The sequence below is a fragment of the Streptomyces roseicoloratus genome (genome assembly GCF_004117935.1).
GTDB lineage: Bacteria > Actinomycetota > Actinomycetes > Streptomycetales > Streptomycetaceae > Streptomyces > Streptomyces roseicoloratus.
The window spans coordinates 1-57671 of the sequence record NZ_SDOY01000100.1 but is presented as its reverse complement, the minus strand read 5'-3'; the positions used below and the strand labels follow the sequence as shown (position 1 = coordinate 57671).

General features: G+C 72.8%; 42 protein-coding genes, 9 tRNA genes, 1 pseudogene and 1 riboswitch (1 of these 53 running past the window's edge). Of the genes and pseudogenes, 32 read left to right on the top strand and 20 right to left on the bottom strand.

What is annotated here, in order from left to right:
* From ESG85_RS11200 to ESG85_RS11180, 5 genes and pseudogenes are all read left to right on the top strand, one after another.
* A pseudogene (locus tag ESG85_RS11200) lies at positions 1–197 on the top strand (DNA polymerase III subunit gamma and tau); its annotated part reaches 74 nt to the left of the window's first position; the annotation flags it as partial.
* A gap of 61 nt (positions 198–258) precedes the next feature.
* On the top strand, positions 259–1509 hold the full coding sequence (gene purD, locus ESG85_RS11195; RefSeq protein ID WP_128978054.1) for a phosphoribosylamine--glycine ligase: 1251 nt from the start codon (positions 259–261) through the stop codon (positions 1507–1509).
* 378 nt (positions 1510–1887) lie between these two features.
* Positions 1888–3723, top strand: coding sequence for a hypothetical protein (locus ESG85_RS11190; RefSeq protein ID WP_128978052.1), 1836 nt, complete (start codon positions 1888–1890; stop codon positions 3721–3723).
* Positions 3724–4044: 321 nt separating this feature from the next.
* Positions 4045–5505: a N,N-dimethylformamidase beta subunit family domain-containing protein gene (locus ESG85_RS11185; protein ID WP_128978050.1), complete on the top strand. Its 1461-nt coding sequence runs from the start codon at positions 4045–4047 to the stop codon at positions 5503–5505.
* Positions 5506–5593: 88 nt separating this feature from the next.
* The gene (locus ESG85_RS11180) at positions 5594–6505 is read left to right on the top strand and encodes a phosphoribosylaminoimidazolesuccinocarboxamide synthase (protein ID WP_128978048.1); all 912 of its coding nucleotides are present in this window, start codon (positions 5594–5596) and stop codon (positions 6503–6505) included.
* Between the two features lie 43 nt (positions 6506–6548).
* Here the strand turns inward: ESG85_RS11180 and ESG85_RS11175 are convergent.
* From ESG85_RS11175 to ESG85_RS11155, 4 genes are all read right to left on the bottom strand, one after another.
* Positions 6549–6624, bottom strand: a tRNA-Gly gene (locus ESG85_RS11175).
* Between the two features lie 365 nt (positions 6625–6989).
* Positions 6990–7062, bottom strand: a tRNA-Gly gene (locus tag ESG85_RS11165).
* 87 nt (positions 7063–7149) lie between these two features.
* A tRNA-Gly gene (locus ESG85_RS11160) sits at positions 7150–7221 on the bottom strand.
* A gap of 191 nt (positions 7222–7412) precedes the next feature.
* The gene (locus tag ESG85_RS11155) at positions 7413–7757 is read right to left on the bottom strand and encodes a histone-like nucleoid-structuring protein Lsr2 (RefSeq protein ID WP_128978046.1); all 345 of its coding nucleotides are present in this window, start codon (positions 7755–7757) and stop codon (positions 7413–7415) included.
* Positions 7758–8085: 328 nt separating this feature from the next.
* On the opposite strand from ESG85_RS11155, the gene purS reads away from it, so the two are divergent.
* From purS to ESG85_RS11130, 5 genes are all read left to right on the top strand, one after another.
* Positions 8086–8355 (top strand): phosphoribosylformylglycinamidine synthase subunit PurS, encoded by a 270-nt coding sequence (gene purS / locus ESG85_RS11150; protein ID WP_128978044.1) that lies wholly within the window; start codon positions 8086–8088, stop codon positions 8353–8355.
* Positions 8352–9032, top strand: a complete 681-nt coding sequence (gene purQ, locus ESG85_RS11145; protein WP_128978042.1) for a phosphoribosylformylglycinamidine synthase subunit PurQ — start codon at positions 8352–8354, stop codon at positions 9030–9032. Before purS ends, purQ begins: the two co-directional genes overlap by 4 nt.
* Positions 9032–11317, top strand: coding sequence for a phosphoribosylformylglycinamidine synthase subunit PurL (gene purL, locus ESG85_RS11140; protein WP_128978040.1), 2286 nt, complete (start codon positions 9032–9034; stop codon positions 11315–11317). The genes purQ and purL overlap by 1 nt, the downstream gene beginning before the upstream one ends.
* A 169-nt stretch (positions 11318–11486) precedes the next feature.
* On the top strand, positions 11487–11987 hold the full coding sequence (locus tag ESG85_RS11135) for an ArsR/SmtB family transcription factor (RefSeq protein WP_246094930.1): 501 nt from the start codon (positions 11487–11489) through the stop codon (positions 11985–11987).
* A gap of 141 nt (positions 11988–12128) precedes the next feature.
* Positions 12129–13022, top strand: a complete 894-nt coding sequence (locus ESG85_RS11130) for a M23 family metallopeptidase (RefSeq protein WP_128978038.1) — start codon at positions 12129–12131, stop codon at positions 13020–13022.
* 309 nt (positions 13023–13331) lie between these two features.
* Here the strand turns inward: ESG85_RS11130 and ESG85_RS11125 are convergent, their stop codons facing one another.
* Positions 13332–13742, bottom strand: a complete 411-nt coding sequence (locus ESG85_RS11125; RefSeq protein WP_128978036.1) for a nuclear transport factor 2 family protein — start codon at positions 13740–13742, stop codon at positions 13332–13334.
* A 66-nt stretch (positions 13743–13808) separates the two neighbouring features.
* Here ESG85_RS11125 and ESG85_RS11120 point away from each other — a divergent pair, with 66 nt between their 5' ends.
* The 4 genes from ESG85_RS11120 (at position 13809) to purM (ending at position 18786) form a co-directional block, all read left to right on the top strand.
* On the top strand, positions 13809–14612 hold the full coding sequence (locus tag ESG85_RS11120) for a maleylpyruvate isomerase family mycothiol-dependent enzyme (protein ID WP_128978034.1): 804 nt from the start codon (positions 13809–13811) through the stop codon (positions 14610–14612).
* Between the two features lie 255 nt (positions 14613–14867).
* Positions 14868–15707 carry an META domain-containing protein gene (locus ESG85_RS11110; protein ID WP_128978032.1) on the top strand — a complete coding sequence of 280 codons (840 nt, stop codon included), beginning with the start codon at positions 14868–14870 and terminating at the stop codon, positions 15705–15707.
* A 414-nt stretch (positions 15708–16121) separates the two neighbouring features.
* The gene (gene purF / locus ESG85_RS11105) at positions 16122–17648 is read left to right on the top strand and encodes an amidophosphoribosyltransferase (RefSeq protein ID WP_128978030.1); all 1527 of its coding nucleotides are present in this window, start codon (positions 16122–16124) and stop codon (positions 17646–17648) included.
* Positions 17649–17703: 55 nt separating this feature from the next.
* Entirely contained in the window at positions 17704–18786 is a 1083-nt protein-coding gene (gene purM, locus ESG85_RS11100) for a phosphoribosylformylglycinamidine cyclo-ligase (protein WP_128978028.1), read from the top strand.
* A gap of 169 nt (positions 18787–18955) precedes the next feature.
* Here the strand turns inward: purM and ESG85_RS11095 are convergent, their stop codons facing one another.
* Positions 18956–19210: a DUF3073 domain-containing protein gene (locus ESG85_RS11095; protein ID WP_128978026.1), complete on the bottom strand. Its 255-nt coding sequence runs from the start codon at positions 19208–19210 to the stop codon at positions 18956–18958.
* 287 nt (positions 19211–19497) lie between these two features.
* A complete protein-coding gene (locus ESG85_RS11090; protein WP_128978024.1) occupies positions 19498–20586 on the bottom strand; it encodes a Leu/Phe/Val dehydrogenase in 1089 nt (362 codons plus the stop codon).
* Positions 20587–20739: 153 nt separating this feature from the next.
* On the opposite strand from ESG85_RS11090, the gene ESG85_RS11085 reads away from it, so the two are divergent.
* Together ESG85_RS11085 and bldC are read left to right on the top strand one after the other, a co-directional pair.
* Entirely contained in the window at positions 20740–21591 is an 852-nt protein-coding gene (locus ESG85_RS11085; RefSeq protein WP_128978022.1) for a DUF8083 family protein, read from the top strand.
* Positions 21592–22117: 526 nt separating this feature from the next.
* Positions 22118–22324: a developmental transcriptional regulator BldC gene (bldC, locus tag ESG85_RS11080; RefSeq protein WP_003949541.1), complete on the top strand. Its 207-nt coding sequence runs from the start codon at positions 22118–22120 to the stop codon at positions 22322–22324.
* A 544-nt stretch (positions 22325–22868) separates the two neighbouring features.
* On the opposite strand, the gene ESG85_RS11075 is transcribed toward bldC, so the two are convergent.
* Both ESG85_RS11075 and hrpA read right to left on the bottom strand, forming a co-directional pair.
* Positions 22869–22942 (bottom strand) — tRNA-Asp (locus ESG85_RS11075).
* A gap of 149 nt (positions 22943–23091) precedes the next feature.
* Positions 23092–27084 carry an ATP-dependent RNA helicase HrpA gene (hrpA, locus tag ESG85_RS11070; protein ID WP_128978020.1) on the bottom strand — a complete coding sequence of 1331 codons (3993 nt, stop codon included), beginning with the start codon at positions 27082–27084 and terminating at the stop codon, positions 23092–23094.
* 151 nt (positions 27085–27235) lie between these two features.
* On the opposite strand from hrpA, the gene ESG85_RS11065 reads away from it, so the two are divergent.
* From ESG85_RS11065 to ESG85_RS11055, 3 genes are all read left to right on the top strand, one after another.
* Entirely contained in the window at positions 27236–27655 is a 420-nt protein-coding gene (locus tag ESG85_RS11065; protein WP_128978018.1) for a hypothetical protein, read from the top strand.
* Positions 27656–27790: 135 nt separating this feature from the next.
* Positions 27791–28789: a DsbA family protein gene (locus ESG85_RS11060; protein WP_128978016.1), complete on the top strand. Its 999-nt coding sequence runs from the start codon at positions 27791–27793 to the stop codon at positions 28787–28789.
* Complete coding sequence (locus ESG85_RS11055; RefSeq protein WP_128978014.1) at positions 28786–29625, top strand: cytochrome c biogenesis CcdA family protein; 840 nt, start codon at positions 28786–28788, stop codon at positions 29623–29625. The genes ESG85_RS11060 and ESG85_RS11055 overlap by 4 nt, the downstream gene beginning before the upstream one ends.
* 196 nt (positions 29626–29821) lie before the next feature.
* Here ESG85_RS11055 and ESG85_RS11050 read toward each other — a convergent pair.
* The 3 genes from ESG85_RS11050 to ESG85_RS11040 all read right to left on the bottom strand — a co-directional run bounded on the left by ESG85_RS11050 (position 29822) and on the right by ESG85_RS11040 (position 30103).
* Positions 29822–29895 (bottom strand) — tRNA-Phe (locus ESG85_RS11050).
* Between the two features lie 22 nt (positions 29896–29917).
* Positions 29918–29991 (bottom strand) — tRNA-Asp (locus ESG85_RS11045).
* A gap of 39 nt (positions 29992–30030) precedes the next feature.
* Positions 30031–30103, bottom strand: a tRNA-Glu gene (locus ESG85_RS11040).
* Between the two features lie 104 nt (positions 30104–30207).
* Between ESG85_RS11040 and ESG85_RS11035 the strand changes: the two genes are divergently transcribed.
* The 4 genes from ESG85_RS11035 to ESG85_RS11020 all read left to right on the top strand — a co-directional run bounded on the left by ESG85_RS11035 (position 30208) and on the right by ESG85_RS11020 (position 34212).
* Positions 30208–30558 (top strand): metallopeptidase family protein, encoded by a 351-nt coding sequence (locus ESG85_RS11035; protein ID WP_181019008.1) that lies wholly within the window; start codon positions 30208–30210, stop codon positions 30556–30558.
* 394 nt (positions 30559–30952) lie between these two features.
* Entirely contained in the window at positions 30953–31480 is a 528-nt protein-coding gene (locus ESG85_RS11030; RefSeq protein ID WP_128978012.1) for a hypothetical protein, read from the top strand.
* A gap of 200 nt (positions 31481–31680) precedes the next feature.
* Positions 31681–33957 carry a DEAD/DEAH box helicase gene (locus tag ESG85_RS11025; protein WP_128978010.1) on the top strand — a complete coding sequence of 759 codons (2277 nt, stop codon included), beginning with the start codon at positions 31681–31683 and terminating at the stop codon, positions 33955–33957.
* Positions 33958–34139: 182 nt separating this feature from the next.
* Positions 34140–34212 (top strand) — tRNA-Lys (locus ESG85_RS11020).
* Positions 34213–34349: 137 nt separating this feature from the next.
* Here ESG85_RS11020 and sigJ read toward each other — a convergent pair.
* Positions 34350–35228: an RNA polymerase sigma factor SigJ gene (gene sigJ / locus ESG85_RS11015; protein ID WP_128978008.1), complete on the bottom strand. Its 879-nt coding sequence runs from the start codon at positions 35226–35228 to the stop codon at positions 34350–34352.
* A gap of 245 nt (positions 35229–35473) precedes the next feature.
* Here sigJ and ESG85_RS11010 point away from each other — a divergent pair, with 245 nt between their 5' ends.
* From ESG85_RS11010 to ESG85_RS10990, 5 genes are all read left to right on the top strand, one after another.
* Positions 35474–36013 (top strand): rhodanese-like domain-containing protein, encoded by a 540-nt coding sequence (locus tag ESG85_RS11010; protein WP_128978006.1) that lies wholly within the window; start codon positions 35474–35476, stop codon positions 36011–36013.
* A 142-nt stretch (positions 36014–36155) separates the two neighbouring features.
* Positions 36156–36229, top strand: a tRNA-Met gene (locus tag ESG85_RS11005).
* Between the two features lie 183 nt (positions 36230–36412).
* A complete protein-coding gene (locus tag ESG85_RS11000) occupies positions 36413–37153 on the top strand; it encodes a MerR family transcriptional regulator (RefSeq protein WP_128978004.1) in 741 nt (246 codons plus the stop codon).
* A 224-nt stretch (positions 37154–37377) separates the two neighbouring features.
* Positions 37378–38637: a PP2C family protein-serine/threonine phosphatase gene (locus ESG85_RS10995; protein WP_128978002.1), complete on the top strand. Its 1260-nt coding sequence runs from the start codon at positions 37378–37380 to the stop codon at positions 38635–38637.
* Positions 38638–38837: 200 nt separating this feature from the next.
* A riboswitch (cyclic di-AMP (ydaO/yuaA leader) is annotated at positions 38838–39004 on the top strand.
* An 11-nt stretch (positions 39005–39015) separates the two neighbouring features.
* The gene (locus ESG85_RS10990; protein WP_128978001.1) at positions 39016–40104 is read left to right on the top strand and encodes a M23 family metallopeptidase; all 1089 of its coding nucleotides are present in this window, start codon (positions 39016–39018) and stop codon (positions 40102–40104) included.
* 119 nt (positions 40105–40223) lie between these two features.
* On the opposite strand, the gene ESG85_RS10985 is transcribed toward ESG85_RS10990, so the two are convergent.
* From ESG85_RS10985 to ESG85_RS10965, 4 genes are all read right to left on the bottom strand, one after another.
* A complete protein-coding gene (locus tag ESG85_RS10985; RefSeq protein WP_128978060.1) occupies positions 40224–41519 on the bottom strand; it encodes a PrsW family intramembrane metalloprotease in 1296 nt (431 codons plus the stop codon).
* A 460-nt stretch (positions 41520–41979) separates the two neighbouring features.
* Positions 41980–42699, bottom strand: a complete 720-nt coding sequence (trmB, locus tag ESG85_RS10980; protein WP_246094931.1) for a tRNA (guanosine(46)-N7)-methyltransferase TrmB — start codon at positions 42697–42699, stop codon at positions 41980–41982.
* A gap of 237 nt (positions 42700–42936) precedes the next feature.
* Positions 42937–44136, bottom strand: a complete 1200-nt coding sequence (gene lhgO, locus ESG85_RS10970) for an L-2-hydroxyglutarate oxidase (RefSeq protein WP_374050290.1) — start codon at positions 44134–44136, stop codon at positions 42937–42939.
* Positions 44137–44233: 97 nt separating this feature from the next.
* The gene (locus ESG85_RS10965) at positions 44234–45883 is read right to left on the bottom strand and encodes an NsdA family TPR-like regulatory protein (RefSeq protein WP_128977997.1); all 1650 of its coding nucleotides are present in this window, start codon (positions 45881–45883) and stop codon (positions 44234–44236) included.
* A 551-nt stretch (positions 45884–46434) separates the two neighbouring features.
* On the opposite strand from ESG85_RS10965, the gene ESG85_RS10960 reads away from it, so the two are divergent.
* A complete protein-coding gene (locus ESG85_RS10960; protein WP_128977995.1) occupies positions 46435–48555 on the top strand; it encodes an asparagine synthase-related protein in 2121 nt (706 codons plus the stop codon).
* Between the two features lie 124 nt (positions 48556–48679).
* Here ESG85_RS10960 and ESG85_RS10955 read toward each other — a convergent pair whose 3' ends face one another.
* A complete protein-coding gene (locus ESG85_RS10955) occupies positions 48680–50728 on the bottom strand; it encodes a sigma-70 family RNA polymerase sigma factor (RefSeq protein WP_128977993.1) in 2049 nt (682 codons plus the stop codon).
* Between the two features lie 212 nt (positions 50729–50940).
* A complete protein-coding gene (locus ESG85_RS10950; RefSeq protein ID WP_246094929.1) occupies positions 50941–51699 on the bottom strand; it encodes a TetR/AcrR family transcriptional regulator in 759 nt (252 codons plus the stop codon).
* 353 nt (positions 51700–52052) lie between these two features.
* On the opposite strand from ESG85_RS10950, the gene ESG85_RS10945 reads away from it, so the two are divergent.
* Complete coding sequence (locus tag ESG85_RS10945; RefSeq protein ID WP_128977989.1) at positions 52053–53444, top strand: NAD(P)/FAD-dependent oxidoreductase; 1392 nt, start codon at positions 52053–52055, stop codon at positions 53442–53444.
* A gap of 106 nt (positions 53445–53550) precedes the next feature.
* Complete coding sequence (locus ESG85_RS10940) at positions 53551–55203, top strand: ATP-binding SpoIIE family protein phosphatase (protein ID WP_128977987.1); 1653 nt, start codon at positions 53551–53553, stop codon at positions 55201–55203.
* Positions 55204–55319: 116 nt separating this feature from the next.
* Here the strand turns inward: ESG85_RS10940 and ESG85_RS10935 are convergent, their stop codons facing one another.
* Positions 55320–56597 (bottom strand): MFS transporter, encoded by a 1278-nt coding sequence (locus ESG85_RS10935; RefSeq protein ID WP_128978056.1) that lies wholly within the window; start codon positions 56595–56597, stop codon positions 55320–55322.
* Between the two features lie 142 nt (positions 56598–56739).
* Here ESG85_RS10935 and ESG85_RS10930 point away from each other — a divergent pair, with 142 nt between their 5' ends.
* The gene (locus tag ESG85_RS10930) at positions 56740–57306 is read left to right on the top strand and encodes a MarR family winged helix-turn-helix transcriptional regulator (RefSeq protein ID WP_128977985.1); all 567 of its coding nucleotides are present in this window, start codon (positions 56740–56742) and stop codon (positions 57304–57306) included.
* The last annotated feature ends 365 nt before the right edge of the window (positions 57307–57671 follow it).

Sequence of the window (57671 nt, the reverse complement as noted above, 5' to 3'; positions counted from 1 at the left end):
AGCAGGCGCCCGCCCCGGCGCACAGCCCGCACACGCCGCACGACCCGCAGACCTCGCAGGCGCCGCCCCCGGTCGCGCCCGAGGACGACGTGCCGGAGGAGGACGACCCGGACCTCGTGGACTCCGCGCTGTCCGGGCACGAGCTGATCGTGCGCGAGCTCGGCGCCACCGTCCTGGAGGAATACACGAACGAGTAGGGGCGTCTCGCTCAGCGGCCCGCACAAAGATCACGGGCGGCCGCGGGCTACCCTGGCTGGCGTGAAGGTCCTCGTCATCGGCGGCGGCGCCCGCGAACACGCCCTGTGCCGCTCCCTCTCCCTCGATCCCGACGTCACCGCTCTGCACTGTGCGCCCGGCAACGCCGGAATCGCCGAGGTCGCCGAGCTCCACCCCGTCGACCAGCTCGACGGCGCGGCCGTCACCGCGCTCGCGACCGAGCTCGGTGCCGAGCTCGTCGTCGTCGGCCCGGAGGCCCCGCTCGTCGCGGGCGTCTCCGACGCCGTCCGCGCGGCCGGCATCCCGGTCTTCGGACCCTCCCAGGAGGCCGCCCTGCTGGAGGGCTCCAAGGCCTTCGCCAAGGACGTCATGGCCGCGGCCGGCGTGCCCACCGCCCGCAGCTACGTCTGCACCACCCCGGAGGAGATCGACGAGGCGCTCGACGCCTTCGGCGCTCCGTACGTCGTCAAGGACGACGGTCTCGCGGCCGGCAAGGGCGTCGTGGTGACCGACGACCTGGAGCAGGCCCGGGCGCACGCCCTCGCCTGCGACCGCGTCGTGATCGAGGAGTACCTGGACGGCCCCGAGGTCTCCCTCTTCGCCATCACCGACGGCGTGACCGTCCTCCCGCTGCAGCCCGCGCAGGACTTCAAGCGCGCGCTCGACGGCGACGAGGGCCCGAACACCGGCGGCATGGGCGCCTACTCGCCGCTGCCGTGGGCCGACCCCAAGCTGGTCGACGAGGTCCTGGAGAGCGTCCTCCTGCCGACGGTCGACGAGCTGCGCCGCCGGGGCACCCCGTTCTCCGGCCTGCTCTACGCGGGTCTGGCGCTGACCAGCCGCGGCGTCCGGGTCATCGAGTTCAACGCGCGCTTCGGCGACCCGGAGACCCAGGTCGTCCTGGCCCGCCTCAGGACGCCGCTGGCCGGCGTCCTGCTGAACGCGGCCAAGGGCACCCTCGCCGACCAGGCCCCGCTCGCCTGGCGCGACGAGGCGGCCGTCACCGTGGTCGTCGCCTCCCACAACTACCCGGGCACCCCGCGCACCGGCGACCCGATCGAGGGTCTGGCCGAGGTCGCGGAGCAGGACGCGCCGCACGCGTACGTGCTCCACGCCGGTACGAAGCGGGACGGCGACGCCGTCCTCAGCGCGGGCGGCCGGGTCCTCTCGGTCACCGCCACCGGAACGGACCTGGCCCAGGCCCGCGAGCGTGCCTACGCGGCGGTCGGCCGCATCCGTCTTGATGGTTCGCAGCACCGTACGGACATCGCCCTGAAGGCCTCCGAGGTCTGACCAACGCTTGAGCAAGGCCCCGAGCAAGGCCTGAGCAAGGCCTGAGCAAGGCTTGAACGAGGCCTGAACGAGGCCGCATCCGGCCGAACGAGGCGCGGCCGTGCAGTGAACCGCACGGCCGCGCCTTCGTCATCACCATTGCCCAAAGCCATTCCATCGGGTGACGACTCGCCCATCTGGATGACGCCCGCCGAAGCCCCAACTAGGGTGCGGCGAAAGCGTTCCGGCACTTGGCCCACCGACATTGCGATGTCAGTGACGGGTGCCACAGTGGGGGAGTGACCAACACCGCCACGGGCAGTCCCGGCCGGGGAAGTCCCGGCCGGGTCGGTCCCCACCAGGGCAGTCCCGACCAGGGCAGGAGGGGGTGATGTCGGCGTGACCGGTACGGGTTCAGCGGCCGGCGACGAGCTCGGCGCGCGCGCCGCGCGCGCCCGGGCCCTCGCGGTGCTCCGCGTGCGCGGCAGGGCACTCGGCCTCGCGGTGCTTCCCGCCGCCGTCGCCGTCGTCCTGTACGCGGGCGGGGTCACCGGCCACATGACCGGCCCCGGCTGGGACACCGCCCGCTGGGTGATCACCGTCCTCGCCGTGGTCGTCCTGCTCGTCGCGGCGGCCGTGGCACTGGTGGTGGCCCGCTCGGAGCCGGCCGTCACACCGACGGTCGAGCTCGCCGAGAGCGCGGCCCCCGATCTGTACCGGCTGGTGCGCGACCTCGCCGACCGCCTCGGCGTCCCCGAGCCCTCCGCGATAGCGCTCACGCCCGACTGCGACAGCTGGCTCGAGGACCGCTCCCATCCCGCGCACCGCCGGCACGCGGCCGGCGAGGCGCCCGTCCTCGTCATCGGCTCGCCGTTCCTCTGGTGGATGCGGGTCGGCGAGCTGCGCGCGGTCCTCGCGCCGGTCGTCGCGGGCACCGGACCGGCGGCACACCCCGACATAGCCGCCGCCCGCCGCTTCGTCCGCGGCCTCGACGCGGCCGTCGCCGTGCCCCGGCGCCCCGGCCTCGACCCGGTCCGCAGGCTCGGCGCGCTGGGCGTCGGACGGCTGGCCGGGATCATGCTGAAGGGCTGCCGCGGCCATGCCGCCGAGATGGAGCGCGGCGTCGCCGCGGCCGGCTCCGAGCGCGCCCAGGCCGTGGACTACGGCGTACGGATCGTCGCCCAGGAACAGGTCGGCCTCGCCTACGCGGGTTGGGACCGGCTGCTCACCCGGGTCGCGCTGCCCGCCTGGCGCATGGGCCGCTGGCCCGCGCGCCTCGACGCGGGCGTGGTCTCCGCCCTCACCGAACTGTCCCGCCGCGACCGGCTCGCCGACAGCTTCGCCTCGCGGCTCGGCGAGCGCCCCGCCTGCGACCTCCTGGAGGAACCGGGCGCGGTCGACGAGGCCGCCTCGCTCCTCGCCGCCCGCCTCTTCCACGGCGTCCCGGCCGAACCGAGCCCGGACTGGGCCCCGGTGGAGTGGAGCGAGTACGCGGAGGAGGTCGTCGACCGCACATGGCGCGCCGACGCGGCCCGTCTCCACCAGGTTCTGGACCGCCTGGGCCTGGGCACCCCGCAGAGCCCCACCGCGCCGTCGGGCGCCGCAGGGAACACCCCGACGCTGGCCCGGATCATGGCCCACCTGACGACGAGCCCGAGCGGCACGGCCCCGTCCACGGCTACCGAGACCGCCGGCACCGAGACCGCCGTCACCGAGGCTGCCGCGACCGAGACCGCCGTCTCCGAGGCTGCCGTCCCCGAGGCCCCTGTTACCGAGGCCCCCGCCACCCCCGACCCCGCCACCGAGGCCCCCGCCACCGAGGCCCCCGCCACCGAGACCGCCGTCACCCCCGCCCTCGTCACCGAGGCCGCCGACGCCCTCGCCGCCGCGCTCACCGCGCAGACGGCCCGTGAGGAGGGGCTGCGACCGGTCGTGCCGACCGCCGAGGGGCCCGACGGGCCGCTGCCGCTGTTCCCGCTCCAGCCGCCCCGCACCGGTCGCGACCTGCTCGCCGACCACGTCGCCGCGATGGTCTGCTGCGCCGCCGTCGACTCGGCGGACGCGGCTCCGGGCCTCGACTGGCTGGACGGCCCGGCTTTGTTCGTACGGGGCGAGCGGAGCACCGACCTCACGCCGGCCGTGCTGTGCCTGGTCGAGGACGGAGACCCGCGGCCCCTGCGTGCCTGGCTGACGAAGACCGGCGTCCGGCCGGAGAAGCCCGTCCGCCTCGTCTGACGCCGCCGGCTCCCGGCCGTCCCGGCAGCCGTTCCGGAGGGGTGTCTTCCACTCTCGTCAATTCACGACGAACGGTGACGGAGTGGGTGCGTTATGTGATGTGCTGGAGACCGGCACTGACAGAGGCACCACCAACAGGCAGACACCAGGGGCACTGACCAGCCGACCACCCGAGCGGTCGACCACCCGACCGCCCGAGCAGTCGGCCCAGCGCAAGCAACGAAGCGAAGCAGCCAAGCCAAGCAACGAAACCAAGCAGCCAAGCAACCAAGCAGCCGAACAGCCGAACAGCCGACCGGGGGAGCCGAGGGAGGGCGCGACATGGGGGCGGAGCAGATCAGGCGGTGGGAGTCGGGCGCGCTCGCCCACGCCGTCTCGGATCCCTTCGGCCAGGGGCCGCTGCCCTGGCTGCGCGGTTCCGAGAACTACTTCGACGACACCGGCCAGATGGTGCCGTGGTACGCGGACGAGACCCTGGCCCGCGGCGGTGTCGGCGGCCCCCGCACCGCCGACGACGTGCGCGGCCAGATCAAGGGCTTCGCGTCCGACGGGGCGGTGGCGCCGGGCGAGGCGATCGATTTCCACATCACCGTGGACCCGCCGCAGCAGTTCTCGGTCGACGTCTACCGCATCGGGCACTACGGCGGCGACGGGGCCGCCAAGATCACCACGAGCCCCCGGCTCTCCGGCATCGTCCAGCCGGCCCCGCTGACCGCCGACCGGACCGTCTCCTGCCACCACTGGTGGCAGTCCTGGCGCCTGCAGATCCCGTCGTACTGGTCGATCGGCGCGTACGTCGCCGTGCTGACCACCGCCGACGGCTACCGCTCCCACATCCCGTTCACGGTGCGCGACGGGCACCCGGCGGACCTGCTGCTCGTGCTGCCGGACGTGACCTGGCAGGCGTACAACCTCTATCCCGAGGACGGCCGCACGGGCGCCAGCCTCTACCACGCGTGGGACGAGGAGGGCCGGCTGCTCGGCGAGGAGGAGGCGGCCGTCACCGTCTCCTTCGACCGCCCGTACGCGGGCGCCGGACTGCCGCTGCACGTCGGGCACGCGTACGACTTCATCCGCTGGGCCGAGCGCTACGGCTACGACCTGGCGTACGCGGAGACCCGCGACCTGCACGCGGGCCGGGTGGACCCAAGCCGCTACCGGGGCCTGGTCTTCCCCGGCCACGACGAGTACTGGTCGGTGCCGATGCGCAGGACCGTCGAGCTGGCCCGCGACGTGGGCACCTCGCTCGTCTTCCTGTCGGCGAACACCATGTACTGGCAGGTGGAGCTGGCGCCCTCGCCGTCCGGCGCTCCCGACCGGCTCCTCACCTGCCGCAAGCGCCGCGGCCCGGGCCGCCCCGCGCTGTGGCGCGAGGTCGACCGTGCCGAGCAGCAGCTGCTCGGCATCCAGTACGCGGGCCGGGTGCCCGAACCGCACCCGCTGGTCGTACGGAACGCCGACCACTGGCTCTGGGAGGCCACCGGAGCCGGCGAGGGCGACGAGATCCCGGGCCTGGTCGCGGGCGAGGCCGACCGCTACTTCCCGCGCACCGCGCTGCCCGAGCACCAGGGCCGCATCCTGCTCGCCCACTCGCCGTACCGGGACGGCGAGGGCGTGCGGCGGCACCAGGAGACGAGCCTCTACCGGGCCCCGTCCGGCGCCTGGGTCTTCGCGTCCGGCACGTTCGCCTGGTCGCCTGCGCTCGACCGGCCCGGCCACGTGGACGCCCGCGTCCAGCGCGCCACCGCGAACCTGCTCGACCGCATCTGCAAGCGGGACTGAGCGGGGGGTCACAGGGCCCGGCGGTCCGGGGCGTCGGGATGTGCGAGAGAATCGGGCACGCTCCTGGATCAACCTACGCGGAGGAACCGTGTCCGGATTCGTAGAAAAGCCCGAACCCGTCCAGGTCCCGGGCCTCACCCATCTCCACACGGGCAAGGTCCGCGACCTGTACCGCAACGAGGCGGGCGACCTCGTCATGGTGGCGAGCGACCGCCTGTCCGCGTACGACTGGGTGCTTCCCACCGAGATCCCCGACAAGGGGCGGGTGCTCACCCAGCTCTCGCTGTGGTGGTTCGAGCGGCTCGCCGACCTGGTCCCCCACCACGTCCTGTCGACCGAGCTTCCCGCCGGCGCCCCGGCGGACTGGGCCGGCCGCACGCTGATCTGCGCGTCCCTGAACATGGTCCCGGTCGAGTGCGTGGCCCGCGGCTACCTCACCGGTTCCGGCCTCGTCGAGTACGAGGAGTCCCGCACCGTCTGCGGTCTCGCGCTGCCCGAGGGCCTCACCGACGGCTCCGAGCTGCCCGCGCCGATCTTCACCCCGGCGACGAAGGCCGCCGTCGGCGACCACGACGAGAACGTCTCGTACGAGGAGGTGGCCCGCCAGGTCGGCGCGGAGACGGCCGCCCTGCTGCGCCAGACGACCCTCGCCGTCTACGGCCGGGCCCGGGACATCGCCCGCGAGCGCGGGATCATCCTGGCGGACACGAAGTTCGAGTTCGGCTTCGAGTCCACGGAGGAGGGCGACCGTCTGGTCCTCGCCGACGAGGTCCTCACCCCGGACTCCTCCCGCTTCTGGCCGGCCGACCAGTGGCAGCCGGGCCGCGCGCAGCCCTCGTACGACAAGCAGTTCGTGCGCGACTGGCTGACCTCGCCGGCCTCCGGCTGGGACCGCAAGAGCGAGCAGCCGCCGCCGGCGCTGCCGCAGGAGGTCGTGGAGCGGACGCGCGCGAAGTACGTGGAGGCGTACGAGCTCCTCACCGGCAACCGCTGGTCCTGAGGAACGGGAAAACCCCCGGTCGGATCGACCGGGGGCTTTCTCATGGAGCGGACGACGAGATTCGAACTCGCGACCCTCACCTTGGCAAGGTGATGCTCTACCAACTGAGCCACGTCCGCATGCGCCGTAGCGCGCTGCTAACTATACACAGGATCGCGGCGGCGAAGGGCAGGGTTTCCCGGCCCGCGACCTGTGGGCGTCACCACATCCCGCGGAGAAGGGGAGCGAACGCAGGGAAGCGGATGCGCGGAGGCGGATGCGTGGAGGCGGAAGTGCGGATGCGCGGCAGCGCGGATGCGGAAGTGCGGGTGCGCGGAAGCAGACGTACGAAGGAGGCAGAAGCAGAAGCAGAAGCAGAAGCAGAAGCAGAAGCAGAAGCGGAAGCGGAAGCAGACGTACGACGTAAGCAGACGTACGACGGAAGCAGAGGCGCGGCTGCACGACGAAGGCCCCGGTTCCTGAGAACCGGGGCCTTCGCTCCCTGAGCGGACGACGAGATTCGAACTCGCGACCCTCACCTTGGCAAGGTGATGCTCTACCAACTGAGCCACGTCCGCATGCCTCCGACCGGCTTTCACCGGGCGGTGCGAGCACCACTTTACCTGATCGACCGGAGTGGTCGGTAACCGGTATCCGTGGTGCAGAGCGGGTGACAGGGATCGCACACTGCGCCTTCCCCCTGGAAGGGGGCTGTTCTGCTACTGAACTACACCCGCACGCTGCGTGGGACTCGGCTGCGCGGCCTCGCCCCTCGGCGTGATCCAGACTCTAGCGGATCATGGGGGGTGCAACGCAAATCCGGTTCCGGATCGCGGGGCCGGCGGCCGGGAGCGCGGCTCGGTCCGCAGTTCCGCCCGCGACTCGGCCCGCGTCCCCGCCGACGGCTCCCCGCTCCGCTCCGGTCCGTTCAGCTCGCCGCCCGGAAGGCCTCGTAGACCCGCTTCGGGATGCGGCCCCTGGCCGGCACGTCCAGCTTGTTGGACTGGGCCCAGGCGCGGACCGCGGCGGGATCCGGCTCGAGGGTGGTGTGCCTGTAGCCGCCGTCGCCCGGCTTGCCCGACTTTCTGTGACCTGCCGCACTCACCTTCCGCCCCGCGGCCAGGTAGGGGGCGAGGACCTTGCGCAGTTTCTTTGCATTGGCGGGATTCAGGTCGATCTCGTACATCTTCCCGTCCAGGCCGAACGCGACCGTTTCCGCCGCTTCTCCGCCGTCGATGTCGTCGAAGAGAGTGACCACTACTCGCTGAGCCACGGATATCGGTCCTTTCCTGCGGATCGCCGTGTCATCTGAGGGGTTGACATCGCCCTGACCTGCTGCGATGTCGATGTGACGGCCACCCGGGGGCAATATTGCGTTCCTCTGCATTCCTTTGTACAGCGACGGGTGTCGCAGGGGGAAGCCCAGGCAATTGTTTCCGCGTGTCACGGGTGACGGGCAGAGGTCGGCGGTATTCCACTGGAATTCACCCGGAGTGGCGTTTCGTTGCCCTTTGGAGGATCCTTCAGGTCTCTACCCGCGTAGATTTTGGAGGGAGGTACGCTGAGGGAACCGCCCACGCAACACACCACCGGGAGTGCCAGTGGCACGCGTCGTAGTCGACGTCATGCTCAAGCCGGAGATCCTCGACCCGCAGGGACAGGCGGTGCAGCGTGCACTGCCCCGCCTCGGATTCGACGGGATCGCCGACGTCCGCCAGGGGAAGCGCTTCGAGCTGGAGGTGGAGGGACCGGTCGACGACGCCGCTCTCGCCCGCATCCACGAGATGGCCGAAACCTTCCTTGCCAACACCGTGATCGAGGACTTCACCGTCAGGGTCGAGTCCACGGAAACCGCCGGGGCCTCGTCGTGACCGCACGCATCGGCGTCGTCACGTTCCCCGGAACGCTCGACGACCGGGACGCGCTGCGCGCCGCCCGTCTGGCGGGCGCCGAGCCCGTCTCGCTGTGGCACCGCGACAAGGACCTCAAGCAGGTCGACGCCGTGGTCCTCGCGGGCGGCTTCTCGTACGGCGACTACCTGCGGGCCGGAGCCATCTCCCGCTTCTCGCCGGTGATGGAGACGATCATCGAGCAGGCGAAGGCGGGCATGCCCGTCCTCGGCATCTGCAACGGCTTCCAGATCCTCACCGAGGCCCACCTGCTGCCGGGCGCCATGCTGCGCAACAACCACCTCCACTTCATCTGCCGCGACCAGAAGCTGCGGGTGGAGAACGCGGAGACCGCCTGGACCTCGGACTACACCCGGGGCCAGGAGATCGAGGTCCCGCTCAAGAACATGGACGGCCGGTACGTCGCCGACGAGCGCACGCTCGACGAGCTGGAGGCCGAGGGGCGGGTGGCCTTCCGCTACCTGGACGTCAACCCCAACGGCTCGCTGCGCGACATCGCGGGCATCACCAACGCCGCGGGCAACGTGGTCGGCCTCATGCCGCACCCCGAGCACGCCGTCGAGCCGCTGATCGGCACCGGCAAGACGGACGGTCTCGGTTTCTTCACCTCGATCCTCAAGAAGCTGGTCAACGCCTGATGCTGCCTTCTTCCGGGGGGCGACCCCCGTACCCCCGAGCTTTCGACACCGTCAAGCACGCGAGCGAGACGCCGGACAGCGAGCAGCCCTGGAAGGAGCTCGGCCTCAAGGAGGACGAGTACGCGCGCATCCGCGAGATCCTCGGCCGCCGGCCCACCGGCGCCGAGCTCGCCATGTACTCCGTCATGTGGTCCGAGCACTGCTCGTACAAGAGCAGCAAGGTCCACCTGAAGCAGTTCGGCGAGAAGACCCCCGAGAACGACGCCATGCTCGTCGGCATCGGCGAGAACGCGGGCGTCGTCGACGTCGGCCAGGGTTACGCGGTCACCTTCAAGGTCGAGTCGCACAACCACCCGAGCTACATCGAGCCCTACCAGGGCGCGGCCACCGGCGTCGGCGGCATCGTCCGCGACATCCTCGCCATGGGTGCCCGCCCGGTCGCCGTGGTCGACCCGCTGCGCTTCGGCGCCGCCGACCACCCCGACACCAAGCGCGTGCTGCCCGGTGTCGTCGCCGGCATCGGCGGCTACGGCAACTGCCTGGGCCTGCCCAACATCGGCGGCGAGGTCGTCTTCGACTCCTGCTACCAGGGCAACCCGCTGGTCAACGCCGGCTGCATCGGCGTCATGAAGCACGAGGACATCCACCTCGCCAAGGCCTCCGGCCCCGGCAACAAGGTCATCCTCTACGGCGCCCGCACCGGCGGCGACGGCATCGGCGGCGTCTCGGTCCTCGCGTCCGAGACCTTCGACGACACGAAGCCGACCAAGCGCCCCGCCGTCCAGGTCGGCGACCCGTTCCAGGAGAAGCTCCTCATCGAGTGCACCCTGGAGATCTTCCAGGAGAAGCTGGTCGCGGGAATCCAGGACCTCGGCGGTGCCGGCCTGTCCTGCGCCACCTCCGAGCTGGCCTCCGCCGGCACCGGCGGCATGCGGGTCGACCTGGAGAAGGTGCACCTGCGCGACGCGACGCTCTCGCCCGAGGAGATCCTCATGAGCGAGTCGCAGGAGCGCATGTGCGCGATCGTCGAGCCGCAGCACGTCGACCGCTTCCTCGAGATCTGCGAGAAGTGGGACGTCATCGCGGTCGTCATCGGTGAGGTGACGGACGGCGAGCGTCTGGAGATCTTCTGGCACGGCGAGCAGATCGTCGACGTCCCGCCGCGCACCGTCGCCCACGAGGGCCCGGTCTACCACCGGCCGTTCGCCCGCCCGGAGTGGCAGGACGCCCTGCAGGCCGACGACGCCGGCAAGCTGCCCCGCCCGCAGGGCGGCGCCGAGCTGAAGGACCAGGTCCTGAAGCTGGTCGGCTCCCCGAACCAGGCCTCCAAGGCGTGGATCACGGACCAGTACGACCGCTTCGTGCAGGGCAACACGGTCCTCGCGCAGCCCGAGGACGCCGGCATGGTCCGGATCGACGAGGAGACCAACCTCGGCGTGGCCATGGCGACCGACGGCAACGGCCGGTACGCCAAGCTCGACCCGTACACGGGCGCGCAGCTCGCGCTGGCGGAGGCGTACCGCAACGTCGCCGCCTCCGGCGCCAAGCCGCTGGCGATCTCGGACTGCCTGAACTTCGGTTCGCCCGAGGACCCGGCCGTGATGTGGCAGTTCGCCGAGGCCACCCGTGGTCTCGCGGACGGCTGCCTCCAGCTGGGGACCCCGGTCACCGGCGGCAACGTGTCGCTGTACAACCAGACCGGTGAGGTCGCGATCCACCCGACGCCCGTCGTGGCCGTCCTCGGTGTGATCGACGACGTCGACCGCCGCACCCCGATCGCCTTCGCGGAAGAGGGCCAGCTCCTCTACCTGCTCGGCGACACCAAGGAGGAGTTCGGCGGTTCGGCCTGGTCCGAGGTGATCCACCAGCACCTCGGCGGCATGCCGCCGGCCGTGGACCTCGACCGGGAGAAGCTGCTCGGCGAGATCCTGATCTCGGCCTCCCGTGACGGCATGATCGACGCGGCCCACGACCTGTCCGACGGCGGACTCGTCCAGGCGGTCGTCGAGTCCTGCCTGCGCGGCGGCAACGGCGCGCGTCTGGTCGTCCCGGACGGCCTGGACGCGTTCACCTTCCTCTTCAGCGAGTCGGCCGGCCGTGCGGTCGTCGCCGTCCCGCGCAGCGAGGAGCTCCGCTTCACCGACATGTGCGGTGCGCGAGGTCTGCCGGCCACCCGGATCGGTGTCGTCGACGGCGACGCGGTCGAGGTGCAGGGCGAGTTCAGCGCCTCCCTGGAGGAGCTGCGCGCCGCGCACGAGGCGACGATCCCGGGCCTCCTGGCCTGACGTCACGCGCTACAGAAGGGGCCCCTGCCGGAAGGCGGGGGCCCCTTCGCGTTCCCCGCGGGCGGGATCCGTGCGGCCTTCCTGGCGCGGGGGGCCGTCGCCGGGCACGGTGCTGGGCGCTGCGGCCTCGATGTTGCACGCTGCTACGTGATTACGTAATCTCGTATTCGTGGAGATCGAAGAGCGCGTCGCCGCACTCGAGCGGCGTATGGCGGCACTGGAGAGCACCGGCCGTCCGGAACACACCCCGGCCGACGGGGACTTCTGGGCACTCGACGGCCTGAAGGCGCAGCTCGCCGAGGTGGCGGCGGACGACGGCGGCGTGCTGTACGCCGGTGCGGTCCGGCTGCCGACGGGCGAGCGGTACGAGTGGCAGTCCGGTGGCCTCGCCGAGGACCTGCTGGACCGGGACTGGTCCGAGGCCGCCGATGCGTTCGCCGCGCTCGGTCATCCGGTACGGCTCCGGCTGCTGCGCGAGATCCTGGGCGGCCGGCGCACGGCCGCCGAGCTGGCGGACCTGGAGGAGATCGGCACGACCGGCCAGATCTACCACCACCTGCGGCAGCTCACCGCCGCGGGCTGGCTCCACACCACCGGACGCGGCCGCCACGAGGTCCCCGGGGGGCGGGTCGTCCCGCTGCTCGTTCTCCTCACCGGCGCCCGTCCCTGACACGACACCGGCCCACGTCGTCACGACTCCGACGTGCCGACGTGCCGACGTGCCGACGTGACGCCCGCGCACGTCCCGGGCGATGCCGACCACGCGCCCGGGGCGGGCACCGAGCGCATGACCGACCAGGGGGAAACGTTCATGTCCGTACGAAGGAGTCCGAGGCGCGTACGCCGGATCGCGGGGCTCGTACACCGCGCGCTCTGGCTGCTGTTCCTCGTCCAGACGCTCGTCTCGTTCGCCGTCGACCTGCCGTACCCGTACGTGGTCGGCTGGCTGCCCGCCGCGGCCGCCGGCGTCCTCGGCCTCGGCCTCGGCCTGACCAGGCGCAAGCAGATCCGGGCCCTGCCCGAGCGGGCACCGGTCGAGGTGCTGCCCCCGGTCACCGGCCGCTGGTCGGCGCTGAACAGCCCCGCCGACCGCGTCCCCAGCCACGGCACCCACCAGTACGCGCAGACCCACGCGATCGACATCACCGCCGAGTCCGACGAGCGGCCGCGCCCCGCGCCGGCCCTGATCTGGCCGCTCGTGCGGCGCGGCACCGCCTTCCCCGCGTTCGGGGCGCCGGTGCGCGCGGTCGCGGCCGGCACGGTGACGAGCGCCGAGGACGGCCTGCGCGACCACCTCAGCCGCACCTCGCTGCCTGCCGTGCTGTACATGCTGTTCGTCGAGTCGGGCGTACGCGCCCTCTTCGGCGCCCGCCTCGTGACCGGCAACCACCTGGTCCTGGACCTCGGCGACGGGACGTACGCGATGTACGGCCACCTCCGGCGGGGCTCGCTGACCGTGCGCCCGGGCGACCGGGTCACCGCCGGGCAGGTGCTGGCCGACTGCGGCAACTCCGGCAGCTCCTCCGAGCCGCACGTCCACTTCCAGCTGATGGACGGCCCGGACGCGGACACGGCTCTCGGCGTCCCGTTCACCTGGAGCGGGGTGGGCGTGCCGAGGAACGGGGAGACGTTCGAGGTGCCGTTGCCGGGCGCGGAGGGGGTCGCCACGACTGCCGGCGGCCGAAGCGCCCGCCTGACGGCCTGACGGCCTGACGGCCTGACGGCCTGACGGCCTGACGGCCTGACGGCCTGACGGCCTGACGGCCTGACGGCCTGACGGCCTGACGGCCTGACGGCCTGACGGCGTGACGACGTGACGGCGGCCCGGCGGTCGAAGCGCCGCCTTACGGCCGCCTGACGACCGCCTGACGGCGGGGCCCGCGCCGTGGCCCCGGCCACCGGGCCTGTCCCTGACGCCGGGCCTGTCCCTGACGCCGGGTCTGCCCTTGGCCACCGGGCCTGCCCCTGACGCCCGGTCTGCCGGCAACCGGGCCTGCCGCGGGCTCACGGCCGGTTACTCGGCCTGGCCCCAGAAGGCGTCCGACTCGGCGATGTCGGCCACGCACTCGTCGAGGTCGGAGACCTTCTCGCCGATGATCGTGAGGAAGAGGCCGCCCTCCATCTCGATGCCCCGGTCGCCCCGGTCGGCGTGCCACTTGTGGACGCACATGACGTGGCCCCTGCCGTCCGGGTAGACTCCCTTCAGCTCGACGCGGAAGGTGCCGTCGGTCAGTTCCATGAGCTTGCCGTAGTGGGCGAGGACGTTGTCCCGGCCCTTGAAGTGCCCGGACATCTGGCTCTCGCCGGGCGAGTGATGGGCGCAGTCGCCGGTCAGGAGGGAGGCCAGCGTCTCCATGTCGCCGCTGCTGAACGCTTCGTAGCCCCTGCGCGCCAGAGCCGCATCGGGGTGCTCGTGATGGGTCATGGCCCCGCCACTGCCTTTCGTGAGCGGACGTCCCCCTCCCTCAAGTCTCGGGGCTAGCCTCTGCCCATGCCACCTGCCAAGAAGCGCACCCGCCGGTACGACTCCGCCAAGGTCCGGGCCGCCGTGCTCGCCCAGTTCGGGCACGTCGCCGACGCCGTGACCGGGCTCGCGCCCGACCGGCTCGACCGGCCGACGGGCCTGGGCGCGTGGACGGTGTCCGACCTCGCCGCGCACGTCGCGTGGATCGCGGACTCGCTGGCCGGCTCGCTCGACCGCCCGCCGGCCGCTCAGCTCCCCGCCAAGGGCGCGCTCCTTCCGCACCAGTGGCCCTTCACCACCGTCGAACTGTCCGGGCGGATCGCCGACGCGGCGCGCGAGACGCTCGGAGGAGCGCCGCTGCCCGAGCTGTACGAGCGGGCCGGCCGCCGGCTCGCGGAGGCGCTCGCCGCGCACGACGACGACCGGGTGCTCGACCTGTGGATCGGCCCCATGCGCCTCGGTGACTTCCTGGTCACCCGTACCGTCGAACTCGTCGTCCACACCGACGACCTGAACAGGGCCGCGGGGCTGGACGTGCCCCTGGACCGGCAGGCGCTCGCCGCCTGCACCCGGCTGCTCGCCGACGCCCTCGCCGAGAAGGCGCCGGGCGGGGCGGTGGAGATGCGGGTGCCGCCGTTCGCGGTCGTGCAGTGCGTCGAGGGCCCGCGGCACACCCGCGGCACCCCGCCGAACGTGGTCGAGACGGACCCGCTGACCTGGATCCGGCTCGCGACCGGCCGGACCGACTGGGCGACGGAGCGGGACGCGGCCCGGGTCAGCGCGAGCGGGGAACGGGCCGACCTGTCCGCGCTGCTGCCGCTGATGGCCTGACGGCTTGGCGGTTTGACGGCCGGACGGCCGGACGGCCGGACGGCTTGGCGGCGGCGCGGTCAGGGCCGCCGGGGCCGGGGTCGCCGGGGCCGCCGGGGCCGCCAGGGTCGCCGGGGCCGCCAGGGTTGCCGGGGCCGGGCGACGGCGCACCGGCCGCGGCCGGGTGGCGCCGCCGCGGCCGGTGGCGCTGCCACGGCCGGGTGAGGCGGCCCTCGTCCGGCGGAACCGTCCCGACCGGGCGCCCGTCCCATCGGCATGCTGCAGACGTCGCGCGCACTCGCCGCCACCACCGCCGTCACCGCTCTTGTCGCCCTTCTCGCCGCGTGCGGCGCGGAGGGCGGCACCGGGTCAGGGGCGGGTGCCGCCCCGGGCGCCCCCGATCTCCCCGTCGCCGACAGCAACTGGACCATCGCCGCGGTCACCGTCGACGGCACCCGGTCCGTGGCCCCGCCCGGCGCGCGCCTGGAGATCGAGGGGAACGGCCGCGCCCAGGGCCACAGCGGCTGCAACGGCTTCGGCGCCGACGTCGCCGTGAAGGGCGACACCCTCACCGTCTCCACCCACGAGGTCACCTCGATCGGCTGTCCCGGCGACCGCGAGCGCTTCGAGCGGACCCTGCTGCAGGCCTTCAGCGGCGAGCTCAAGGGCAAGGCCGTGGCGAAGGGACTCACGCTGACCTCGCCCGACGGCCGCCGGAGCCTGGAGCTGACCGCCGAGTCGGCCGCCCCGCTGGTCGGCACGGCCTGGACGGTGGACGCCCTGCTCGACGGAGGGACCGCGGCCTCGCTCCCGGCGGGTTCCGAGGGCAAGGCGAAGCTCACGTTCGGGAAGGACGGCCGGCTCACCGGCAGCCTCGGCTGCAACCGGATCACCGCCCCGGCGGAGATCTCGGGGAAGACCATCACGCTGGGCGCGATCGGGACGACCCGGATGATCTGCACGGGCCCGGAGATGGACCTGGAGACCAAGCTGTACGACGCCCTCGACGGCCCGCTGACCTACGAGCTCGACCACCGCACCCTGACGATCACCGACGGGGACGGCCAGGGCTTCACGGCCCGCGCGGAACCGGCGCCGGCGAAGGCCGAGGGATAGGCGGAGGGTCCGGCCGAGGGGCAGGCCGAGGCATAGGCGGAGGGGCCGGTCGAGGTGCGGGCCGACGCCGCGTCGGCACCAGGCCGAGGAATAGGCCGAGGGGCAGGCCCAAGCCGGGTCGGCGTCAGGCCGGGAAGGAGCAGGGGGCCGCGCCGACCAGGGGCGGAGGCAGGTCAGGCGGGGCCCGAGCGGGTGCCGGGAGGCCGTAGGTCTGCGACCTCCGTCACATCCCGGTCGGCCCGCCCTCGCCGTACGAGCGTCCGCTCGGATCACCCGACCGGGCGGTATCCCTTACCCCGCCTGCTTTGTGGGCTCCGACAAGCCACAGACGATCAGATTGTGTGATCGTACAGCCCCGTATCACGCCTCCGTGCGAATTCGGACCGGTGGTCGATCTCGCCTACACTCGGTGGCGTGCCACGCGGAGACGGTCGACTCAATCACGATCTGCTCCCCGGTGAGAAAGGCCCCCAGGACGCTTGTGGCGTCTTCGGTGTCTGGGCTCCGGGTGAAGAGGTCGCAAAGCTCACGTACTTCGGGCTCTACGCCCTCCAGCATCGGGGCCAGGAATCCGCGGGAATCGCGGTAAGCAACGGCTCCCAGATCCTCGTCTTCAAGGACATGGGCCTCGTGTCCCAGGTCTTCGACGAAACTTCTCTCGGTTCCCTCCAGGGTCACATCGCGGTCGGTCACGCCCGCTATTCGACCACTGGCGCGTCCGTGTGGGAGAACGCGCAGCCGACGTTCCGGGCGACCGCCCACGGCTCCATCGCGCTCGGCCACAACGGCAACCTGGTGAACACGGCCCAGCTCGCCGAGATGGTCGCCGACCTCCCGAAGAAGGAGGGCCGCACCAGCCGGGTCGCGGCCACCAACGACACCGACCTGGTCACCGCGCTGCTCGCGGGCCAGGTGACCGAGGACGGCACGCCGCTCACGATCGAGCAGGCGGCCGCCAAGGTCCTGCCGGACGTCAAGGGCGCCTTCTCGCTCGTCTTCATGAACGAGCACACCCTCTACGCGGCCCGTGACCCGCAGGGCATCCGCCCGCTGGTGCTCGGCCGTCTCGAGCGCGGCTGGGTCGTCGCCTCCGAGAGCGCCGCCCTCGACATCTGCGGTGCGACCTTCGTCCGCGAGGTCGAGCCGGGCGAGCTGATCGCCATCGACGAGAACGGCATCCGCACCTCTCGATTCGCGGAAGCGAAGCCCAAGGGCTGTGTCTTCGAGTACGTGTACCTGGCCCGCCCGGACACCGACATCGCCGGCCGGAACGTGTACCTCTCCCGCGTGGAGATGGGCCGCCGGCTCGCCAAGGAGGCCCCGGTCGAGGCCGACCTGGTGATAGCGACCCCGGAGTCCGGCACCCCGGCCGCGATCGGCTACGCGGAGGCCTCCGGCATCCCGTTCGGCGCCGGCCTGGTCAAGAACGCCTACGTCGGCCGGACCTTCATCCAGCCCTCGCAGACCATCCGCCAGCTGGGCATCCGGCTGAAGCTGAACCCGCTCAAGGAAGTCATCAAGGGCAAGCGCCTGGTGGTCGTCGACGACTCGATCGTCCGCGGCAACACCCAGCGCGCACTGGTCCGGATGCTCCGCGAGGCCGGCGCCGCCGAGGTCCACATCAGGATCTCGTCCCCGCCGGTGAAGTGGCCCTGCTTCTTCGGCATCGACTTCGCCACCCGCGCGGAGCTGATCGCCAACGGCATGTCGGTCGAGGAGATCGGCAAGTCGCTCGGTGCGGACTCGCTCTCGTACATCTCGCTCGACGGGATGATCGAGGCGACCACCATCCAGAAGCCCAACCTGTGCCGCGCCTGCTTTGACGGCGAGTACCCGATGGAGCTTCCGGACCCGGAGCTGCTCGGCAAGCAGCTCCTGGAGACGGAGCTGGCCGCCGGCCCCGCCGCCACCGCGGCCGCCGACGCCCTGCGCCGCCCGTGAGACCACGCTGCACCCCCGCAGTGACGCAGTAAACGACACGAAAGCTCTGAACCCCATGTCTCAGACCGTGAGTGCCGCAGGCGGCGCCAGCTACGCCTCTGCGGGCGTCGACATCGAAGCGGGCGACCGCGCCGTCGAGCTCATGAAGGAGTGGGTGAAGAAGACGCGGCGCCCCGAGGTCCTCGGCGGCCTCGGCGGCTTCGCCGGCCTCTTCGACGCCTCCGCCCTCAAGCGCTACGAGCGCCCGCTGCTCGCCTCGGCCACCGACGGCGTCGGCACGAAGGTCGACATCGCCCGCCAGATGGGCGTGTACGACACCATCGGCCACGACCTGGTCGCCATGGTCATGGACGACATCGTCGTCTGCGGCGCCGAGCCGCTCTTCATGACCGACTACATCTGCGTCGGCAAGGTCCACCCCGAGCGGGTCGCCGCCATCGTCAAGGGCATCGCCGAGGGCTGCGTCCTGGCCGGCTGCGCCCTCGTCGGCGGCGAGACCGCGGAGCACCCGGGCCTGCTCGGCCCGGACGACTTCGACGTCGCCGGCGCGGGCACCGGCGTCGTGGAGCACGACCGGCTGCTCGGCGCGGATCGCATCCGTACGGGTGACGCCGTGATCGCCATGGCGTCCTCGGGTCTTCACTCCAACGGGTACTCGCTCGTCCGGCACGTGCTCTTCGACCGGGCCGGCATGAACCTCGACCAGCAGGTCGAGGAGTTCGGCCGGACGCTGGGCGAGGAGCTCCTGGAGCCCACCAAGATCTACTCGCTGGACTGCCTGGCGCTCACCCGGACCACCGACGTGCACGCCTTCAGCCACATCACCGGCGGCGGCCTCGCCGCCAACCTCGCCCGGGTGATCCCGGACGGCCTGCACGCCGTCGTCGACCGGTCGACGTGGGCGCCCGGCGCGGTCTTCGACCTCGTCGGCAAGGCGGGCCGGGTGGAGCGCCTGGAGCTGGAGAAGACCCTGAACATGGGCGTCGGCATGATGGCCGTGGTGCCCGCCGACTCGGTGGACGTGGCCCTGGCGACGCTCGCCGACCGCGGTGTCGAGTCCTGGGTCGCCGGCGAGATCACCGAGCGCGGCGAGCGGACGACCGGCGCGGAGCTGATCGGCGACTACGCCACCCGGTAAACCGGCTGAACCCACGAAGGAGCGCCCCCGTCCGGGGTGCTCCTTCGTCGTTTCCGCCGAAGGCGCTCGTCGGGGGCGGCCGGTGAGCCGTCGTGAGGGCTCTGGGCGGGCCGGGACAGCGCAGAAACCCGGTCCGGGTACCCCGGACCGGGTTTCGATGTTCAGAAGGTCAAGCGCGACGCCGAGAGGACGCCGGACCGGACTCGTCGTCCTCGTCCTCGTCGTCGGTGTTGTAGAGATCCGCGTACTGCGCGTACGGGTCGTCTTCCTCGTCGTCGTCCTCGAACGGCTCGCCATTCGGCGGCTGGCTCGAAGTCGATGCGCCCAGCTCGCTGGCCAGACGCGCAAGGTCAGTCCCGCCGCTGCTGTACTTCAGCTGGCGGGCGACCTTGGTCTGCTTGGCCTTTGCCCGGCCGCGCCCCATGGCTCGACCCCCTCGGTGACGGAGCTCTCTGGCCCCAGAGTCTTGACACGCGTTCATGATCCGGAACGGACTCTCGGAGAGAGACCGGTCCGTAGGGCTTCAACGGTACCTGTTTCCGTCGGTCTACGGTACGCCGCGCGCATCACATACCCCGGTACAGAACCATCGAGGTGCCCTGTCCTCGCTGGTCAGTCGCGATTTTAACCTCTTCTTGCGGTCCGACCCGCCGATCGGCGTGAGCGAAGTCTCGCGAATCGCTCGCCGACCGGCGGGCCGCCCCACCGGATTCAGGCCCGACGTGCCTCGGCCATGCGCTGCTCGGCGATCCGGTCGGCCGCCGCGGCCGGCGGAATGCCGTCGGCCTTCGCACGTGCGAAGATCTCGAGGGTGGTGTCGAAGATCTTCGTCGCCTTGGCCTTGCAGCGGTCGAAGTCGAAGCCGTGGAGCTCGTCGGCGACCTGGATCACCCCGCCGGCGTTGACCACGTAATCGGGCGCGTACAGGATGCCGCGCTCCACGAGGTCCTTCTCGATGCCGGGGTGGGCCAGCTGGTTGTTGGCCGCGCCGCAGACGACGGCCGCGGTGAGGAACGGCACGGTCTGCTCGCTCAGCGCGCCGCCCAGGGCGCACGGGGCGTAGACGTCCAGGCCCTCGGTGCGGATCAGGGCGTCGGTGTCCGCGGCGACGGTGACCTGCGGGAACTTCTCGGTGATCCGGCGCACCGACTCCTCGCGGACGTCGGTGACGACGACCTCGGCGCCGTCGGAGATCAGGTGCTCGACCAGGTAGTGGCCGACCTTGCCGACGCCGGCGACGCCGACCTTGCGGCCGCGCAGCGTCGGGTCGCCCCACAGGTGCTGCGCGGAGGCGCGCATGCCCTGGAAGACGCCGAAGGCGGTGAGGACGGAGGAGTCGCCGGCGCCGCCGTTCTCGGGCGAGCGGCCGGTGGTCCACTGGTTGGTCCGGGCGACGACGTCCATGTCGGCGACGTAGGTGCCGACGTCGCAGGCGGTGACGTAGCGACCGCCGAGGGAGGCCACGAAGCGGCCGTAGGCGAGGAGCAGCTCCTCGGTCTTGATCTTCTCGGGGTCGCCGATGATGACGGCCTTGCCGCCGCCGTGGTCGAGGCCGGCCATGGCGTTCTTGTACGACATGCCGCGGGAGAGGTTCAGCGCGTCGGCGATCGCCTCGGCCTCGGTGGCGTACGGGTAGAAGCGGGTGCCGCCGAGGGCCGGGCCCAGGGCGGTGTTGTGAAGGGCGATGACGGCCTTGAGGCCGGTGGCGCGGTCCTGGCACAGCACGATCTGCTCGTGGCCGCCCTGTTCCGAGTGGAACAGGGTGTGCAGTACATCAGGAACGCCGGTCACATCGGTCACGGTGGTGACTCCCAAAACGAAGCGGCGGAAGGTCCCCCCTGCGGGTGGGGGTGGGACCAGGTCGGGAGCAGGGTAAGTCCTACCTGGCCGTAGCAGGGAAGCAGTGCCGAGGATCACCCTCTCGCGGAGTACGGCCGTGGAAGGATTTGCGACATGTCGGTCCCCTCCTCGGTGCTCGTGCCCTATGCCGCGTACCTGCGGGTGTACGAGCCGCTGGTCGCGTTCCCCGAGCCGGAGCGGGGCCACTGGGCCCGCTACGCGCGCCGTGCGGACCTCCCGGGCGCGCAGGACGAACTGCGGCGGGCGCTGGCGGACTTGGTGCCGGTGCCGCCGGTACCGGTGCCCGTGCACGAGAGCGCGGACGCGTTCGTGACGACGGTGGACGGGACGGTCCTGGTCTGTCCGTGGCGGACCCGGCTGCGGGCCTGGCTGGCGATGGGGGAGCTGACGGGCGGGACGCTGCCCGCTCCGGTCCTGGACGCGATGCTGCCGCCGGTGGTGCGGGCCCAGGCGGCGGCGGACCACGAGCGGTGGCTGGAGCGGAACCCGGACGCGCGGCCGTGGATCCGGGGCGCGGTGTGGCGGGTGCCGTTGAGCTGGTTCGCGGTGTTCTCGGACGAGGAGCGGGAGTACGCGCCGGGGGACCGGGCGGCGGGCGAGGCGCCGGTCCTGCGCTACCGGACGCCGATGGCGCAGGCGCGGCGGCGGCTGGCGCGGGCGCTGAAGGCGCTGCGGGGCGCGATCGCGGAGGGCCCGATGACCGAGAGCCTGGTCGGGGTGGGGCGCTGGCTGGAGGAGTTCCATCCGCGGGCGCTGGTGGAGCTGGACTACGGCGGTCTGGTGCACGCGGTGGGCGCGGAGGCGCTGGCGGCGGACCGGTCGGCGGCGGACGTGGCCGCGGGCATCGCGGCGTTGCGGGACGGCGACGGCGCGGGCGCGGAGGAGGCCTACGGGCGGCTCGCGGAGCGGTGGCGGGCGATCCGGGACCTGCAGTTCGCCAACTGACGGCGAAATAGATGATCTTCATTACTGGACACCGGACCGGGTCTTTGGTGTGCTCCTGTGGGGCCCTTGGGGCGGGTGGGGCAGGACGTAGGTCCCGATCCGGGCCTTTGGCTCAAGCGTGACGGACAGCACTAAAGGCACCCTTGCGCCCATCACCTACCCTCGTGCCAAAATAGGACAAGGAGTCCGGGGAGGGTTCCTTCCGTCCAAGTAAGGACGGAAAGCTCGACATTGCACTCTATGGGGGGTCTGAGGACTCCTGATCGCTCTGTGACTGATCGTCACAGTGGCGTGACTGTCCGTTATGGCATGGTCCATCGACTTCCGCCGCTGATGAACACCTGCGAGGGCAATTCCATCGGTTTGGCCGACGTGGCTGGACGGATGGTGTAGTTGTAGTGCCGAGGACAAGCCGTTCGTCCTATAACCGACTCGACCCGCTTCTGCCATTTCGGGCAAGGCGGGTCAAGGTGCAGAATTTAGAGGAAAGAACCGAGAAGGTTCGGTTCTCCCGAGGAGGCCGCTCATGACCGCTCGCACCCCTGATGCCGAGCCGCTGCTGACCCCTGCCGAGGTTGCCACGATGTTCCGCGTGGACCCGAAGACGGTGACCCGTTGGGCCAAGGCCGGCAAGCTCACGTCCATCCGCACCCTGGGTGGACACCGCCGGTACCGCGAGGCCGAGGTCCGCGCTCTGCTGGCGGGCATTCCCCAGCAGCGCAGCGAGGCCTGAGGCGCCCGCGACGCACGCGACACCCCGTAACACCGGGCACTTTCCGGGTCCCCCAACCCGGTTCGCCCCACCCCAAAGCTCTGCCGACGCGTGACCTGCCCCAACAGGTTCCCCGTCTTCGATCGCGCTGGACTCCGCCGGGTCCAGCGCGATCTTTTTGTGTCTGCGGGTGTCTGCGGGTGTCCGCGGGTGTCCGCGGGTGCCTGTGAGCCCCTGTGGGTGTGCCTGCCGGGGGCCGGCTGCGGGGCAACTGCCTGTCGGCTGCGGGCGGGCGGCGGGCGGGCAGTGGGCGGGCGGCGGACCCGCGTAGACCTGGTGCAATTGCACATATTAAATCGGGGCCATGTAGGAAGGGTGTAAGTGAGACAGTTCCTGAAACCGATTCAGTGACTCCCGTCACATCGCGGAACCCTTGCCCCCGAACAGCCTTCCACCCCCCGAGAGTTCACCAACCCGCCGTTGGTCACCCGTTGGTGGGACCTTCGTCCCTCGTTCGAGGGAACGCAAGAAGGCCCGCACCGAACGGTGCGGGCCTTCTTCGCGGCGATCCTGACGGGACTTGAACCCGCGACCTCCACCTTGACAGGGTGGCGAGCTAACCAACTGCTCCACAGGACCTTCGCAGCCTCTGAAGCGTGGCTGCGAGGAAAACTGTACAGCAGGTCAGCGGTCTGGTCGAACCGGGTCCGGCGGGCCCTCCGGCGGGCCCGGACAGGCTCCGCGCACCGGCCCGCCGGAGGCGCTCTGCCGGGCCGGTGCTGGACGCCCTACCGGGCCGGCTGGGGCACGGCCGCGTCGATCGCCTTCACGATCCGCTTGTCCGAGACCGGGTACGCCGTGCCCAGCGCGTGCGCGAAGTAGCTGACGCGCAGCTCCTCCACCATCCAGCGGATGTCCGTGACCGAGGACGGCACCGGACGGCCCTTCGGGAGCTGTTCGAGCAGCCACGCGTACTCGTCCAGCATCTCGTGCACCTTCTCCATGCGGGTGGTGTCCCGCTGCACGCCCGTCGGCATCTGCTGCAGCCGCCGGTCCACCGCCACCAGGTAGCGCATCAGGTCCGGCAGCCGCTTCAGGCCGGTACGCGTGACGAAGCCGGCCGGCACCAGCCAGGACAGCTGCTCCCGCACGTCCTGGAGGTTCGGCAGCAGCGCCGGGCTGCTCGTCGCCTTCAGCCGCCGCTCGCAGGCCTGCCAGGCCGCCAGCACCTGCTGCACCTGGCCCACCGTCCGTACGGTCAGCTCGACCAGGTCGGCGCGCACCTTGTCGTACAGCTTCCGGAACGACTCCTCGTCCCAGGCGGGGCCGCCGTGGTCGGCGATCAGCTTGTCGGCGGCGGCGGTCGCGCAGTCGTCGAACAGGGCCTGGATCGAGCCGTGCGGGTTCGCGGAGAGGGCCAGCTTCTGCTGGTTGGTCAGCCGGTCCGAGGCGAACTTCGCCGGGTTCACCGGGATGTTCAGCATGATCAGCTTCCGGGTGCCCCGCCACATCGCCTGCGCCTGCTCGGCCTCCGAGTCGAAGAGCCGCACGGCGACGCTGTCGCCCTCGTCCACCAGCGCCGGGAACGCCTTGACCGGCTGGCCCGCCCGCTTGGTCTCGAAGACCTTCACGAGCGTGCCGATCGTCCAGTCCTTCAGCCCCGCGCGCTCCAGGGAAGGCCCGGAGCCGTCCGGGCCCGCCGTGGCCGCCTTGGCCGCCTTGGAGAGCGCCTGGCGGGCCTTGGGACGCAGCCGGAGCCTGAGCGTCTCCAGGTCCTTGTCCTCGGCCAGCTTGCGGCGCCGCTCGTCGACGATCCGGAAGGTGATCTTGAGGTGCTCGGGCACCTTCGCCCAGTCGAAGTCCTCGGCCGTCACCGGGACACCGACCATCCGCTGGAGTTCGCGGGCGAGCGCGGTGGTCAGCGGCTCCTGCACCGGCACGACCGAGTCCAGGAAGCGACCCGCGAAGTTCGGCGCGGGCACGTAGTGACGGCGGATCGGCTTGGGCAGCGAGCGGATCAGCTCCGTCACGACCTCCTCGCGCAGACCCGGGATCTGCCAGTCGAAGCCCTCGTCCGTCACCTGGTTCAGCACCTGGAGCGGCACGTGGACGGTGACGCCGTCCGCGTCCGCGCCCGGCTCGAACTGGTACGTCACCCGGAACTTCAGCGCGCCCTGCCGCCACGAGTCCGGATAGTCGTCCTTGGTGACCGCACCCGCCTTCTCGTTGATGAGCATCTCGCGCTCGAAGTCGAGGAACTCCGGCTCCTCGCGGCGCTTGTGCTTCCACCACGAGTCGAAGTGGGCGCCGGACACGACGTGTTCGGGCACCCGCTTGTCGTAGAAGTCGAACAGGGTCTCGTCGTCCACGAGGATGTCGCGGCGCCGGGCCCGGTGCTCCAGTTCCTCGACCTCGGTGAGCAGCTTGCGGTTGTCGGCGAAGAACTTGTGGTGGGTGCGCCAGTCGCCCTCGACGAGCGCGTTGCGGATGAACAGCTCGCGGGAGACCTCGGGGTCGACCCGGCCGTAGTTCACCTTGCGGTCGGCGACGATCGGCACGCCGTACAGCGTCACCTTCTCGTACGCCATCACGGCCGCCTGGTCCTTCTCCCAGTGCGGCTCGCTGTACGTCTTCTTCACCAGGTGCTGGGCCAGCGGCTCGATCCACTCGGGCTCGATCCGCGCGTTCACCCGGGCCCACAGCCGCGAGGTCTCCACCAGCTCGGCGGACATCACCATGCGCGGCGGCTTCTTGAAGAGCGCGGAGCCCGGGAAGATCGCGAACTTGGCGTTGCGGGCGCCGAGGTACTCGTTCCGGCTGCCCTCCCGCTTCTGGTCCCGGCCCTCCTTGGACTCCTTCACGTCCTTGAGGCCGATGTGGGAAAGCAGGCCGGCGAGCAGGGAGACGTGCACGGACTGCTCGGGGGCGGCAGCGTCCGCCGAGGGCTCCTCGAGGTGGAGCCCCATCTGCTTGGCGACCGCGCGCAGCTGCGCGTAGATGTCCTGCCACTCGCGGATGCGCAGGAAGTTCAGGTACTCCTGCTTGCACATCCGGCGGAACGACGACGATCCGCGCTCCTTCTGCTGCTCGCGGACGTAGCGCCAGAGGTTGAGGAAGGCGAGGAAGTCGCTGGTCTCGTCCTTGAAGCGGGCGTGCAGCTGGTCGGCCTGCGCCTGCTTCTCGGCCGGCCGCTCGCGCGGGTCCTGGATGGACAGCGCCGCGGCGATGACCATGACCTCCCGTACGCAGCCGTTCCTGTCGGCCTCCAGGACCATGCGGGCGAGCCGCGGGTCGACGGGCAGCTGGGACAGCTTCCGGCCCTGCTCCGTCAGCCGCTTCTTCGGGTCCTTCTGCGTCGGGTCGAGCGCGCCCAGCTCCTGGAGGAGCTGCTCGCCGTCCCGGATGTTGCGGTGGTCCGGCGGGTCGATGAACGGGAACTTCTCGATGTCGCCGAGACCTGCCGCGGTCATCTGGAGGATGACGGAGGCGAGGTTGGTGCGGAGGATCTCCGCGTCCGTGAACTCGGGGCGGGTGAGGAAGTCGTCCTCCGAGTACAGCCGGATGCAGATGCCGTCCGAGGTACGGCCGCAGCGGCCCTTGCGCTGGTTGGCGCTGGCCTGGCTGATCGGCTCGATCGGCAGCCGCTGCACCTTGGTGCGGTGCGAGTAGCGCGAGATGCGGGCGGTGCCCGGATCGATCACGTACTTGATGCCGGGGACGGTGAGGGAGGTCTCGGCGACGTTCGTCGCGAGGACGATCCGGCGGCCGGCGTGGGCCTGGAAGACCCGGTGCTGCTCGGCGTGCGAGAGCCGCGCGTAGAGGGGGAGGATCTCGGTGTCGGGGAGCCTCCTCTTGCCGAGCGCGTCCGCCGTGTCGCGGATCTCCCGCTCGCCGGAGAGGAAGACCAGGACGTCGCCCGGTCCTTCCTTGCGGAGCTCGTCGACGGCGTCGCAGATCGCGGTGATCTGGTCGCGGTCGGCCTCGTCGGAGTCCTCCTCCAGGAGGGGCCGGTAGCGCACCTCGACCGGATACGTCCGTCCGCTGACCTCGACGATCGGCGCGTCGCCGAAGTGACGGGAGAAGCGCTCCGGATCGATGGTCGCGGAGGTGATCACGACCTTGAGGTCGGGGCGCTTCGGCAGCAGCTGGGCCAGATAGCCGAGCAGGAAGTCGATGTTGAGGGACCGCTCGTGGGCCTCGTCGATGATGATCGTGTCGTACGCGCGCAGCTCGCGGTCCGTCTGGATCTCGGCGAGCAGGATGCCGTCCGTCATCAGCTTGACGAAGGTCTCGTCCTGGTTCACCTGGTCGGTGAACCGGACCTTCCAGCCGACCGCCTCGCCGAGCGGCGTTCTCAGCTCCTCGGCGACGCGCTCGGCGACCGTACGGGCGGCGATCCGGCGCGGCTGGGTGTGCCCGATCATGCCCCGGACGCCCCGGCCGAGCTCCAGGCAGATCTTCGGGATCTGCGTGGTCTTTCCGGAACCGGTCTCACCGGCGACGATCACGACCTGGTGGTCGCGTATCGCCTCGGCGATCTCGTCCTTCTTCTGGGAGACGGGCAGCTGTTCGGGGTACGAGACGGCGGGCACCCGCGCGGCGCGCGCGTCGACCCGGTCCTTGGCCTTGCCGGCCTCGGCGGCGATCTCGTCCAGGACGGCCTGGCGGGCTTCGGGCTTGCGGATGCGGCGGGCGCCTTCGAGACGGCGGCCGAGCCGGTGGGAGTCCCGCAGCGAGACCTCGGCCAGGACGGACTGGAGGGCGGCGAAGGAAGTAGACATACGGGATCCAGGATCGCACCTGCGGCCGAGAAGCGGCGAACCCATTTACGAGCGGCTCGAGGGCGGGCGCGGTGTCGCTGCGTAGTATTTCGGGCACAACGCCTGACACCGTCCGACTCCGCCCCGTTTCCACCCCCTGAAAGGTTTCTCCATGACCTCCGGCACCGGCAGCCCGCGTGCGACGCCGGCCGCTGCCGTCGCCGCGCTGGTGGGTCTGGTGGTGGGACTGCTGCTGTTCTGCGGGGCGGGAGCCGGCGCCGCCGCCGCTCCGGCGGGGCAGCCGCGGGAGGTCGCCGTGGCCGCGGCGCCGGGAGAGGCCGCCGTAGCCGCCGTCTCGGGCCCGGCAGGCCCGGGCTGCGGGCAGGACCACGGCGGCGACCAGGGGGCCGCGACCCCCGCCGTACCGCCGCGCTCGCACGCCCTCGGCGAGCTGCTGCCCGCGCCGGCGGGGGAGCGCACGCCGTGCGGCGGCTGGGGCGCGGACCAGGACGAGGCGGCCACGGTGCCGGGCCCGGAGCCGCCGGAGCTGGTACCGCCGACGCACGTGGAGCTGTCGGTCCTGAGGGTCTAGGGGGTCTGGAGGGCCTCGGGGGCCTCGGGGCCTGGAGGGGCACGCGTACCCGCCCCCTCCCTCCTTTGGCTGTTCCCTTTCCTCCCTTCCCCATCCTTCTTTCCCTTCCCTCTCCGTCCTCAGGAGCGCTTCAGCATGCCCAAGCCCAGGTCCAAGCCCGCGTCGGTCTCCGCGGCGAAGCCCAGGCCCGCGTCGGTCTCCGCGGCGAAGCCCAGGCCCGCGTCGGTCTCCGCGACGAAGTCCACGTCCGCGTCCAAGGGTGGCGCCGCCTCCCGGTCCAAGCCCGTCGTCATCGTCGCCGGCGTGGCCCTGGCCGCCACGCTGCTCGGTGTCGTCTCGTACGCGACCACCAAGCCGTCCTCGCCGTCCGGGGGCGCCGGTACCTCCGTGGCGGAGGTCACCGCCGACCCGGCCGCCGGCGTCTACCCCGAGCTGGAGGCCTACGCCCGCCGCGACGCCTCCGACGGACTGGCCCTGGGCCGGGCCGACGCGCCCGTCGTCCTGATCGAGTACGCCGACTTCAAGTGCGGCTTCTGCGGGAAGTTCGCGCGGGACACCGAGCCCGAGCTGGTGAAGAAGTACGTGGACGCCGGCACCCTGCGCATCGAGTGGCGCAACTTCCCGATCTTCGGCGAGGAGTCGGAGGCGGCGGCCCGGGCCTCGTGGGCGGCCGGGCAGCAGGGCCGCTTCTGGGAGTTCCACAAGGCCGCGTACGCACCGGGCGCGAAGGAGAAGGGCTTCGGCGAGGAGCGCCTGACGGCCCTCGCGAAGGAGGCGGGCGTCGCCGACCTCGCGCGCTTCACGCGGGACGCGGACAGTGCGGCGGCCCGCGAGGCGGTGAGCAAGGACCAGGAGCAGGGCTACTCGCTCGGCGCGACGTCCACGCCGTCCTTCCTGGTCAACGGTCGCCCGATCGCCGGAGCCCAGCCGATGGAGACGTTCACGGAGGCCATCGAGGCGGCGGCGAAGGCGGCGAAGTCACGGAAGCCGGCGACGACCGGCGGGGCGGCGACGTCGGGGAAGCCGGCGACGTCGGGGCAAGCGGCGACGTCAGGGGCGTCGGACTCGGGGTCGGGGTCGGGGTCGGGGGCGGAGTCGGGGAAGGCGCCGGCGGCCGGCGGGGCCGGGCAGTGACCTCGGGCATCGGCTACTTCGCGGCCTTCCTCGGCGGGCTGCTCGCCCTCCTCAGCCCGTGCAGCGCCCTGCTGCTGCCCGCCTTCTTCGCGTACTCGATGGAGACCCGGGCGAAGCTCGTGGCCAGGACCGGGATCTTCTACGCGGGCCTGGCCACCACCCTCGTCCCGCTGGGCGCGGCCGGCTCCTTCGCCGGGCGGCTCTTCTACGGCCACCGGGACCTGCTGGTCGCCCTCGGCGGCTGGACGATCGTGGCCCTGGGCGTGCTGCAGATCCTCGGCCTGGGCTTCGCCTCCCGCCGGATGAGCGAGGCGAGCGGCCGGATCCGGCCCACGACCGCGCTCTCCGTCTACGCCCTCGGCCTGGTCTACGGCCTGGCCGGCTTCTGCGCGGGCCCCATCCTGGGCAGCGTCCTGACGGTGGCCGCGCTCAGCGGCAGCCCGGCCTACGGCGGCCTGCTCCTCGCGGTGTACGCGCTGGGCATGGCGGTGCCGCTGTTCGTGCTCGCGCTGCTCTGGGAGCGGTACGAGCTGGGGCGCAGGCGCTGGCTGCGCGGCCGCCCGGTCCGCGTCGGCCGCTTCGAGGCCCACTCGACCTCGCTGCTCTCGGGCCTCTTCTTCGTCGTCCTCGGCACGCTGTTCCTGGTCTTCGACGGGACGACCGCGCTGCCGGGCCTGCTGTCCGTCGACGACTCCTTCGCGGTGGAGGAGCGGGTGGCCGCATGGGGCCGCGCGGTCCCGGACTGGGCCCTGCTCGTCGCGGTGGTGGCCGTGGTGGCGCTGGTGCTCGCGCTGCGGGCCCGTAAGGGAGACCGGGAGGACCGGACCGCGGAGTGATGTCGCCCCGGACCTCCCCTACGGGTGGGGTCCGGGACCCAGCGGCGTGAGGTCCGGGCGGGACGGGTCCGGGCGGGAAGGGTCCGGGGGCGTGGAGGCGTGGAGGCGTGGAGGCGTGCGGACCGCGCGGGAGGGCGTGCGGACCGCACGGAGAAACGAAGAAGGCCCCATTCTCTCGAACGGGGCCTTCACTCTGTGGCTGGGGCCGGGGTCGAACCGGCGACCTATCGCTTTTCAGGCGATCGCTCGTACCAACTGAGCTACCCAGCCACGAAGCTGTTTCCAGCTCCAGCGATCCTGACGGGACTTGAACCCGCGACCTCCACCTTGACAGGGTGGCGAGCTAACCAACTGCTCCACAGGACCTTGCAGCGTGCGAGAACAAGTCTCGCACACGGTTGTGCGTGCCCCCAACGGGATTCGAACCCGTGCTACCGCCTTGAAAGGGCGGCGTCCTGGGCCACTAGACGATGAGGGCTAAGGGCCCACCTGGGCGCTTCTCAGCGCGTCGGGGACGTGAGAAGCATATGGGATGGCGGGCGGTATCGCCAAAACGGTTTCCCCGGGAGGGAGAATGGGCGCGTGCTGGAGATGACGCGCGAGGAGTTCGAGGAACTCGTCGCCGAAGCCCTGGACCGCATCCCGCCGGAACTCACCCGGCTGATGGACAACGTCGCCGTGTTCGTCGAGGACGAGCCGGCCGCCGACGATCCCGAGCTGCTCGGGCTCTACGAGGGGACGCCGCTGACCGACCGGGGCGAGTGGTACGCCGGGGTGCTCCCGGACCGGGTCACCATCTACCGGGGGCCGACGCTGCGGATGTGCGAGTCGCGCGAGGACGTGGTCGCGGAGACCGAGATCACCGTGGTGCATGAGATCGCCCACCACTTCGGCATCGACGACGAACGGCTGCACGCCCTCGGGTACGGCTGAGCCGCTGGGCGCAACGCGCACGGAGGCAGCCGGGCTGGGGCGCCGTCGAGCGGAGGCGGAGGCGGAGGCGGAGACAAAGGCGGAGGCGGAGCTGCTGAGCCGCACTGAGCCGCACTGAGCCGCAGGACATCCGGCTCCCTTGGCAGGCCTCCCGGGCCCCCTGGCGGGCATCCCGGCTCCCCCTGGCAGGCATCCCGGGCGGTCTCCCCGGTTCCCGGGCGTGTCCCTTGTGGTGCCAAGGGAGTTGGGCAGGGCAACGCGTTCGAACCGCGTCCGTTTCCCTTCCTGCCTGTCGTCGTGTCCTGGAGGTGCCTCCGTGCGCCATTTGCCCAACCCCGTGAGATGGGCCGCCACCGCGTTGGCGGTCGCCGCCTGCGCGGGCCTGAGCGGCTGTATGAGTGTGAGCGACGACGGGGCGAAGCCGGCACCCAGCACCTCGGCCGGCGAGCGCGGCGCGGCGGCCGGTGCCGTCGACGACGCCGGGGTGACCGGCGGGCACGCGGGGAGCGGCTACGACCGTACGGGCCGCAGCGGGCCCGACCCGGACGGCGAGGGCACGGAGACGCCCGTGCCGAGCGACTCGCCGACGGCCTCGGCCGAGCCGTCCGAGGCGGTCGGCCCGGTGGGCCCGGGCAGCTCGCCGAAGCCGCAGCAGCCGCCGGGCGGCGAGCCGGCCGACGGGGGTGGCGCGGGTGGCGGTTCCGGTGCGCCGGGCGGTGGCGAGACCACGCCACCGGTGGACCCGACGCCCGAGCCGAGCCAGGAGCCGAGCCCGTCGCAGGAGCCGACGGTCGAACCGACGGTCACCGAAACGCCGACGACGACGCCCGGCGCGGACACCCACATGGGGGCCATGCGGGCCGCCGAGCGGCGCGGCGGGCCGGCCGAGCCGGACGCATCGCCGCAGGCAGGGCCGGTGTGACGCAGCGCGGTTTGCCTTGGGTGGGGGAGAGTGCGTATGGTGGTAGATCGTTTGATCCCATTTGCCCGGCGCCAAGACCGAAGAGCGCCGTGACTGGCGCGTACTCTCCCTTGCCGTGGCTGACCGCATTGAGGCGGTCGTAGTGCGAAACACGGAGTTGACGGGCGCGTGCCGAGACTCCGGAAGGTTTCGCATTTCGCATGTCCATTTTCAGTTCTGATCACGCCGTCCTGCCCGAGAACGACGAGATCCTCGACGTCGTCGAGGTCGTCGAGGCCGACGTCATGACGACCAGCGTCGAGCCCTTCGAGGCCGACGGCGCGTCCTCCGACGAGACGTCCGCCGACGAGGCCCCCGAGACCCCCGAGCTCACCTTCGGTGACCTGGGTCTCCCCGAGGGCATCGTGCGCAAGCTCGCCCAGAACGGCGTGACCACGCCCTTCCCGATCCAGGCCGCGACCATCCCGGACGCCCTGGCCGGCAAGGACATCCTCGGCCGTGGCCGTACCGGCTCCGGCAAGACCCTCTCCTTCGGCCTCCCGCTGCTCGCCACCCTGGCCGGCGGCGAGACCGAGAAGAAGAAGCCCCGCGGCGTCATCCTCACCCCGACCCGTGAGCTCGCGATGCAGGTCGCGGACGCCCTCCAGCCGTACGGCGACGTGCTCGGCCTCCGCATGAAGGTCGTGTGCGGCGGTACGTCGATGGGCAACCAGATCTACGCCCTGGAGCGCGGCGTCGACATCCTCGTCGCCACCCCGGGCCGACTGCGCGACGTCATCAACCGCGGCGCCTGCTCCCTGGAGCAGGTCCAGGTCGCCGTCCTCGACGAGGCCGACCAGATGGCCGACCTGGGCTTCCTGCCCGAGGTCACCGAGCTCCTCGACCAGGTCCCGACGGGCGGTCAGCGCCTGCTGTTCTCGGCCACCCTCGAGAACGAGATCGACACCCTGGTCAAGCGCTACCTGGTGAACCCGATCACGCACGAGGTCGACCCGTCCGCCGGCGCCGTCACGACGATGACCCACCACGTCCTGGTCGTGAAGCCGAAGGACAAGGCCCCGGTCACCGCCGCGATCGCCGCCCGCAAGGGCCGCACGATCATCTTCGTCCGCACCCAGCTGGGCGCGGACCGCGTCGCCGAGCAGCTGCGCGACGCCGGCGTGAAGGCCGACGCGCTGCACGGCGGCATGACCCAGGGCGCCCGTACGCGCACCCTGGCCGACTTCAAGGACGGTTACGTCAACGTCCTCGTCGCCACCGACGTCGCCGCCCGCGGCATCCACGTCGACGGCATCGACCTGGTCCTCAACGTGGACCCGGCCGGTGACCACAAGGACTACCTGCACCGCTCGGGCCGTACCGCCCGTGCCGGCCGCTCCGGTGTCGTGGTCTCCCTGGCCCTGCCGCACCAGCGCCGCCAGATCTTCCGCCTGATGGAGGACGCGGGCGTGGACGCCTCGCGCCATATCGTCGGCGGTGCGGGCGCGTTCGACCCCGAGGTCGCCGAGATCACCGGCGCCCGTTCGCTGACCGAGGTCCAGGCCGACTCCGCGAACAACGCCGCCAAGCAGGCCGAGCGCGAGGTCGCCGACCTGACCAAGCAGCTGGAGCGCCTGCAGCGTCGTGCCGTCGAGCTGCGCGAGGAGGCCGACCGCCTGGTGGCCCGCGCCGCCCGCGAGCGCGGTGAGGACCCGGAGGCCGCCGTCGCCGAGGTGACCGAGGCCGCCGAGGCCGAGCTCGCCGCCGCCGCTGCCGCCGCCGAGGCGGAGCGGGCCCGTGAGGAGCGCCGCGCGGCCGAGCGCCGCGAGGACCGCCGCGACGACCGTCCGTTCAACCGCGACCGCCGCGACGACCGCGGTGGTGACCGTGGTGGTGACCGTGGTGGCTTCCGCCGTGACAACGACCGTCCGTCGTTCCGTCGCGACGACCGCCGTGACGACCGCGGTGACCGTGGTGGCGACCGTGGTGGCTTCCGCCGCGACGACCGCCGTGACAACGACCGTCCGTTCAACCGCGACCGTCGTGACGACCGTGGCGGCTTCGAGCGCCGTGACGACCGCGGCGGCGACCGTGGCGGTGACCGTGGTGGCTTCCGCCGCGACGACCGCCGTGACAACGACCGTCCGTTCAACCGCGACCGTCGTGACGACCGTGGCGGCTTCGAGCGCCGTGACGACCGCGGCGGCGACCGCGGCGGTGACCGTGGCGGCTTCCGCCGCGACAACGACCGTCCGTCGTTCCGCCGTGACGAGCGCCGTGACGACCGTGGCGGCTTCCGCCGCGACGACCGCCCCTCCGGCGGCCACCGTGGCAGCGACCGTCCCTTCAACCGCGACCGTCGCGACGACCGCCCGTCGGGTGGCTTCCGCCGCGACGACCACCGCCCCTCGGGCGGCGGCTTCCGCCGTGACGACCACCGCCCGTCCGGCGGCGGCTTCCGCCGCGACGACAAGCCGCGCTGGAAGCGCAACGGCTGACACCGCATCGGCTGACCCCGGTCCGCCACAGTGACGCCCGCATCCCCTGCACGGGGGATGCGGGCGTTCCGCTGTACGACCGCCCTGCGCCCGGCCCCGGCACGCCCAAGGTGTGCCGGGGCCGATACCCGATCGGTTTCACAGAGCTCTCGGGCTATGCTGCACGGGTGTGCTTGTGCCACGGGCCGTTAGCTCAATTGGCAGAGCAGCGGACTTTTAATCCGTTGGTTGTGGGTTCGAGTCCCACACGGCCTACCGAGAAGCCCCCGCCTCGTCCGAGGCCGGGGGCTTCGGCATGAGCGGACGGCGCGGGCGGGGCCGGGTGCGAGAGGCTCTGGCGGGTGGCCACCCGTGCCCGTGCGACACGGCCCGCGCGCCTTCCTGAGCGGGCGTCAGCGCACTCCCAGTGCCGCCAGTCGCTCCGGGTCCGCCACGATGTCGATGCGGACGATGCGGACGATGCGGGTGTCGGTGATCGTGAAGGCCATCAGGCCCACCGGGGTGCCGTTCACGAGGGAGACGAGGCCCGCGGCGCCGTTGACGGTGACGTTGCGGGAGTCGTGGCGGAACTTCGCGAAGGTGAGGGCCTGGGCGGTGACCGCCTCGGCGCCGCGGACCAGCTTGGAGGCGGCCGCGGCGAGGTCGCCGCCGTCGACGCGGAGCAGCACGTCGGGGTCCAGGACGGCGAGCAGGCCCTCGAAGTCGCCGGCCTGGGAGGCGGCGAGGAACGCGTCGACGACCTGGCGCTGCCGGGCCGCGTCCGGCGCCGGTGCCGGGGCCGCGCCCTGGACGCGCCGGCGGGCCCGGCTGGCGAGCTGACGGGTGGCGGCGGGCGTGCGGTCGACGATCGGCGCGATCTCGTCGAAGGACACCGAGAACATGTCGTGGAGCACGAAGGCGAGCCGCTCCGCCGGGCTCAGGGTCTCCAGGACGACGAGCAGGGCCAGGCCCACGGAGTCCGCGAGCAGGGCCTCCTGTTCGGGGTCGGCAGCGCCCTCCTCCCGTACGACCGGGTCGGGCAGGGCGTACTCCAGCGGGTCCTCGCGCCGGGAGGCGCGCGAGCGCAGCATGTCGAGGCAGACCCGGCCCACGACGGTCGTCAGCCAGCCGCTGAGGTTGCGCACGTCACCGACGTCGGAGCGGTTCAGCTTGATCCAGGTCTCCTGGACGGCGTCCTCCGCCTCGCTCAGCGAGCCGAGCATCCGGTACGCGACCGCCCGCAGGTGGCCTCGGTCGGCCTGGAAACGTTCCGCCAGGAGTTCCTTGTCCATCGTTCCTTCTCATCCCTTCGCGCCCGCGTCGCCGTCACCGCTTTGACGGATGGGGGAGCGGAAAGGTGACGCGTCCCGTCGCGCCGGAACGTGAGCGTCCCGTCGCGCGGGAACGTGAGCGTCCCGTCCCGGTGTGTGAGATCCCCGCCGTACGACGCCCCACGCGCGGGAATCCCCGGCCGTACCCCCGACAAGCCGTGGATCACCACTTCAGCGCGGTGAACGCCGTCCCTAGATTGATCACCATGACGACGACAACGCAGCAGGTCAACCCCGCAATCCCGGCCGCCCCCGCCACCGCCGCCAACCCCGTCAACGCCGTTCTCCGGACGCCTCCCGCCTCCCCGGCTGCCGCCGCGGCCTACTTCTCCGCCAGCCTCGCCTTCCACGCCGACGTCTCCGACGTGGCCTCCGCCCTGGCCGACGCGCGGGCCACCGGCGGCGACCCCGGCTTCGTCGTGATCGACTCCCGGTCGACCGCCTCCTGGGACCAGGGGCACGTCCCCGGCGCCGTACACCTGCCGACCGCACTCGTCCCCGAGCAGGCCGAGCAGCTCCTCGACAAGAGCGTCCCGGTCGTCACGTACTGCTGGGGCCCCGGCTGCAACGGCGCCACGCGCGCCGCGCTGGCCCTCGCCGAGCTGGGCTTCCAGGTGAAGGAGATGCTGGGCGGCTTCGAGTACTGGGTGCGCGAGGGCTTCGCGTACGAGACCTGGGAAGGGCCCGCCCGGAAGGAGGCGGACCCGCTCACGGCGCCCGTCGACGACGAGGACTGCGGCTGCTGAGCGAGGGAAGACCGTGCCGGAAGGCAGGGCGGGTGGCGAGGCGGGAGGCGAGGCGGAGGGCGGGCTGGAGTGTCCGCCGGGGGCCCTGCCGGTAATGGATTTCGTGACCTGGGCATTCATGCCGTAAGGTGGTGTTCACCGACGCGGGGTGGAGCAGCTCGGTAGCTCGCTGGGCTCATAACCCAGAGGTCGCAGGTTCAAATCCTGTCCCCGCTACTCAGTAGCACGAAGGCCCGGATCGTTTCGACGATCCGGGCCTTCGTCGTCTCCGGCGTTCCCGGCGTTCCCGGCGTTCCCGGCGATGCCGGAGACCACCTCCTCGTGGACGTTCGGCCACCGCTTCGTGCCGGGTTCCTCCCGCTTGACCTTTACGTAACGTCAAGTTCTACCGTTCTCGGCATGGAGTGGTCGATCCAGGAGATCGCCAGGAAGGCCGGCACCACCAGCCGCACGCTGCGCCACTACGGCGAGCTGGGGCTGCTGGAGCCGAGCCGGGTCGGCGCGAACGGTTACCGGTACTACGACCAGGCGGCGCTCGTGCGGCTGCAGCGGATCCTGCTGCTGCGCGAGCTGGGGCTCTCGCTCGCCGCCATCGCCGAGGTCCTCGAAGGCCAGCGGGACCCCTCGGCCGCCCTGCGCACGCATCTGGCCCTCCTGGAACAGGAGCGCGAGCGCATCGGGCGGCAGATCGAGGCCGTGCGCACCACCCTCCACAAGACCGAGAGAGGAGAACAGCTCATGGCCGAGGAAGTCTTCGACGGCTTCGACCACACGAGGTACGAGGCCGAGGTGACCGAGCGCTGGGGCCGCGAGGCGTACGAGAAGGGCGACCGCTGGTGGCGGTCGCTCGGCGACGCGGAGAAGAAGGCGTTCCTGGAACAGCAGGCCGCCATCGCCCGCGACTACGGCGCGGCCGCCGCGCGCGGGCTCGCGCCCGACAGCGACGAGGTGCAGGCGATCACGCGGCGCCACTACGAGTGGCTGTCGATCACGACGACGCCCGGCAGGGAGTACTTCGTCGGGCTCGGGCGGATGTACGTCGACGACCCGCGCTTCACGAAGAACTACGACAGACACGGCGCCGGCACGGCCGTCCTCGTCCGGGACGCCATGGCCGTCTTCGCCGAGCGGAACCTGTAGCGCCCGGACGGCGACCCGCCCTCCCGTACGTCGACGGGCCAGCTCCCCGTACGCCAACCGGCCGAGGAGGAGTCGCCGAGGGGTACGGGCCGGCGGCACCCTGGGGTGGGCGCGGTGCGGTCCACCGCCCTGGACGTACGGACGGACGGACCGTACGCACGGCCGTACGGGCACGCGGGCGGACGGACGGCCGACCGGCCTACCGACCGGGCAGGAGAGCACAGGTGCGGCGAGGAGCGGCGGCCGGCGGTGCCGGCGGTGCGGGACAGTACCGCGGGGCCCGGCGTTTCCTGCGGGCCCTGCCCCCGCTGCTGATCGCCGGCGGCGTGGCGTACGACCTGGCCACGCCGCCCGCCTACACGGCGGCCCCGATGTACGCGGCGGCGCCGCTGATCGCGGCACCGTTCTTCTCCACGCTGACGACGCTGCTCACGGGGCTCGCCGCGGTCCTCGCGAGCGTCGGCATGCAGCTCTACAACGGGACCGCCGACGGGATCCCGGCTCTCACGGAGGCGCTGACCGTCGTCACCGTCTCGGCGTTCGCCGTGCTGATCAACCGGGTGGCGCGGCGCAGCGGGGAGCGGCTCGCGTCCGCGCGGGTGATCGCCGAGACGGCGCAGAAGGCGGTGCTGCCCACGCCTCCCGAGCGGATCGGCGGGCTGCAGGTGGCGGCGCGGTACGAGGCGGCGCAGGCGGACGCGTTCATCGGCGGCGACCTGTTCGCGGTGCAGGACACCCCGTACGGGGTGCGGCTCGTGGTGGGCGACGTGCGGGGCAAGGGGCTCGACGCGGTCGAGGCGGTGGCGGTGGTCATCGGCGCGTTCCGGGAGGCGGCCGAGCAGGAGTCGACACTGGAGGGCGTGGCGGCGCGGCTGGAGCGGGCACTGGCCCGGGAGGCGGCGCGGCGCGCGGGTCTGGACGCGTTCGAGGGCTTCACGACGGCGGTGCTCGCCGAGATCCCGGGCGGTGACCGGGTCGTACGGGTGGTCAACCGGGGCCACCCCGAGCCGCTGCTGCTGCACGCGGACGGCGGTGTGCAGCCGCTGCGGTCGAGCGAGGCGGCGCTGCCGCTGGGCATGGGGGACCTGGGCGTGTGGCCGGACCGGGCGGACGTGACGCCGTATCCACGGGGCGCGACGCTGCTGTTCTACACGGACGGCCTGTCGGAGGCGCGGGACGCGGCGGGGGTGTTCTACGACCCGGGGGCGCGCCTCGCGGGGCGGATCTTCCCGGGGCCCGAGGAGATGCTCGACGCGCTGGTGGCGGACGTGCGCCGGCACACGGACGGGGGCGCGACCGACGACATGGCGCTGCTCGCGGTGTCCCGTCCGGCGGCGGGACAGCCGGAGCGGCGGCGGACGATGCCGGTGGTGCCGCCGGACGGGCCGGGGGATGGGCCCGCGGGCGGGGGCGCGGACGGGGGCGGTGCGCGGGGATCCCGGGGCCGCTCGCGGAGGCGTCGGGCGGGTCGTGACCGGTCGTAGTCGAAGGGTGTCCCTCCGATAACAATTGACGTAACGTCAGATCCCGGGTTTGCTCCTGACGTTTATCTGAGTGGGGGTCAAATCGGACCATGCCCCCTCAATTCAGCTAATGATCAAGGGGAACGGCTTGGAATCGGGAGGTCGTGTCTATTAACGTTCGATAACGCAGCGCGGTCGTCACAGCCGTCGCAAGAGACGGCACCGTGCGCGCGCCGAATCCCGCAAGGGAACCGGGGAACCACCACTTGGGGTGAATCGGGCCCCCACCGCACTCGTCCGACTCGTGCGACCTGTGCGGTACGGCCCGTAGGAGACCTTCCTGCTCCGAACCCGTCAGCTAACCCGGTAGGCGAGAAGGAAGGAAAGGAGAGCGCCTCCGTGGCGTCCAACACCCCGGCTCCGCAAGCCCCCTTCGACTACTTCGACGCCCCCGGACCGGCGGGCACCACGGGCGCGGACGGGGAGGAGTGGAACCCCACCGAGGACTCCCTGCGGGACCGGAACCGCTCCGGCGGACGCCACCGCGTCGTCAAGCAGCGCTCCAACTTCGCCCGTTCCTCCACCGTGCTCGGTGTCGGCGTGATCGCCGCCGTCGGCGCGGGCGGCCTGGCCACCGCCCAGCAGAAGCCGCCGGTCTCGATAGCGCTGCCGGACCTCGACCTGCCCGACGCCTCCGAACTGCCGGGCGTCGGCGACCTGATCGGCTCGGACGTCGACGCCAAGGGCACCGCGGACGCCGCCGGCAACAACGCCCAGCCGCTCACCGCGCTCACCTACACCACGCCCGCGGACGAGGGCGCCGGCACCGACGCGCCCGCCGAGACCAGGACGTCGACCGACGCGGGCGAGGCGCTGCGCGCCCGCATCCTCCAGCAGGCCGAGCAGCAGCAGGCCGCCGCCGACTCCGCGGCCAAGGAGGCGGCGGAGAAGGAAGCGGCCGAGACGGCGGCGGCGGAGGCCGCGGCCAAGGCCGAGGCGGCGGAGAAGGCGGCCGCCGAGGCGAAGCGGAAGGCCGAGGAGGAGGCCGCGGCGAAGGCCGAGGCCGAACGCCTCGCCAAGCTTGCCGCCGCCTACGCGCTGCCGACGTCCTCGTACACGATCACCTCGACCTACGGCCAGGCCGGCTCGATGTGGTCCTCCGGCTACCACACCGGCCTGGACTTCGCCGCTCCCACCGGCACCCCGGTCAAGGCCGTCCACGGCGGCACCGTGCAGTCCGCCGGCTGGTCCGGCGCGTACGGCTACCGCATCGTGCTGCAGCTGGAGGACGGCACCGAGATCTGGTACTGCCACCTCTCGTCGATGACCGTCGGCGTCGGCCAGACCGTCGGCACCGGCGAGACCATCGGCCGTGTCGGCGCCACCGGCAACGTGACCGGCCCGCACCTCCACCTCGAGGTGCACACCCCGTCCGGCGGCGGCATCGACCCGGCGGCCTGGCTGAACTCCAAGGGCCTGAGCGTCTGACCCACGGCCGGCCGGCCCTCACTCACCGCCTGATCCGCCGCGCGGACCGACGGGTCGGCGGGTCGGCGGACCGACGGGTCGGCGGGCCGGGCGGATCCGAACGGGACGCGCCGGCCGCGCTAGCCGCGGTACGGGTTGTAGCCGCCGTAGTCCAGGTACTGCGGCGGCACCCACACCCGGCCCGTCGCCCGGGCCGCGTACGTCAGCGCGGGCGAGGCCACCCGGCGGCGCTGCCACAGGTGGTGCAGCAGCTCCTGCTCGCGGGCCGCGAAGTCCGGCGCGACCTGCCCGCGCCGCGCCCGGTGGCGCAGGAACGCCAGGGTCGTCGCGAACGCCTCGTACTCGCCGACGGCCCGCGAGCCCGGCTTGCCGAAGGTCCGGGCCGCATAGCCGCGGGCCATCGAGCGGGCTCGCATCGAGGAGAGCGCGAGCGGTTCGTCGTGCGCCAGCCAGCCGGCCGTCGCGTAGGCCGGGAGCTCGCCGGATATCGTGCGCAGCTCCTTCTGCCGGCTCCATATCGCGAGCCAGGTGAGCAGTCCGAAGACCGGCACCATGAACATCCCGTAGACGAGGACGAACGCCAGCGGGTGGAAGGTCGCCGAGCCGTTCCACAGGGCGTGCAGGCCCATGGCGAGGAGCAGGCCGGCGGTCGGCAGCAGCCACAGCCGGGTGCGCCGGAACCGGGCGCCGGCCGGCAGCAGCGCGACGAAGCCCAGGCCGAGGCCGGTGAGCGACGTGAACAGCGGGTGCGCGAACGGGGACATGATGACCCGGGCGAAGAACGTGGCCACGGTGACCGAGCCGAGGCCTTCGGCGCCGAACTCCTGGTCCTCGCCGAAGGCGTGGCCCAGATAGAGGATGTTCTCGGTGAAGGCGAAGCCCGTGGCCGTGAATCCCGCGTAGACCAGACCGTCGACCGGCCCCGTGAAGGACCCGCGGCGGAAGAGGAAGAGCAGCAGGATCGCGGCGCCCTTGGCGGTCTCCTCCACGACGGGCGCGACGACGGTGGCGCCGAGGGACTCGGCGGAGCCGGGGTCGGCGGTGACGCTGCTGATCCACTTCACGGCGAAGGAATTGGCGAAGATCGCGATCAGGGTGGAGGCGAACGCGCCCCAGGCGAGCGCGAACAGCAGGTTCTTCCACGGAGCCGGCTCGACCCGGTCGAGCCAGCGGAACGCGGCCAGGAGCAGTGGCACCGGCAGCACGGCGAGGGCGAGGCCCACGAGGAAGCCCTCGGTGCCGGTCTCCTTGCGCACGATCGCCAGGATCGCGAGCGCGCAGATCGCGAGCGCGGCGATCACGACGCCGGCCCGGACCAGTCGGCTGCGCCAGAACGCCTTGCGCGGTTTGTAACGCCACTTGGACCGCTCCGGCACGGCACCGAAGTCCGGCTGGTCGCTCTCGAGCGCGGGCACGGGAGCGGCCGCGTGCAGGGGCGCGGGCCCGGCGGCGACCGGTTCCGCGACGGGGCCGGCGGCGACCGGTTCCGTGGCGGGGCCGGTGGCCGGTTCCGCGGCCGGTCCTGCGACCGGCCCGGCCGTGGGGACGACCGCCTGGGCGGGGTCCGCCGCCTGCGCGGGGACGACCGCCTGTGCGGGTGGGGAGCCGGGCTCGGTTGAGGGTTCGGCTCCGACAAGGGGATTCGACGACACGCAACGACCCTAACCACCGTCACCGACAGCGGCGAGGGAGTTCCGGACAGCCTGTGGAAAACTCGCCGGAACCCACCGGAATCCGCCGGGATCAACCGGGGCCGGACGGGACCAGCCGGGGCCGGACGGGACCTGTCGGGGCAGGACGGGGCCGGTCGGCGCCAGGGACCAGTCGGCGTCAGGGGCCGGTCGGACCACGGGCCGGCGGTGACCCGCCGGGGAGTCAGCGCCTGTGGAAAAGAAGGTCGTGGACCACGTGGCCCTTGTCCAGGCCCTGGCCCTCGAAGCGGGTCAGCGGCCGGAACGCGGGCCGGGGTGCGTAACCGCCGTCGGCCTGACTGTTCTCGAAGTCGGGGTGCGCGTTCAGCACCTCCAGCATCTGTTCCGCGTACGGCTCCCAGTCCGTGGCGCAGTGCAGCAGGCCGCCCTTCTCCAGCCGGGGCGCGAGCAGGCTCAGGAACTCGGGCTGGATCAGCCGCCGCTTGTGGTGGCGCTTCTTGGGCCAGGGGTCAGGGAAGTAGACGCGGCAGCCGGCGAGCGACTCCGGCGGGAGCATCTCGCGCAGCAGGATGATCGCGTCGCCGTTGGCGACCCGGACGTTGGTGAGTCCGTTGCGGTCGGCCAGCCCGAGCAGATTGCCCTGGCCCGGTGTGTGGACGTCGACGGCGAGGATGCCGGTGCCGGGGTCGGCGGCGGCCATCTGCGCGGTGGCCTCGCCCATGCCGAAGCCGATCTCCATGACGACCGGCAGCCCGCCGAACATCTCGTCCAGGTCGAGCACCCGCGTGCCGTCGATGTCGAGGCCCCAGTCGGGCCACCGCTTCAGCATGGCCTCGGCCTGCCCGGCGGTGACGCGGCTGCGACGCGGCTGGAAGCTGCGGATCCGCCGCTCGAAGTGGGCGCCCGCCGGATCCGGCGAGGGTCCCTCGCCCGGCGCGAACATCCGGCTGCCGCGCCGCGCGACGGGCCGGTCGTCCGAGGCGACAGCGCCGCCGGCGGTGCTGTCGGCGCCGCGGCCGTCGGTGCCGGGGCCGGCGAGGCCGTCGGGGCCGTCGGGGAGGGGGTGCGGGGTGTTCTCAGGCTGCTCAGACACAATGCCCCGATTCTACGGCGCGGGGCACGGCGGTCGGCGGGGCGCGGCGCCCGGGCGGGGGCCGAGGGCCTTCGGCCGGCCGCACGGCTACAGCAGCGCCAAAGCCCGGCCCGCGACCTCACGTCCGATCGGGAGGGAGGCCGTCGCCGCCGGTGACGGCGCGTTCAGGACGTGCACCGTCCGCACCGACTCGCGGATCAGGAAGTCGTCGACCAGCGTGCCGTCCCTGAGCACCGCCTGCGCCCGCACGCCCGGAGCCGCGCGCCGCAGGTCGCGCTCCTCCACGAGCGGCAGCATGCGCCGTACGGCCTCGGTGAAGGCCCGCTTCGACAGCGAGCGGTGCAGCTCGCCCGCTCCGTAGCGCCAGTGGGCGCGGGCGATGGCCCAGCTGCCGGGCCAGGCGAGGGTGCCGGCGAGCTCGCGCGGGCGCACGACCGACCAGCCGTAGCCCTCGCGGGCGAGCGCCGGGACCGCGTTCGGCCCGACGTGGACGCCGCCGTCGATGCCGCGGGTGAGGTGGACGCCGAGGAACGGGAAGGCCGGGTCGGGCACCGGATAGACCAGGCCGCGCACCAGCGAGGGGTCGGCCAGCTCGTAGTACTCCCCACGGAACGGGACGATCCGCATCTCCGGGTCGTCGCCCGCGAGCCGGGCGACCCGGTCGCAGTGCAACCCCGCGCAGTTCACCAGGACCCGGCCGCGCACCACGCGCCCGGCGGCCGTGCGCACGGCGACGCCCCAGGGCCGCCGGTCGATCGTCGTCACCGCGGAGCCGTACAGGATCCGCGCCCCGGACGCGTCGGCGAGCCGGGCCGCCACCGCGCCGTAGTCGACGATCCCGGTCGAGCCCACGTGGATCGCGGCCAGGCCGCGCACCCGGGGCTCGTACTCGCTGATCTGCGCCGGGCCGAGCTCGCGCACCGGGATCCCGTTCTCCCGGCCGCGCTGCACGAGCGCGTGCAGCCGGGGCAGCTCCTCGCGCCCGGTGGCGACGATCAGCTTGCCGGTGACCTCGTGGGGGATGCCGTACTCGGCGCAGAACTTGACCATCTCGGCCGCGCCCTCGACCGCGAAGCGGGCCTTGAGCGAGCCGGGCCGGTAGTAGATACCGCTGTGGATCACTCCGCTGTTCCGCCCGGTCTGGTGGCGCGCCGGGGCGTGCTCCTTCTCCAGGACCGTGACCCGGGTGCCCGGCGCGGCGCGCGTGATCGCGTACGCGGTCGACAGACCGACGATCCCGCCGCCGATCACGAGCACGTCACAGTCGTAGCGGTCCGACACGGACACCAGCGCCACCTCCCACCCCTGATAGTGCACTGGCCCACTGACATCCCGGCTAAACCGACCGCACCATGGGACGAGTGTCACGCCGTACCGAGCCGTCTCACGCCGGGGCCACGAGCAGCGGGCGGGCCCGTTCGCGCAGCTCGATGACCCGGGGCTCGTCGCCGTACGGCTCCAGGCGGTGCAGCAGGTCCCGTACGTACTCGGTGGTCCGGGCGGAGGAGATCCGTCCGGCGACCTCCACCGCGCGCGTGCCGGCGGCGCAGGCCGCGTCCAGGTTGCCGGACTCCAGCTCGGCCACGGCCGACACGACGAGCCGCAGCCCGTGGGAGCGGACGTACTCCTCCGTGGGCCGGGACAGCGCCTGCTCGGTGAAGCGGCGCACCTGCCGGGGCAGTTTCAGGTCGCGGTAGCACTCGGCGGCGTCGGCACAGAACCGGTCGTACGAGTAGAAGCCGAGCCAGGACGGGTCGGGGTCGCCCTCGCGGGAGCGCTCGAGCCAGCCCTCGGCCGCCTTGAGCGCGGCGGCGGCGGCCGTCCCGTCGCCCGCCTTGGCGTGCGCCCGGGCCTCGACGAGCCGGAAGAAGGACATGGTGCGGGCGGTGGCGAGGCCCCGGTTGCGTTCGAGGGCGGCCTGGGCGAGGTCGACGCCCTCGTCGGCGAAGCCCCGGTAGGTCGCCTGGAGCGACATGGAGGCGAGGACGTAGCCGCCCAGGGGCACGTCGGCGGCGGCGCGGGCGAGCCGCAGTGCCTGGATGTAGTAGCGCTGGGCGGCCTCCTGCTGGCCGGTATCGAAGGCCATCCAGCCGGCCAGCCGGGTCAGTTCGGCGGTCGCGCCGAACAGGGCGCGGCCGACCTCGTCGGAGTACGAGCCGAGCAGCAGCGGCGCGGCGTCGACCCTTAAGCACTCGGGGACCATGGAGGAACGCCAGTCGCCGCCGCCGTACTTGGAGTCCCAGCGGCGGGCGTCCTCGGCGGCCTCGCGCAGCTTGGCCACGTCGCTGTGCCCCACGCGCGCGTGCTCGACGATCTCGGCGGCGGGGCCCGCGGCGACTGCCGCGGTCACGGCGGTCACGGCGGTCACGGCGCTTCCGGCGCCTGAGGCGCCGGCGGGAGCTGCGGGGCCTGCGGAGTCCGAGACGCCCGCGGCACCCGCGGCACCTCCGGGGCCCGAAGCGGCTGCCGGACCCGCCGGACCCGCTGGACCTGCCGGACCCGTGGCACCCGCCCCCGTGAAGCCCGGCGGACCCGCCGTGCCCGTGCCGCCCCCGCCCGGCACCCGACGTTCCACCGACGGGTCGGCCGGCGTGATCAGCCAGCGGGAGGCCGGGGTCGCGTAGGCGCTGACGGAGAAGGAGCCGGCGAGCGACTGCCATATGCCGCCGCCCCGCCGTCCGGCGAGATCGAGCCGGTAGAGGTCGGTCGCGGCGCGGACCGCCTCTCCCACGTCGCGCGGGAAGGCGAGACCCACCTCGGGCGCGGGGTCGGCGTCGGCGAGCCCGATCTCGTGCAGCGGCACCGGCCGGCCGAGCTTCTGGCCGATGGCGGCGGCGATCAGATGCGGTGCGGCGCCCTGCGGCACCATGCCCTTGGACACCCACCGGGCCACCGACGTCTTGTCGTAACGAAGCGTCAGTCCCCGTTGGGCACCGAGGTCGTTGACGCGCCGGGCGAGCCCGGCGTTGCTGATTCCCGCGAGGGCGAGAACCGTGCCGAGCTTTTCGTTCGGCCCGCGTTGCTCCCTGGACATGACGCCACCCCTCGACACGACACCCAGACGGCCGCCGCACGCCGGGCACAACGCCGGGCATAGGCGTGCGGCATTCGTAAGCACAGCGTAGTTCGCCGGATCCTGACCGTTAAGGGGTGGTGTTCCGTATGGCGAGATTGTTGTGGGATGGAATGAGTGACCCCCCGGGGTCCGCTTCCCGTGCTCCGGCCGTGTGGCCGTGCGCCCGGCCGTGCGCTCTCGCCGGGGCGGTGCGGGAACGGTTCCATGAGTGCTGCGTGGGTCGGCCCACTTGGCCGAGGACCGATGTCCCGGAAGGGTGGGCTGGGGGACACCGTCGCCCCATTCCCCGCGGGCGGCGGACGGCTCCGGGAGGCGAACGCCTCCCGGGCTGCCGAGGAAAACCCCGTTCCGCCGGGCAGTTGAGAATGGCCGAAACGTGATGGTTCGGCGGGACTTTCGACTGGCCCATGCCAGGGGCGCATTCGCGTTGTCGCGAAGCCTCCCGTGACACCTCCCGCGCGCCGTTGTCATGGCAGCATGTCCTCCACTCGACCTTTGTGGAGGCGGCGATGCGGTGGCTGGTGGGCTGGAGCAGTGTCGCCGCGCGCTTCGGCGCCCCCCACACGGCGGCGCCCGGCTCGGCCGGCGCCGTGGGCGACCCCGCCGAAGGGCGCACGGTGCATCCGGTGGGCGCGCAACTCCTGTGGGGCGACCCCGATCCGCTGTGGGCGGTCGGCGACTGGCGGCCCGACGAGGTGCGCCTGATCGACGTGGACCCGCAGACCCGGCTCGCCGTGCTCGGCTGCTGCGCCGCGAGCGACGAGGAACTGCGACGCGGCCTGCTGACCGCGCGCGGGGGCGCACTGCGGCATCTGACCGCGTGGCCGGGCAGCTACACCGCCGTCGTGAAGGCCGGCCGCCGCATCACCGTGACCGGTGACCTCGCGGGCGCCCGGCCGGTGTTCCACACCCCGTGGGCGGGCGGCACGGCCTACGGCACCGCCGCCCTGCCGCTCGCCGACCTCACCGAGGCCCAGCTCGACATCGGGCACCTGGCGGCGCTCCTCGCCTGTCCGGAGACGCCCGAGGCGCTGCGGGACTCCACGCCGTACGAGGGAGTGCGCCGGGTGCCGCCCGGGCACGCGCTGATCCTGCGCGAGGGCTCCCGCGAGATCGCCGGCTACGAGGCGGTCGCCTCGCTCGCCGTGGCGGCGCCCGAGGCGGATCCGCGGCAGGCCGTGGAGGCCGTACGGGACGCGCTGGTCGAGGCGGTACGGGCCCGGCTCACCGCGCCCCGGCACGCGCCCGAGGTGCCGCTGCCCGACCCGGGGCCGGTGCCCGGCATGGGGCCCGCCGACCGGCGCGCGGCCCGGGGCGCCGCCCCTGCGCCCGGGATCGGCGCGGACCTGTCGGGCGGCAGCGCATCCGGCACCCTGGCGCTGCTCGCGGCCGGACTGCCCGGGGTGCCGGGCACGATCCTCGGCCACGGCACGGGGGCCGGCGAGCGGCTCCTCGCCGTCACCTTCAACGACCTGACCGGTCCCGGCAGCCAGGAGGAACTGGCCCGGGCCCGTGAGATCGCCGCGAACCCGCGGCTGCACCACGTGGTCGTCGCCGCCGGCGAGGAGGCACTGCCGTACGCGGAACTCGACGGGCCGCTGACCGACGAACCGGGCCCGTCTCTGGTGGCGGCCGAGCGCCACCGCCGACGGCTCGCCGGCGGCAGCGCCGACCACTTCACCGGCTTCGGCGCCCGCCAGGTCCTCGACGCGCATCCGGCGCGCCTCGCCGACCTGCTGATGGACCGCCGGCGCCGCTTCCTGGTGCGCCCGGTGACCGCGCTCGCGAAGGCCACCGGGCCCTCGGCCGGCGCCCTCCTCGTGCCCCTCCAGGTGTACCGGGCGGCGCGCCGGCTGGCCCGTACGCCGTACCGCACGGGTCTGGAGGCGGCCGCCACCCGCGTCCTGGAGGCCAACCGGGCGCCCGCCGGGTCCTACGGGCCCCTGGAGGCCTCGCTCGCGGCGCTCGCCTGGTCCCGGCCGGGGCCCGCGGCGCGCTGGCTGACGGGTGAGGCGCTGGCCGAAGTATCGGTTCGCCTGAACCGGGCGGCGACCCTGCCGACCTCCGTCCAGCGGCCGGGCGAGGCACGCGCGCGTGCCGCCCTCGCCCGCGCGGCAGCCGACCACCGGGTCCTGGAGCAGGCCGCGGAGATCCGCAGCCAGCGTCTGCACGCCCCGTTCCTCGACAACCAGGTCGTACGGGCCTGCCGCGAGCTGCCCGAGTCGCTGCGGGTCCAGCCCGACGCCCGCGCGAACGTCCTGCGGACCGTCCTCGCGGGCTCCGGCATCCACGACCTCCCGGAGGGCTGGGGCGCCCCGCACCCGGCGGTCCCGGCCGCCGCCACGCGCGCGGGGCTGCGCACGGCCCTGCCCGAACTGACGGCGCTGTTCGACGCCCCGCTGCTCGCCGACGCGGGCCTGATCGAGGCCCGGGTGGTCCGCCGCGCCCTGCGCGCCGCCGCCGACGGCGACCGCGTCCCGCTCGACGGCCTCGCCGACCTGGTCTCCACCGAACTCTGGCTCCGCCGCCTCCTCGCCCGCCGCGGCTCCTGCTGGACGGGCACGGCCGCCCCGCGGCACCGCGCGGTCCCGGGCCCCCTGATCCCGACGGCCCGGTCCCTGCCGGCCTGACGGCCCGCCCCGGTCACACCACCGACCCGGGCCCCGCGTCCGCCCGCTTCCCCGGCCTGCTGTGGCCGGGCGACGGGGAGACGGGCGTCTCGCTGATCTCCGCGCGAGCCCTCCGCGGGGCGGGTCAGGAGCAGGTGATCCGGGAGTCCGCCCAGTCGGCGACCGCGGCCGTGCCGAACGGCGTGTGCTCCTCGACCACCAGGCGGAGCGTGCGGCGGCCGCCGAGGTCGACATGGACGGGGACCGGTGCGTCGCCGCGGCGCATCACCGGTGAACGCCACAGCCGTTCACCGTCGCCGTAGACGGAGAAGCGGACGCCGCCCGGCCCGATCGGCACGGTGATGTCGTCGACGCCGACGAGCGCGTCGTATCCGGTGCACTGCCGGTTGAGGTCGATGAGCAGCGAGGACGGGGCGTACACGGTCACGCCGTGGGCGTAGCGGGTGCCGCCCATGGTCAGGCCGGAGCGCTGCCACATCCAGCTGCTCTGCGCGAGGTTCACCTCCGGCCCGGTGCCGTCTCCGAACACGCCGTACTGCAGCCGGTTGACCTGGTAGACGGCGGGCCCGGGCGTCGGCGTCGGGGACGGCTTCGGCGGGGTGGGCCGGGGAGGCGGAGGAGTGACCTTCGGCTTCGGGGTGGGCTTCGGGCTCGGCGCCGCGCTCCTCGTGGGAGTGGGCGTGGGGCTCGGCGACGGCGGTGGGGCCTGTACGGGCGGAGGCGTCGGCTTCGGGGTGGGCTTCGGGCTCGGCTTCGGTGCGGGCGGCGGCGTCTCGACGGGGGCGACCGCCGGCGGAGTGGCGGCGGGCTGGGCGACCGGCTGGGGCTCGGAGCCGGTCAGCGCCCACACCAGGCCTGCGGTCGCGGCGACGGCGGCGACCGCCGCGAGGCCCGCCTTGGCGGGAATGCCGAGGCCCTCGGCAGCGGCGGCGGACGAGGCTCCGGCGGTCGTGCCGCCGGTCGTCCCCGTGGCGGCCGCCGCGGCCCCGGCCGCGCCCGCCCCGGCCACGCCGCCTGCGGCGATGCCGGCGGCCTTGAGCGCGTACCCGGCGGCGAACCAGCCGATGACGGCGACCGGCAGCAGCGCCGGGATCCCGGCGTTCACATGCGCCAGTTCCCCGGCGGCGAGCCGGCACTTGGCGCACTCGTCGAGGTGCTTGCGCAGCCCCCGCTCGGCCCGCATCCGCAGCCCGCCGCGCGCGAACGCGCCGAGCCGGTCGGCATAGCGGGCGCAGTCGCCGCCCGCGGTGAGCGACTGGCTCACATGGGCCTGCAGATAGGCCTGCTTGAGGCCTTCGCGGGCACGGCTGGCGAGCACGGCGGTCGCGTTCGCGGTCAGCCCGAACAGCGGGGCGACCTCGCTCGGGGACTCCTCCTCGACCGTGGTGTGCCACAGCACGGCCTGCCAGCGCTCGGGCAGTGAACGGAACGCCTGCATGGCGAGGGACTGCTCGGCCTCGTGCATGGCGAGGACGTCGGCACCCAGGTCGAGGCCGGCGCCGAAGGTCGCGCTCTGGTCGGAGGACTCGGCGGCCCGGGCGGCTTCCTCGGCGAACACCGCGAAGTCCTCGACCAGATGCTCGCGCTTCTGCGTCCTGATCCAGGTCGCGGCGACCCGACGGACCGACGTCAGCAGATACGCCCGCACGGCCTGCTCGGGCCCGGCCCCGCGCCGCACCGCCTGCAGCGTGCGGGCGAACACCTCGGCCGTCAGGTCGTCGGCGGTGTCCGCGTCCCGGCAGCAGCTGCGGGCGTAGCGGCGGACGGCGGCGGAGTGCCGGCGGAACAGCTCCTCGTACGCGCCGTCGTCACCCTCCCGCATCCGCTGCACCAGCTCGGCGTCGGACGGCGGCAGATCGAGCGGCGGCGGCAGGACGGAACCGGCATCGGCGGCGTCCGCGGCATGCTGCGGCCCCCACCCGCCCCCGTCGCGCTGCTGCGGCACGCCGGCCTCGGCGAGCCCGGCACCGCCGACGGCCTCGACACCGTCGGCCCCACCGGGAGCGGCACCGTCACCGGGAGCGGCACCGTCACCGGGAGCCGACGCGGGAGCCGGATACGAGGCCGGGTCCACGCCCAACACGCCCTGGCTCGGGACCTGTCCGGCGGGCAGGCCGCCGGACTCCGCGGTGCCGGCGGCGGCCGGCGTCTCGTCCCGACTGTCACCGCTCATCGCGGAAGCCCCCGTAGTGCACGCTCGGACCCGAACACCGGCCAAGCCTGCCACAGAGCGCGGGCATGCCGAACCCTCGCGTCCACTTACCACTCGTCCGGGGCGACTTCCCGTCTCCGGGCGTAACCGCTCAACCGTTCGTGTCATGCTCGGCCGTCCGTCCGGACCACTCCGGCCGGACCACCGAGAACCGCGCGTCCCTCAGCGGCGCACTACCGCGAGCGCAGCCCCTCCAGAAGGATGTCCAGGAGCCGGGCCGACGCCGCCGCCTGCTGGGCCGCGTCCGGCAGCGCCGGCGCGGCCGTGGCTATCACCAGCAGCACGTCGGCCACCGTGACGTCGGTGCGCAGCTCGCCCGCCTCCCGCGCCCGGTCCACCAGCCTGCCCACGACCTCCAGGAGCTCCGCGGCCCCCGCGTCGTCCTGCTCCGCCGCCGGCACCGCGCGCGGCCCGACCACCCGCTGACCGTCCTGCTCCCCGAATCCCACGGAACCGCCGGGCCCCGCCGGGACGGACGCCCGCTGGTGCGGCACCCGCGCCGCCTCGTCCGGCGCACCGGACGGCAGCACCACGTCGTCGACACCGACCCGCAGCACCTGCGGCGGCAGCAGCCGGCCGGCGCCCGAGGCGACCGACGTGCGCAGGAACCGGGACAGCGCCGACCACGGCTCGTCCTCCTGGCCGAGGGCCGTGCGCGCCTGCTCCGTGAGCCGCGCCGTCTCCTCCTCGGCTATGCGCCGCACCAGCACGTCCTTGCTGGGGAAGCGGCGGTAGACCGTGCCGACGCCGACCCGGGCGCGGCGGGCCACGTCCTCCATCGGCGCCCCGTACCCGAGCTCGCCGAACACCTCGCGCGCCGCCCGCAGCACATGCTCCAGGTTCCGCTGCGCGTCCACGCGCAGCGGCGCGGAACGCCCGTTCGCGACCGGCTGCGCCGTGCGGATCTGGCCGTACGAATCCTGAACCTGCATAAGCGTTCCCCCGCTCATGATGTCTCCCCCCGGAGACTCCCCGCCCTGACACGGGGGTCCGAACCTGCCGCGCTTCCGGTCCGCGCACGACGATCGGGCTCCCCGATGAAGTACGAACATAGTTGAGTCGGGGTCAATTCAGAAGGGGCAGTTCCGTACGGTGCGCCCCCCGATCGGAGCAAGGACCCGGACCCTCCCGATTCCGGCCCCGTACCGCCCCCGGCACGCCCACCCTGACCTGCGGACTTCCCCGCGCACCGGGCCCAATCGCCACCCCGCGCCTCCGTACCCCTCCGGTCACACAATTTGCCGGGCCTGTGGACAAACCCCGGACGGCGTTGCGTCATGGGACAGTGACCGAACCTGTGCGCATCCTCGTCGTCGGCGGCGGCTACGTCGGTATGTACACCGCGCTGCGCCTGCAGCGGCAGCTCAAGGCCGAGCTGCGCGACCGCACGGCCGAGATCACGGTGGTCACCCCAGAGCCGTACATGACGTACCAGCCGTTCCTGCCCGAGGCCGCGGCCGGCTCCATCTCGCCGCGCCACGTCGTCGTCCCGCTCCGACGGGTCCTCGACCGCTGCCGCATCGTCATCGGCGAGGTCCACTCCCTCGACCACGCCAAACGGACCGCGACCCTCTCCACCCTCGCCACGGAGGAGGAGGGCACCGGCCACGTCCGGCTCGCCTACGACGAGCTCGTCATCGCACCCGGCTCGGTCTCCCGCACCCTCCCGGTCCCCGGCCTCGCCGACCACGCCATCGGCTTCAAGACCGTCGAGGAGGCCATCGGCCTGCGCAACCACGTCATCGAGCAGATGGACATCGCGTCCTCCACCCGCGACCCGGCCATCCGCGACGCCGCCCTCACCTTCGTCTTCGTCGGCGGCGGCTACGCGGGCGTCGAGGCCCTCGCCGAACTCGAGGACATGGCCCGCTACACCGCGCGGTACTACCACAACCTCAAGCCCGAGGACCTGCGCTGGGTCCTCGTCGAGGCCACCGACCGGATCCTGCCCGAGGTCGGCGAGGAGATGGGCCGCTACGCCATCCGCGAGCTGCGCGGACGGAACATCGACGTCCGCCTCGGCACCCGCCTCGAGTCCTGCGAGAACCGCGTCGCCGTGCTCAGCGACGGCACCCGGCTGCCCACCCGCACCGTCGTGTGGACCGCCGGCGTCCGACCCGCGCCGCTCGTCGCCGCCACCGGTCTGCCCCGCGACGAACGCGGCCGGATCGTCTGCACCGCGCGGCTCACCGTCGACGGGGTCGACCACGCCTGGGCCGCCGGCGACGCCGCCGCCGTCCCCGACGTGACCGCAGGCGAACCCGGCACCACCTGCGCCCCCAACGCCCAGCACGCCGTCCGCCAGACCAAGGTGCTCGCCGAGAACATCGCCGCCTCCCTGCGCGGACAGCCGCTGAAGGACTACGCGCACTCCTACGCCGGATCCGTCGCGTCCCTCGGCCTCCACAAGGGCGTCGCCCACGTCTACGGCCGCAAACTCAAGGGCTATCCGGCCTGGTTCATGCACCGCGCCTACCACCTCAGCCGGGTCCCCACGTTCAACCGCAAGGCCCGCGTCCTGGCCGAATGGACCCTGTCCGGCCTGTTCAAACGCGAGATCGTCTCCCTCGGCTCCCTCGAACACCCACGTGCGGAGTTCGAACTCGCCGCCGCCCCACCACCCGCGCCGAAGGACCCGTCCCCTCCCGACGGAACCCCGGGCGAGCCCGCGGGCTGACTTCACTGTCAGTGCACCCGGCCACACTGGACGTGTGACCATAGGTGGGCTCACACCTGCACAGAGTGACTCTGCACGGCAACGACACCACGAGGCATACAGATCCGTGAACTTCACCCGTTGGAGCGCCCGGCTCCCCGGTACGCAGCGCCGCGCGGCGGCCCGCGGGACCGAGGGCTCCGTGCCCGCGGCCCGCGGTGAGTACGGGCCCCGGCCGGACCAGCCCGCCGACGCGGCCGGAGCGCCCGCCGATGCCGCCGAGGGCCCCACCCTCGAGGACTTCACCGTGCGGGAGATCGTCGGCCGCCTCCCCGGCCTGGTCGCGCTCGTGCACGGCCCGGAGCACCGCATCGCCTACGTCAACGACGCGTACGCCGCCGCGTTCGGCCCCCGCACCACCGGGGCCACCGTCGCCGACAGCTGCCCCGAGGCGGAGGAGCTCGGCCTGCTCCCGCTCCTCGACCAGGTGCTCCGCAGCGGCAAGCCACGCACCGTGAAGTCCCGCCGCACCCAGGACGGCGGCTCCTACACCGTCACCTGCCTGCCCGTGGACAGCCCGCACCTCGCCGACGGCGGCGTCCTCGTCCACGCCGCCGACGTCACCGACCACGCCGAGGCCGCCGAACGGCTCCGCGCCAGCGAGCGCCGCCACCGCGAGACCGCCGTCACCCTCCAGCGCTCCCTGCTCCCGCAGGAGCTGGAGCAGCCCGACGACCTGCGCATCGCCGCCACCTACCAGCCCGGCGGCACCGACGCCGCCGTCGGCGGAGACTGGTACGACGTCATCACCCTCGGCGCCGGCCGCACCGCCCTCGTCATCGGCGACGTCATGGGCCGCGGCGTGCGCGCCGCAGCCGTCATGGGCCAGCTGCGCACCGCCGTCCGCGCCTACGCGCGCCTCGACCTGCCGCCGCACGAGGTGCTCCAGCTGCTCGACGGCCTCGCCGCCGAGATCGACGCCAGCCAGATCGCCACCTGCGTCTACGCGGTCCACGACCCCAACGAGGGCCGGCTCGTCTACGCCTCCGCGGGCCACCTCCCGATCCTCGTACGGGACGAGGACGGCACCGTCCGCCGCGCCGCCGACCCCACAGGACCGCCGCTCGGCACCGGAGGCTGGCTCCACACCTCCGGCAGCATCGCCCTGCCGCCCGGCTCCACCGCCGTCCTCTACACCGACGGCCTCGTCGAGCGGCGCCGCGAGGACATCGACGAGGGCGTCAGCGCCCTGGAGCGCGCCCTCGCCGGAGCCACCGGGACCCCGCAGGTCGTCTGCGACCGGCTGCTCCGCTCCCTCGGCGTCACCGCCGAGCACGACGACGACGTGGCCGTCCTCGTCGTCCAGCACCCCGCCCGCAAGGGAGCCGACGCCGAGCTCTTCCACAACGCGGCCCTGGAGCTCCTCGGCGGCGTCGAAGCCGCGCCACGCGCGCGTGCCTTCGCCTCCGGCGTCCTCGCCAGCTGGCGCTTCCCGGTCGAGCTGCGCGACCTGGGCGTCCTCGCGACCAGTGAGCTGGTGGGCAACTCCCTCCAGCACGGCACCCCGCCCATGCGGCTGCGGCTGCGCCGCACCGACCGCCGGCTGATCATCGAGGTCACGGACGGGGACGACCACCTCCCGCGCCGCCGCCGCGCCGAGTCGGAGGACGAGGCCGGCCGAGGAATCTCGATCATCGCGACGATCGCTTCGTCCTGGGGGAGCCGCCGCACTCCCGGCGGCGGCAAAGCGGTGTGGTGCGAGTTCGCCCTGCCGGACTGAGCCGCGCCGGACTGAGCCGCGCCAGGTTCGTACGGCCCTGTCGTACCGCGTGCCTGACGCGAAACGGGCCCGCTGGGGAAGCGGGCCCGTACGGGGGCAGGAGGAGCGGGCGGGGGTCAGGCGGCGGCGGGCTCCTTCGCGGGCTGGTGCTGAGCCACCACCCGCGAGGCCTTCACAGCGAGCGCCGGCTGGTTCTGCACCGGCGTGAGCCGCCTGCCGAGCCGGACCGCCAGGAACGTGATGCCCAGCGAGAACAGCACGAAGGTCACGATGTACGGCCCGTGCAGCGAGGCGCCCATCGGCCCGCCGACCGCCGGACCCACCGCGAGGGCCAGCTGCTTCACCAGGGCGAAGGCCGAGTTGTACGTGCCGACCATCGACTCCGGCGCCAGGTCGGCCACCAGCGGCGCGACCGTCGGCGACAGCATCGCCTCGCCGAGACCGAACAGGGCGTACGTGGAGACGAACGCCGCCGTCGCCATCGCCTGGCTGCCGTGGCCGAGGCCCGCGTATCCGGCGCACAGCCAGGCCACGGTCCAGATCAGACCCACCGCGGCGATGACCCGGGTCCGCTTGCGGCGCTCGACGAACTTCAGCACCAGGAACTGCGCGGCCACGATCACCGCGGTGTTCGCGGCCAGGGCGACGCCGAGCGTCGACGGGGCGATCCCGGCGGCCTCCGTTCCGTACGCGGCGAGGCCCGACTCGAACTGGCCGTAGCAGGCGAAGAACAGCACGAAGCCCAGCACGCACAGCTGCACCATCGCCTTGTGCCGGAGCAGCGCCCGCACGCCGCCGCCGTTGCCGCCGGCCGGCCGGGCACCCGGCAGGACCGCGGACCCGGGCATCCGCACGGTGAGCACGATGCCCGCGAGGACCAGGAACATCGCCGACTGGACCGAGAACAGCAGCAGGAAGCTGCCGGGCCGGCTCACGTCGACCAGCTGGCCGCCGATCAGACCGCCGACACCGAGTCCCAGGTTCTGCAGGAAGAACTGCCAGGCGAAGGAGCGCGTACGGGTCGTCGGCGTCGAGGACCAGACGATCATCGTCGCGAGCGCCGGCTGCATCACTGCCGTACCGGCACCGAGCAGCGCCGCGGAGCCGACCGCCGCGGGCACGGAGGAGGCGACGCCCATCCCGAGCGAGCCGAGCGCGGCCAGCAGCGAGGCCGCCAGCAGCACGGGAACCGGCCCGCGCCGGTCGATGGCGCGTCCGCTGAAGGGCAGGACCAGGAGTGCGGCCATGGCGAAGACGGCCAGCACGACACCCGCGGTACCGGCGCCCAGATCCCGCACCTGAGCGACGTACACATAGAGGTACGGCACCGTGAAGCCGAGCCCGAACGCGCTCAGCGCGCTGCCTGCCTGAATCCGGCGCATCGCGGCGCCCATCGCCTTGGTCACACTCACCCACTTCGGTCGCGGGTTCAGTGCTGTAGCCCTGAACCCTGAAGACTTCGATCCTAAAGTTCGATGCTTAAAGATACACATGGAAGGACTTCAACGCCAACGAGCCGCGTGGGATACTCGCCGCATGTCCGACACCCCCGAGCCGTCCGGCCCTCAGGCCTCCCAGGAGCCGAGCCTCGACGAGCAGATCGCCGCCTACCAGCGCGAGTTCCGCGACCTCGACCCCCAGGTCGAGAAGGTGGTCTCCGCCCTGGGCCGGCTGAACCGCCGGATGAACGTGGCGTACGGCCGCCAGGTCGCCGACCTCGGCATCAGCAACGCCGAGTGGGAGGTCCTGAAGACCCTGGTCCTCTCGGGCGCCCCGTACCGCCTGGGCCCCGGCGAGCTCGCGAAGCGCCTCGGCCTCACGCCGGCCGCCATGACCCACCGCATCGACCGCATGGCCGGCGAGGGCCTGGTCACGCGCGACCGCGACGAGAACAACCGGGTGCGCGTGATCGTCGAGCTGACGGACGAGGGCCGCCAGAAGTGGCTGGAGGCCATGCGCATGGCGACGGCCTTCGAGGAGGAGCTCCTCCAGGACCTCTCCGCGGAGGAGCGCGGCAGCCTGGGCGAGATGCTGATCCGCCTGCTCCGCCGCGTGGAGCTGACCCAGCCGGACGCCGGCGGTCGCCTGACGGACCTGGACTGAAGCCGACCGGCAGGCGCCTCCCAGGGGGCCCTTGACACGCCCCTCGGGGATGCGTAGTGTTCTCCGAGTTGTCACGGAGCCGGAACGGTTCTTCGACAGCCATCCCGCCGCAGTAGCGGCACCTCAACTCCGCACGATCTCCCTACCGGGACGAATTTCGGCATGCCGAAATTCATTTCGATTGGCTCGATTATGAGCCGCCGGGGAAATCCGCTAGAGTTTGAGACGTCGGAACGGCCCAACAGCCGGGAAGGCAACCCCCTCTGACAGGGAATCAGACCCCGAAAGGATCTGATAGAGTCGGAAACGCCGGAAGGGCCCGGAGCGAAAGCGAAAGGGACCGGAAAGCACCGAGGAAATCGGAT

What these genes read in the sequence shown, in the direction of transcription:
- ESG85_RS11085 (WP_128978022.1), top strand. Translation starts at nt 20,740, where the DNA reads ATGTCGGTCCCCTCCTCGGTGCTCGTGCCCTATGCCGCGTACCTGCGG.
- ESG85_RS11125 (WP_128978036.1), bottom strand. Translation starts at nt 13,742, where the DNA reads ATGACCCATCACGAGCACCCCGATGCGGCTCTGGCGCGCAGGGGCTAC.
- ESG85_RS11110 (WP_128978032.1), top strand. Translation starts at nt 14,868, where the DNA reads ATGCTGCAGACGTCGCGCGCACTCGCCGCCACCACCGCCGTCACCGCT.
- hrpA (WP_128978020.1), bottom strand. Translation starts at nt 27,084, where the DNA reads ATGTCTACTTCCTTCGCCGCCCTCCAGTCCGTCCTGGCCGAGGTCTCG.
- ESG85_RS10955 (WP_128977993.1), bottom strand. Translation starts at nt 50,728, where the DNA reads ATGAGCGGTGACAGTCGGGACGAGACGCCGGCCGCCGCCGGCACCGCG.
- purM (WP_128978028.1), top strand. Translation starts at nt 17,704, where the DNA reads ATGTCTCAGACCGTGAGTGCCGCAGGCGGCGCCAGCTACGCCTCTGCG.
- ESG85_RS11000 (WP_128978004.1), top strand. Translation starts at nt 36,413, where the DNA reads ATGGAGTGGTCGATCCAGGAGATCGCCAGGAAGGCCGGCACCACCAGC.
- ESG85_RS11095 (WP_128978026.1), bottom strand. Translation starts at nt 19,210, where the DNA reads ATGGGGCGCGGCCGGGCAAAGGCCAAGCAGACCAAGGTCGCCCGCCAG.
- trmB (WP_246094931.1), bottom strand. Translation starts at nt 42,699, where the DNA reads ATGTTCGCGCCGGGCGAGGGACCCTCGCCGGATCCGGCGGGCGCCCAC.
- ESG85_RS11185 (WP_128978050.1), top strand. Translation starts at nt 4,045, where the DNA reads ATGGGGGCGGAGCAGATCAGGCGGTGGGAGTCGGGCGCGCTCGCCCAC.
- sigJ (WP_128978008.1), bottom strand. Translation starts at nt 35,228, where the DNA reads ATGGACAAGGAACTCCTGGCGGAACGTTTCCAGGCCGACCGAGGCCAC.
- ESG85_RS10935 (WP_128978056.1), bottom strand. Translation starts at nt 56,597, where the DNA reads ATGGGCGCCGCGATGCGCCGGATTCAGGCAGGCAGCGCGCTGAGCGCG.
- ESG85_RS11025 (WP_128978010.1), top strand. Translation starts at nt 31,681, where the DNA reads ATGTCCATTTTCAGTTCTGATCACGCCGTCCTGCCCGAGAACGACGAG.
- ESG85_RS10960 (WP_128977995.1), top strand. Translation starts at nt 46,435, where the DNA reads ATGCGGTGGCTGGTGGGCTGGAGCAGTGTCGCCGCGCGCTTCGGCGCC.
- ESG85_RS11030 (WP_128978012.1), top strand. Translation starts at nt 30,953, where the DNA reads ATGAGTGTGAGCGACGACGGGGCGAAGCCGGCACCCAGCACCTCGGCC.
- ESG85_RS11065 (WP_128978018.1), top strand. Translation starts at nt 27,236, where the DNA reads ATGACCTCCGGCACCGGCAGCCCGCGTGCGACGCCGGCCGCTGCCGTC.
- purL (WP_128978040.1), top strand. Translation starts at nt 9,032, where the DNA reads ATGCTGCCTTCTTCCGGGGGGCGACCCCCGTACCCCCGAGCTTTCGAC.
- ESG85_RS10950 (WP_246094929.1), bottom strand. Translation starts at nt 51,699, where the DNA reads ATGCAGGTTCAGGATTCGTACGGCCAGATCCGCACGGCGCAGCCGGTC.
- bldC (WP_003949541.1), top strand. Translation starts at nt 22,118, where the DNA reads ATGACCGCTCGCACCCCTGATGCCGAGCCGCTGCTGACCCCTGCCGAG.
- ESG85_RS10965 (WP_128977997.1), bottom strand. Translation starts at nt 45,883, where the DNA reads ATGTCCAGGGAGCAACGCGGGCCGAACGAAAAGCTCGGCACGGTTCTC.
- ESG85_RS10930 (WP_128977985.1), top strand. Translation starts at nt 56,740, where the DNA reads ATGTCCGACACCCCCGAGCCGTCCGGCCCTCAGGCCTCCCAGGAGCCG.
- ESG85_RS11060 (WP_128978016.1), top strand. Translation starts at nt 27,791, where the DNA reads ATGCCCAAGCCCAGGTCCAAGCCCGCGTCGGTCTCCGCGGCGAAGCCC.
- ESG85_RS11120 (WP_128978034.1), top strand. Translation starts at nt 13,809, where the DNA reads ATGCCACCTGCCAAGAAGCGCACCCGCCGGTACGACTCCGCCAAGGTC.
- ESG85_RS11130 (WP_128978038.1), top strand. Translation starts at nt 12,129, where the DNA reads ATGTCCGTACGAAGGAGTCCGAGGCGCGTACGCCGGATCGCGGGGCTC.
- ESG85_RS11010 (WP_128978006.1), top strand. Translation starts at nt 35,474, where the DNA reads ATGACGACGACAACGCAGCAGGTCAACCCCGCAATCCCGGCCGCCCCC.